61 protein-coding genes and 1 pseudogene (2 of these 62 running past the window's edge) are annotated in these 56,176 nt (G+C 70.6%); 38 read left to right on the top strand and 24 right to left on the bottom strand.

Annotated elements, in window-relative coordinates; all coding sequences use genetic code 11:
- The 6 genes from ACGFZF_RS14590 to ACGFZF_RS14565 all read left to right on the top strand — a co-directional run.
- Positions 1-67, top strand: the 3' end of a protein-coding gene (locus ACGFZF_RS14590; protein WP_392582244.1) for a phosphotransferase. Its footprint begins 1,319 nt before the window's first position; the window shows 67 of its 1,386 coding nt (coding positions 1,320-1,386); its start codon lies off the left edge, out of view; it ends in the stop codon at positions 65-67.
- A 32-nt stretch (positions 68-99) separates the two neighbouring features.
- Positions 100-2,472 carry a methyltransferase, FxLD system gene (fxlM, locus tag ACGFZF_RS14585; protein ID WP_392582245.1) on the top strand — a complete coding sequence of 791 codons (2,373 nt, stop codon included), beginning with the start codon at positions 100-102 and terminating at the stop codon, positions 2,470-2,472.
- Positions 2,473-2,537: 65 nt separating this feature from the next.
- Positions 2,538-3,335, top strand: a complete 798-nt coding sequence (locus tag ACGFZF_RS14580; protein WP_392582246.1) for a hypothetical protein — start codon at positions 2,538-2,540, stop codon at positions 3,333-3,335.
- A gap of 27 nt (positions 3,336-3,362) precedes the next feature.
- Entirely contained in the window at positions 3,363-4,157 is a 795-nt protein-coding gene (locus tag ACGFZF_RS14575; protein WP_392582247.1) for a PIG-L deacetylase family protein, read from the top strand.
- A gap of 230 nt (positions 4,158-4,387) precedes the next feature.
- The gene (locus tag ACGFZF_RS14570; protein ID WP_392582248.1) at positions 4,388-4,840 is read left to right on the top strand and encodes a GFA family protein; all 453 of its coding nucleotides are present in this window, start codon (positions 4,388-4,390) and stop codon (positions 4,838-4,840) included.
- A 183-nt stretch (positions 4,841-5,023) separates the two neighbouring features.
- Positions 5,024-6,079 (top strand): NUDIX domain-containing protein, encoded by a 1,056-nt coding sequence (locus tag ACGFZF_RS14565; RefSeq protein WP_392582249.1) that lies wholly within the window; start codon positions 5,024-5,026, stop codon positions 6,077-6,079.
- Between the two features lie 148 nt (positions 6,080-6,227).
- On the opposite strand, the gene ACGFZF_RS14560 is transcribed toward ACGFZF_RS14565, so the two are convergent.
- Complete coding sequence (locus tag ACGFZF_RS14560) at positions 6,228-7,550, bottom strand: XRE family transcriptional regulator (RefSeq protein WP_392582250.1); 1,323 nt, start codon at positions 7,548-7,550, stop codon at positions 6,228-6,230.
- A 201-nt stretch (positions 7,551-7,751) separates the two neighbouring features.
- On the opposite strand from ACGFZF_RS14560, the gene ACGFZF_RS14555 reads away from it, so the two are divergent.
- From ACGFZF_RS14555 to ACGFZF_RS14510, 10 genes are all read left to right on the top strand, one after another.
- Entirely contained in the window at positions 7,752-9,011 is a 1,260-nt protein-coding gene (locus ACGFZF_RS14555; RefSeq protein WP_392582251.1) for a radical SAM/SPASM domain-containing protein, read from the top strand.
- Between the two features lie 13 nt (positions 9,012-9,024).
- Positions 9,025-9,978, top strand: a complete 954-nt coding sequence (locus ACGFZF_RS14550) for a hypothetical protein (protein WP_392582252.1) — start codon at positions 9,025-9,027, stop codon at positions 9,976-9,978.
- A 36-nt stretch (positions 9,979-10,014) separates the two neighbouring features.
- On the top strand, positions 10,015-10,776 hold the full coding sequence (locus ACGFZF_RS14545) for a creatininase family protein (protein ID WP_392582253.1): 762 nt from the start codon (positions 10,015-10,017) through the stop codon (positions 10,774-10,776).
- Positions 10,777-10,832: 56 nt separating this feature from the next.
- Complete coding sequence (locus ACGFZF_RS14540; protein WP_392582254.1) at positions 10,833-12,026, top strand: arylsulfotransferase family protein; 1,194 nt, start codon at positions 10,833-10,835, stop codon at positions 12,024-12,026.
- Positions 12,023-12,982, top strand: a complete 960-nt coding sequence (locus tag ACGFZF_RS14535) for a glycosyltransferase family 2 protein (protein ID WP_392582255.1) — start codon at positions 12,023-12,025, stop codon at positions 12,980-12,982. The genes ACGFZF_RS14540 and ACGFZF_RS14535 overlap by 4 nt, the downstream gene beginning before the upstream one ends.
- The gene (locus ACGFZF_RS14530) at positions 12,969-13,673 is read left to right on the top strand and encodes a class I SAM-dependent methyltransferase (protein ID WP_392582256.1); all 705 of its coding nucleotides are present in this window, start codon (positions 12,969-12,971) and stop codon (positions 13,671-13,673) included. Before ACGFZF_RS14535 ends, ACGFZF_RS14530 begins: the two co-directional genes overlap by 14 nt.
- Positions 13,674-13,715: 42 nt before the next feature.
- The gene (locus ACGFZF_RS14525; RefSeq protein ID WP_392582257.1) at positions 13,716-14,294 is read left to right on the top strand and encodes an AAA family ATPase; all 579 of its coding nucleotides are present in this window, start codon (positions 13,716-13,718) and stop codon (positions 14,292-14,294) included.
- Between the two features lie 786 nt (positions 14,295-15,080).
- A complete protein-coding gene (locus tag ACGFZF_RS14520) occupies positions 15,081-15,485 on the top strand; it encodes a hypothetical protein (protein ID WP_392582258.1) in 405 nt (134 codons plus the stop codon).
- A 134-nt stretch (positions 15,486-15,619) separates the two neighbouring features.
- Entirely contained in the window at positions 15,620-16,849 is a 1,230-nt protein-coding gene (locus ACGFZF_RS14515; RefSeq protein WP_392582259.1) for an MAB_1171c family putative transporter, read from the top strand.
- Between the two features lie 275 nt (positions 16,850-17,124).
- Positions 17,125-17,754 carry an HAD-IA family hydrolase gene (locus ACGFZF_RS14510; protein ID WP_392582260.1) on the top strand — a complete coding sequence of 210 codons (630 nt, stop codon included), beginning with the start codon at positions 17,125-17,127 and terminating at the stop codon, positions 17,752-17,754.
- 151 nt (positions 17,755-17,905) lie between these two features.
- Here ACGFZF_RS14510 and ACGFZF_RS14505 read toward each other — a convergent pair whose 3' ends face one another.
- The gene (locus ACGFZF_RS14505) at positions 17,906-18,778 is read right to left on the bottom strand and encodes a helix-turn-helix domain-containing protein (protein ID WP_392582261.1); all 873 of its coding nucleotides are present in this window, start codon (positions 18,776-18,778) and stop codon (positions 17,906-17,908) included.
- Positions 18,779-19,356: 578 nt separating this feature from the next.
- On the opposite strand from ACGFZF_RS14505, the gene ACGFZF_RS14500 reads away from it, so the two are divergent.
- The 9 genes from ACGFZF_RS14500 to ACGFZF_RS14460 all read left to right on the top strand — a co-directional run bounded on the left by ACGFZF_RS14500 (position 19,357) and on the right by ACGFZF_RS14460 (position 27,122).
- Entirely contained in the window at positions 19,357-20,505 is a 1,149-nt protein-coding gene (locus tag ACGFZF_RS14500; protein WP_392582262.1) for a hypothetical protein, read from the top strand.
- Positions 20,502-21,254 (top strand): ATP-binding protein, encoded by a 753-nt coding sequence (locus tag ACGFZF_RS14495; RefSeq protein ID WP_392582263.1) that lies wholly within the window; start codon positions 20,502-20,504, stop codon positions 21,252-21,254. Before ACGFZF_RS14500 ends, ACGFZF_RS14495 begins: the two co-directional genes overlap by 4 nt.
- A gap of 118 nt (positions 21,255-21,372) precedes the next feature.
- Complete coding sequence (locus ACGFZF_RS14490; RefSeq protein WP_392582264.1) at positions 21,373-22,056, top strand: WhiB family transcriptional regulator; 684 nt, start codon at positions 21,373-21,375, stop codon at positions 22,054-22,056.
- Positions 22,053-23,222 carry a DUF2637 domain-containing protein gene (locus ACGFZF_RS14485; RefSeq protein ID WP_393554027.1) on the top strand — a complete coding sequence of 390 codons (1,170 nt, stop codon included), beginning with the start codon at positions 22,053-22,055 and terminating at the stop codon, positions 23,220-23,222. Before ACGFZF_RS14490 ends, ACGFZF_RS14485 begins: the two co-directional genes overlap by 4 nt.
- Positions 23,219-23,398 (top strand): hypothetical protein, encoded by a 180-nt coding sequence (locus tag ACGFZF_RS14480; protein ID WP_041662999.1) that lies wholly within the window; start codon positions 23,219-23,221, stop codon positions 23,396-23,398. Before ACGFZF_RS14485 ends, ACGFZF_RS14480 begins: the two co-directional genes overlap by 4 nt.
- Positions 23,399-23,610: 212 nt before the next feature.
- Positions 23,611-24,129, top strand: coding sequence for a plasmid mobilization protein (locus ACGFZF_RS14475; RefSeq protein ID WP_392582339.1), 519 nt, complete (start codon positions 23,611-23,613; stop codon positions 24,127-24,129).
- Positions 24,130-24,133: 4 nt separating this feature from the next.
- The gene (locus tag ACGFZF_RS14470) at positions 24,134-25,843 is read left to right on the top strand and encodes a mobilization protein (RefSeq protein WP_392582266.1); all 1,710 of its coding nucleotides are present in this window, start codon (positions 24,134-24,136) and stop codon (positions 25,841-25,843) included.
- A 202-nt stretch (positions 25,844-26,045) separates the two neighbouring features.
- Complete coding sequence (locus ACGFZF_RS14465) at positions 26,046-26,345, top strand: hypothetical protein (RefSeq protein WP_392582267.1); 300 nt, start codon at positions 26,046-26,048, stop codon at positions 26,343-26,345.
- An 81-nt stretch (positions 26,346-26,426) separates the two neighbouring features.
- The gene (locus tag ACGFZF_RS14460) at positions 26,427-27,122 is read left to right on the top strand and encodes a hypothetical protein (RefSeq protein ID WP_392582268.1); all 696 of its coding nucleotides are present in this window, start codon (positions 26,427-26,429) and stop codon (positions 27,120-27,122) included.
- A 346-nt stretch (positions 27,123-27,468) separates the two neighbouring features.
- Here the strand turns inward: ACGFZF_RS14460 and ACGFZF_RS14455 are convergent, their stop codons facing one another.
- The 3 genes from ACGFZF_RS14455 to ACGFZF_RS14445 all read right to left on the bottom strand — a co-directional run bounded on the left by ACGFZF_RS14455 (position 27,469) and on the right by ACGFZF_RS14445 (position 28,896).
- Complete coding sequence (locus tag ACGFZF_RS14455; RefSeq protein WP_386067269.1) at positions 27,469-28,146, bottom strand: DUF317 domain-containing protein; 678 nt, start codon at positions 28,144-28,146, stop codon at positions 27,469-27,471.
- Positions 28,147-28,218: 72 nt separating this feature from the next.
- Positions 28,219-28,494 (bottom strand): hypothetical protein, encoded by a 276-nt coding sequence (locus ACGFZF_RS14450; protein WP_392582269.1) that lies wholly within the window; start codon positions 28,492-28,494, stop codon positions 28,219-28,221.
- Positions 28,495-28,533: 39 nt separating this feature from the next.
- The gene (locus tag ACGFZF_RS14445; RefSeq protein WP_121827801.1) at positions 28,534-28,896 is read right to left on the bottom strand and encodes a DUF317 domain-containing protein; all 363 of its coding nucleotides are present in this window, start codon (positions 28,894-28,896) and stop codon (positions 28,534-28,536) included.
- 263 nt (positions 28,897-29,159) lie between these two features.
- Here ACGFZF_RS14445 and ACGFZF_RS14440 point away from each other — a divergent pair, with 263 nt between their 5' ends.
- From ACGFZF_RS14440 to ACGFZF_RS14430, 3 genes and pseudogenes are all read left to right on the top strand, one after another.
- Positions 29,160-29,501 carry a hypothetical protein gene (locus tag ACGFZF_RS14440; protein WP_392625661.1) on the top strand — a complete coding sequence of 114 codons (342 nt, stop codon included), beginning with the start codon at positions 29,160-29,162 and terminating at the stop codon, positions 29,499-29,501.
- 25 nt (positions 29,502-29,526) lie between these two features.
- Positions 29,527-30,778 (top strand): annotated as a pseudogene (locus ACGFZF_RS14435) (IS3 family transposase).
- Positions 30,775-31,374, top strand: coding sequence for a hypothetical protein (locus ACGFZF_RS14430; RefSeq protein ID WP_392582270.1), 600 nt, complete (start codon positions 30,775-30,777; stop codon positions 31,372-31,374). The pseudogene ACGFZF_RS14435 and the gene ACGFZF_RS14430 overlap by 4 nt, the downstream one beginning before the upstream one ends.
- A 123-nt stretch (positions 31,375-31,497) precedes the next feature.
- Here the strand turns inward: ACGFZF_RS14430 and ACGFZF_RS14425 are convergent, their stop codons facing one another.
- The 3 genes from ACGFZF_RS14425 to ACGFZF_RS14415 form a co-directional block, all read right to left on the bottom strand.
- Positions 31,498-32,163, bottom strand: coding sequence for a hypothetical protein (locus ACGFZF_RS14425; RefSeq protein ID WP_392582271.1), 666 nt, complete (start codon positions 32,161-32,163; stop codon positions 31,498-31,500).
- Between the two features lie 94 nt (positions 32,164-32,257).
- A complete protein-coding gene (locus tag ACGFZF_RS14420; protein ID WP_392582272.1) occupies positions 32,258-33,418 on the bottom strand; it encodes a hypothetical protein in 1,161 nt (386 codons plus the stop codon).
- Positions 33,419-33,459: 41 nt separating this feature from the next.
- Positions 33,460-34,452 (bottom strand): hypothetical protein, encoded by a 993-nt coding sequence (locus ACGFZF_RS14415; protein ID WP_392582273.1) that lies wholly within the window; start codon positions 34,450-34,452, stop codon positions 33,460-33,462.
- Between the two features lie 286 nt (positions 34,453-34,738).
- Here ACGFZF_RS14415 and ACGFZF_RS14410 point away from each other — a divergent pair, with 286 nt between their 5' ends.
- Positions 34,739-34,891: a hypothetical protein gene (locus ACGFZF_RS14410; protein ID WP_392582274.1), complete on the top strand. Its 153-nt coding sequence runs from the start codon at positions 34,739-34,741 to the stop codon at positions 34,889-34,891.
- 140 nt (positions 34,892-35,031) lie between these two features.
- Here the strand turns inward: ACGFZF_RS14410 and ACGFZF_RS14405 are convergent, their stop codons facing one another.
- The 16 genes from ACGFZF_RS14405 to ACGFZF_RS14330 all read right to left on the bottom strand — a co-directional run bounded on the left by ACGFZF_RS14405 (position 35,032) and on the right by ACGFZF_RS14330 (position 47,127).
- Positions 35,032-36,024: a SpaA isopeptide-forming pilin-related protein gene (locus ACGFZF_RS14405; protein WP_392582275.1), complete on the bottom strand. Its 993-nt coding sequence runs from the start codon at positions 36,022-36,024 to the stop codon at positions 35,032-35,034.
- Positions 36,025-36,080: 56 nt separating this feature from the next.
- Positions 36,081-36,905, bottom strand: coding sequence for a hypothetical protein (locus ACGFZF_RS14400; RefSeq protein WP_393554020.1), 825 nt, complete (start codon positions 36,903-36,905; stop codon positions 36,081-36,083).
- A gap of 270 nt (positions 36,906-37,175) precedes the next feature.
- Positions 37,176-37,796 (bottom strand): DUF317 domain-containing protein, encoded by a 621-nt coding sequence (locus ACGFZF_RS14395; RefSeq protein ID WP_392582277.1) that lies wholly within the window; start codon positions 37,794-37,796, stop codon positions 37,176-37,178.
- On the bottom strand, positions 37,793-39,298 hold the full coding sequence (locus ACGFZF_RS14390) for an acetyl-CoA carboxylase biotin carboxylase subunit family protein (RefSeq protein WP_392582278.1): 1,506 nt from the start codon (positions 39,296-39,298) through the stop codon (positions 37,793-37,795). The genes ACGFZF_RS14395 and ACGFZF_RS14390 overlap by 4 nt, the downstream gene beginning before the upstream one ends.
- The gene (locus tag ACGFZF_RS14385; protein ID WP_392582279.1) at positions 39,295-40,569 is read right to left on the bottom strand and encodes an MFS transporter; all 1,275 of its coding nucleotides are present in this window, start codon (positions 40,567-40,569) and stop codon (positions 39,295-39,297) included. Before ACGFZF_RS14385 ends, ACGFZF_RS14390 begins: the two co-directional genes overlap by 4 nt.
- Before the next feature lie 132 nt (positions 40,570-40,701).
- Entirely contained in the window at positions 40,702-41,061 is a 360-nt protein-coding gene (locus tag ACGFZF_RS14380; RefSeq protein ID WP_392582280.1) for a hypothetical protein, read from the bottom strand.
- Positions 41,058-41,903: a winged helix-turn-helix transcriptional regulator gene (locus ACGFZF_RS14375; protein WP_392582281.1), complete on the bottom strand. Its 846-nt coding sequence runs from the start codon at positions 41,901-41,903 to the stop codon at positions 41,058-41,060. The genes ACGFZF_RS14380 and ACGFZF_RS14375 overlap by 4 nt, the downstream gene beginning before the upstream one ends.
- Before the next feature lie 31 nt (positions 41,904-41,934).
- Positions 41,935-42,330: a hypothetical protein gene (locus ACGFZF_RS14370; RefSeq protein ID WP_392582282.1), complete on the bottom strand. Its 396-nt coding sequence runs from the start codon at positions 42,328-42,330 to the stop codon at positions 41,935-41,937.
- Positions 42,331-42,750 (bottom strand): hypothetical protein, encoded by a 420-nt coding sequence (locus ACGFZF_RS14365; RefSeq protein ID WP_392582283.1) that lies wholly within the window; start codon positions 42,748-42,750, stop codon positions 42,331-42,333.
- Positions 42,747-43,187: a hypothetical protein gene (locus ACGFZF_RS14360; RefSeq protein WP_392582284.1), complete on the bottom strand. Its 441-nt coding sequence runs from the start codon at positions 43,185-43,187 to the stop codon at positions 42,747-42,749. The genes ACGFZF_RS14365 and ACGFZF_RS14360 overlap by 4 nt, the downstream gene beginning before the upstream one ends.
- 141 nt (positions 43,188-43,328) lie before the next feature.
- Positions 43,329-44,036 carry a hypothetical protein gene (locus tag ACGFZF_RS14355; RefSeq protein WP_392582285.1) on the bottom strand — a complete coding sequence of 236 codons (708 nt, stop codon included), beginning with the start codon at positions 44,034-44,036 and terminating at the stop codon, positions 43,329-43,331.
- A 20-nt stretch (positions 44,037-44,056) separates the two neighbouring features.
- Complete coding sequence (locus tag ACGFZF_RS14350; protein ID WP_393554014.1) at positions 44,057-44,746, bottom strand: hypothetical protein; 690 nt, start codon at positions 44,744-44,746, stop codon at positions 44,057-44,059.
- A 16-nt stretch (positions 44,747-44,762) separates the two neighbouring features.
- Positions 44,763-45,146 carry a hypothetical protein gene (locus ACGFZF_RS14345; protein ID WP_392582287.1) on the bottom strand — a complete coding sequence of 128 codons (384 nt, stop codon included), beginning with the start codon at positions 45,144-45,146 and terminating at the stop codon, positions 44,763-44,765.
- Positions 45,143-45,622, bottom strand: a complete 480-nt coding sequence (locus tag ACGFZF_RS14340; RefSeq protein WP_392582288.1) for a type II toxin-antitoxin system RelE/ParE family toxin — start codon at positions 45,620-45,622, stop codon at positions 45,143-45,145. The genes ACGFZF_RS14345 and ACGFZF_RS14340 overlap by 4 nt, the downstream gene beginning before the upstream one ends.
- The gene (locus ACGFZF_RS14335) at positions 45,619-46,245 is read right to left on the bottom strand and encodes a DUF4913 domain-containing protein (RefSeq protein ID WP_392582289.1); all 627 of its coding nucleotides are present in this window, start codon (positions 46,243-46,245) and stop codon (positions 45,619-45,621) included. The genes ACGFZF_RS14340 and ACGFZF_RS14335 overlap by 4 nt, the downstream gene beginning before the upstream one ends.
- Positions 46,246-46,371: 126 nt before the next feature.
- Positions 46,372-47,127, bottom strand: coding sequence for a DNA-methyltransferase (locus tag ACGFZF_RS14330; RefSeq protein ID WP_392582290.1), 756 nt, complete (start codon positions 47,125-47,127; stop codon positions 46,372-46,374).
- 502 nt (positions 47,128-47,629) lie between these two features.
- On the opposite strand from ACGFZF_RS14330, the gene ACGFZF_RS14325 reads away from it, so the two are divergent.
- From ACGFZF_RS14325 to ACGFZF_RS14285, 9 genes are all read left to right on the top strand, one after another.
- The gene (locus tag ACGFZF_RS14325; protein WP_392582291.1) at positions 47,630-48,754 is read left to right on the top strand and encodes a C40 family peptidase; all 1,125 of its coding nucleotides are present in this window, start codon (positions 47,630-47,632) and stop codon (positions 48,752-48,754) included.
- Positions 48,755-48,910: 156 nt separating this feature from the next.
- Positions 48,911-49,213 carry a DUF6112 family protein gene (locus tag ACGFZF_RS14320; protein WP_041662993.1) on the top strand — a complete coding sequence of 101 codons (303 nt, stop codon included), beginning with the start codon at positions 48,911-48,913 and terminating at the stop codon, positions 49,211-49,213.
- Positions 49,213-49,902, top strand: a complete 690-nt coding sequence (locus ACGFZF_RS14315) for a hypothetical protein (protein WP_392582292.1) — start codon at positions 49,213-49,215, stop codon at positions 49,900-49,902. Before ACGFZF_RS14320 ends, ACGFZF_RS14315 begins: the two co-directional genes overlap by 1 nt.
- A 26-nt stretch (positions 49,903-49,928) precedes the next feature.
- Entirely contained in the window at positions 49,929-51,281 is a 1,353-nt protein-coding gene (locus ACGFZF_RS14310) for an ATP-binding protein (RefSeq protein WP_392582293.1), read from the top strand.
- Between the two features lie 108 nt (positions 51,282-51,389).
- A complete protein-coding gene (locus tag ACGFZF_RS14305; protein WP_392582294.1) occupies positions 51,390-52,838 on the top strand; it encodes an SCO6880 family protein in 1,449 nt (482 codons plus the stop codon).
- A 58-nt stretch (positions 52,839-52,896) separates the two neighbouring features.
- Positions 52,897-53,301 (top strand): DUF6238 family protein, encoded by a 405-nt coding sequence (locus ACGFZF_RS14300; protein ID WP_392582340.1) that lies wholly within the window; start codon positions 52,897-52,899, stop codon positions 53,299-53,301.
- A 30-nt stretch (positions 53,302-53,331) separates the two neighbouring features.
- The gene (locus ACGFZF_RS14295) at positions 53,332-54,846 is read left to right on the top strand and encodes a VirB4 family type IV secretion system protein (RefSeq protein ID WP_392625656.1); all 1,515 of its coding nucleotides are present in this window, start codon (positions 53,332-53,334) and stop codon (positions 54,844-54,846) included.
- 74 nt (positions 54,847-54,920) lie between these two features.
- Positions 54,921-55,703, top strand: coding sequence for a ParB N-terminal domain-containing protein (locus ACGFZF_RS14290; RefSeq protein ID WP_392582296.1), 783 nt, complete (start codon positions 54,921-54,923; stop codon positions 55,701-55,703).
- Positions 55,700-56,176 carry the 5' portion of a hypothetical protein gene (locus ACGFZF_RS14285; protein ID WP_329283905.1) on the top strand. 36 nt of this gene lie beyond the right edge of the window, so 477 of the gene's 513 nt are visible here — the first part of the coding sequence; the start codon lies at positions 55,700-55,702; its stop codon lies beyond the right edge, outside the window. Before ACGFZF_RS14290 ends, ACGFZF_RS14285 begins: the two co-directional genes overlap by 4 nt.

The following is a 56,176-nucleotide window of genomic DNA, read 5'->3' as shown; positions in this document are numbered from 1 at the left end:
CGATCCCGAGCTTGTGGAGCGCGGCCGGCGCACCCTGGCCCGGCTCCGCGCCGCCCAACGCCCCTGACCCCACCTCTACTACGCACGAGGAGCAGCACGTTGACGTACACCGCCCGCGATCAGTGGGAGAAGCACTTCAGCGAGGGCAGGACCTTCCGGCAGCTCGGTGAGCGCGAGCGGGAACTCCTCGCCGAGCACACGCCCGTCCCCGACGGCGGCGGCCGAGCGCTCGACGTAGGCTGCGGCACCGGGGAGCTGGCCGCCTACCTCGCCTCGCTCGGCTACACCGTGGACGCCATCGACTTCACCGACAGCGCCCTGGCCCGGGCCCGGAACGAGCAGAGTGGCGTCGAGGGCGTGCGCTGGCTGCACCTGGACGTCGAGCACGACGACCCGGCCCCGCTTCACGACGAAAAGTACGACCTGATCACGCTCAGCCTGATGTACCCGTTCGTGCAGGACAGGAGTCGCGTCGTTCACGGGCTGGGTGAGCGGCTGCGCGACGGCGGCGCTCTCGTCATCATCACCCCGGTGGCGGAGACCACGCCCGAGGAGCGGCGCGGCATCGCCCTGGACAAGGACGAGATCGCCGTGCTCGCCGTCGGATGGGAGACGGTGGAGCGGCTGGACGCGGACGGCCTGGCCTTCCTGGTCCTGCGCGGGCCCTGCCACACCGACACGAGGGCCGTCGAGAAGCGGCCGACCACCGCCCATGCCCTCACCGGCGCCCTCGCGGTCGTCACCGACGACGCCGGCCGGGTCCTGCTCGGCCGGTCCCGCCGCGGCATGCTCGAACTGCCCGGCGGTAAAACCCGCGGCCCGGAGGACTTCGCCGCCGCGGCCGTCCGCGAACTCGGCGAAGAGACCGGCCTGCTCGCCGAGGAGGCGGACGCGCACGTGGTGTCGATGCTGGTCGACGACAGCCACGGCATCCCTCGGCTCACGGCCGTCGTACGTGTCACCAGCTGGTCCGGCCAGCTCGCCAACCCCGAACCTGACAAGTTCGCTCGCTGGGAGTTCCACGATCTGCACGCTCTGGCCTGCGTCGGGGACGTGTTCGTCCCTGCCGCGGCGGCGCTGGATGCCGTGTGGCCCGGGATCGTTCCCGACCTGCCGCCCGTGGTCTCCTACCCCCTCGCCATCGAGCAGCCGCCCGTGCCGGGTGAGCCTGCCGAGGCAGTCCGGCTGCGACAGGCGATGGCCCAGACGGTGATCGACGGCGGCTGGGCACCATCCGAGCCGGTCCAGCAGGCGCTGCGGACCGTGCCCCGCCACCGTTTCGCCCCGGAGGTGAACCTCGAGGCCGCTTACGACGGCGGCGACCGCGCCGTCATCACCCGCCGCGACGAGACCGGCACGGCGATCAGTTCGGTGTCCGCGGCCTGGCTCCAGGCCGACATGATCGAGCACGTCCACCTCAAGCCGGGCGCGATCGTGTTCGAGGCAGGCTCCGGCGGCTACAACGCCGAGCTGATCGCCCACGTCACCGCCCCCGACGGTCGTGTGGTCACCGTCGACATCGACCCGTGGGTCGTACGCCGCACCCGCGCCTTCCTCACGGAGGCCGGCAGCGGCCGCGTCACCGCGGTCGAAGCCGACGCCGCCCTCGGCGCTCCCGCGCACCTCGTGCCCCGCGGCGGCTTCGACGCCGGCGTGATCACCTACAGCTGCTGGGACATCGCCCCGGCCTGGCGCCAGCAGCTGGCTGAAGGCGGGCACCTGGTCCTGCCGCTGGAGATCGGCGGCTACAGCAGGGCGGTCACCTTTGAGCGGCGCGGCCAGGTGCTGCACGCCCGCCACTTCACCTACTGCGGATTCGTCCGCGACCAGGGACAGCAGGCCCGGAGCATCCCGGTCGTGTCCCTTCTCGACGGCGGGCTGACGCTCCGCTTCGAGCACGGCACCGCCGCCGAGACGGCGGGCCTGGAGGAGGCGCTGCGCGGGCCGCGGCATGAGCTCGCCACCGGCGTGACGATGGGGGCGAACTCGTACTTCGGCTCCCTGCAGCTGTACGCGGCCACCACCCTGCCCGCCTTCTGCAGGCTGGCCGCTCACCAGGACCCAGCCGAAGGGGTGACCGTCATCGGGAAGGGCCGTGACGCGCCCGCGATCGTCGGCGACGCCTCGCTCGCCTACGTCACCCACGTCCAGACCCAGGACGGTGAACACCCCGAGGACAAACAGTGGGAGTGGGTCGTCCACGCCTTCGGCGAGCAGGGCCCTGAGCTCGCCGAGCGGCTTGTGGCCATGGTCCGGGCCTGGGACCGTCACGTGCGCGCCGATGACAACGACCAGCATGCCGATCCCGTCCTGACCGTCTACCCGGCCGGGACGCCCGACGATCTGCTGCCCGCCGGGGATGTTTTGGACAAGGAGCACTGCCGCCTGGTGTTCCGGTGGCCTGGGCGTGACGCCCTGCTGCCCCGCCCCGTTGGGCGCTTGGGGGCCGGCGTCGTGACGGAGGGGGTGTGACGGTGGAACCGGCGGTACGCGAGGCAGTGTTCACCGCGCCGACGGAGCGCGGTGACCGTGAACGGATGAGGCGAGCGCACGCGACCGCCGCTCTTCAGTTCCAGGTGTCCGGCTCAGGGCCGGAGGTGTGGGGGTGGCAGGGCCGCACCCTGGGACGCCGGGCCGGGAACTGTTGGCTGCGGGTGGTCTGCGCCGCGCCGGACAAGGCCGGCGGACGGCTGTGGGAGGGCACGGCGGCTGCGGACACGCACGTGCCCAGGTCGGTACCGCGGCCGCGGCTTCGCGGCGTTCTCGATTGGACCGCGTCGGACGCCGCCTACCGGGCCGAGCTCACCGAGTACGTGCCTGTCCCAGCGGTCACCAGCGGCAGTCCTGCCCTCTCCCGGGACATCGCACTGCCCGACGCCTGGTGGTCGGATCTGAAGGCCGCGCTCGCCATGCTCGCGGCAGTGCCCACCGACCGGGAATCCGTGCGGCAGGGCTGGGTCGACCGGAACTTCCGCCGCTTCGTCGGCATCGACCCGGTGCGGATCTGTGAGACGACGACCGGGCACGCCGACCTGCACTGGGCGAACGTCACCGGCGTACCCCTGGTTCTGCTCGACTGGGAAAACTGGGGGCGCCTACCTGTCGGCTACGACATCGGCCTTCTGCACGCGTACACGCTCGCCGCGCCCGCGACCGCCGCCCGCATCCGGCAGGAGTTCGCCCACGTGCTGAGCACAGACGCCGGCCGGACCGGCGAACTGGTAGCGCTCGCCCAGCTCCTCCAGGCCTGTGCCCGAGGCGTCCACCCCACCCTCGCCCCACTCATCGCCCGCCGGGCCGAGCACCTCACCGGCACCCCCGTACCCGCTCCCTGACCACCCCGCCCCTGCCCGGAGGCCCCTGTGACGCAATCGAGCACACCCTCCCTCCTCGGAGTCTTCGCACACCCGGACGACGAATCCCTCCTCGCCGGCGGAGTCCTCGCCCAGCACGCCGCCGCCGGCGCTCGCACCGCGGTCGTCACCGCCACCTGGACGGCCAGCAGCCATCGCGCCCCCGAACTCGCGGCCGCCTTGGACGCCTTGGGCGCCGGCACGCCGCGGCTGCTCGGCTACGCCGATGCGCGCAACCCCGACTCGGCACCCGGTGGTGCCGTACGCCTCGTCGATGCGCCCCTCGACGAGGCTGTCGGCCGCCTCGTCGCACACATCAGGCACTTCCAGCCCGATCTCGTCGTCGGACACGATGCCTTGGGTCAGCTGACCGGGCACCCGGACCACCGGCGCACCCACCAGATCACGCTCCTCGCCGTCGAAGCCGCGGGCCTGCCGCACCTGTATCCGGAGGCCGGCGAGCCGTGGCAGCCCGCCGCCTTCTACGCGGCCACCCATCCTCAGTCCGGGATCGCCGACCTCGGTCCGCTGCTCAGCGGGGTCGGGAAGACCCTGCTGTCCATGCCCGACGAGTACGTGAGCGCCACCGTGGACGTGACGGCCTGGCTCGACCGCAAATGGGCGGCCATCAGCTCACACCTCAGCCAGCTCCAAGGCGAACGTCCGCTTCCCGCCCTGTTGTCCCGTGCCGACACCGGGCGACGAGACCGCATCCTCGCCACCGAGTACTTCATCCGTCTCGGCCTCCCGCGCGGCGGCCAGGGCGCCTCAGCACTCACGGCCAGTCCACCGGGCCCACGGTGAACCCGCTTCACGTCACGACCCAACCAGTGGCATCGGCCCGGGCCGATGAAAGACGGACAAAGAGTCCCATGCCCAGCTCAACGCACCATTCCGGCCAGACAGACCCTCCCGCCACCCCGAGCAGCCCGCCGCCGGGGAACACGAACCCGGCCGTCGATGCATCCGGCACAGCCGTCGCGCTCAGGACCGGACACTGCCCAACTTGCCCAGAATGCCAGGGAGATCACCTCATGAACGCCACCCCAGCCGCCGACACCCAGGGAGCCGATACATCTGGGGAGCGCACCGGCGGCTGTCTCTGCGGTCGCATCCGCTTCACCACTCGGGGTCCAGCAGTTTTTGCCCACACCTGTACCTGTCCCCACTGTCAAAAGCTCGGCGGCACACCCGTGATGTGGTGGGTGGGCTTCGAGACGGTCACCTGGACAGGTGAGGGCGGCGAGCCGACCTGGTACGAGACCTTCGCAGGCGAGGCGAAACGCGGCTTCTGCCCGACCTGCGGCAGCCGCATCGCGGCGATCGACAGCGACATCCCGGAGATCGGCATCAACGTCACCGCTCTCGACGACACCAGCGGCCCAGACCTCGTGCCGATCCACGCGTCCTTCCGCGACGAGGCAGTGCCGTGGATGACCATCGTCCTCGCTCCCGAACCGCCCGCTCCGCAGCCCGCCTCGCCATGACGTCTTCACCCCGCCGACGGCACGCCTTCGCAGCCGGTGGACCCAGCCACTCGTCCACAACAACGACGCCGACCTCACCTCGCAGGACGGCGAGGCGGCAACTGCCCCCGCAGCAGCCCGAGCCCACGACCTGATCGGAATGAGATGACGACGACCTCACCTGACGAACCACCCAGCGTGGCGATGAACGAAGAGGCATACGGAGCGCTGCGCGCCTCGCACGCCCTGTGGGCCGGCACCTCTGTGCTGATCACCGACCGGCGAGGACGGGTCCTGCTTCAAAGCGTGACCTACCGGCCCACCCGTCTGCTAACCGGGGGCGCCGTCGACAAGGGCGAGTCCCCCGCTCAGGGCGCCACCCGCGAAATGGAAGAAGAGCTCGGCGTCCTGGCGCCCGTCACCTGCGGGCTGGCCGTCGACTGGGTCTCCCCCACCGGCCGCACCACGCCGCCCGCCATGCGGTTCCCCGGCGAGCTCTTGCACGTCTTCGACGGCGGCGTCTGGGACGAGGACCAGATCGCGGCGATCCGGCCCCGCCCGGGCGAGATCGACGGCATCGACTTCGTCGAGCCCGCTGAACTGCCCGCTCTGATGTCTCCCGGCGACGCCCGACGGGCCCTGTCCGCGCTCCGCGCCCGCATCAACGGCGGCGGCCCCGCATTCCTGGAGGACGGGCTCCCCATCGCCCCGACCGTCCTTGACCGGGTCGGCGTTCTGCGTACCGCCCGAGCCCGCCACCACTTCCCCTTCCACCACACCCGCCGCGTCCCCGACGGCCTCCCGGTCCGCCAGTCCTGGGCCTGGGCCTTCGCCCCGGACGGGCGCGTCCTCGTGCTCCTCGAACCGGACACCGGCGCAGCGTGCCTGCCCGGCGGCACTCCCGAACCCGAGGACCGCGCAGACCCCGAGGCCACGTTGATCCGGGAAGCGCGTGAGGAGGCCGCCGCGGAGCTGGCCAGCATCCGGTATCTCGGGCACCTGTCCGACCCCGATGAACCCTGCGCGCGCGTGCGCTACGCCGCCGCCCTCACGAGCCTCGGCTCCACCACCGCTGACCCTGCGACCGGTCGCACCTACGTCCGAATCCTGGCCACTCCGGAGCAGGCCGTGGAGTTCTTCGACTGGGGGCCACCCGCGGCCGAGCAGCTCCAAGCGGCCCACCATGCCCGCGCCCTCCTCGGCATCCCCCGGGCCGGTCGCCAGCCCGTCACCGAACTCAACAGCCCCACCTCCTGGTAGCCCAGGACTGCCCGAAGCGAACCAGCCGAATCGAGGAACCCCACGCCCGACGACGCGGCGTTCACGTCAGTGTGGCCGGCGCCCGGCAGGCGCCCCTTTCAGTGGGAGGGCGGGGCAGCCGGGCCGGCCGAACGCCTGGTGGGGGGGGTCAGGCCGCGGCGAGGGCGAGGAAGTCGGAGACGCCAGGAGCGGCGCAGTAGGGCTGGAAGTCCGGCACGAGGTCCTGGACGAGCCGTTCGCAGCGTGGAGCGCCGATGCGGCGGGAGAGGGTGAGTGCTTCTTCGGCTGCGTGGGCGGCGAGTTCGGGTTCCTTGAGCTGGAGGTGACTGGCTGCTTGGTAGGCGAGGAAGACGCCGCGGGTTTTGGCGCGGGAGTCGGGCAGGAGGGCTTGGCCCTCGGTGATGAGTTGGTGGGCGCGGCGGGCATCTCCGAGGTCGAGGAGGGCCTGGCCGGAGTCGACCGCGAGGTCGGCTTCCGACATCCACGAGCACCAGGCCGGCAGCGGCCGGCCGGACGAGGCCCCGAAGTGGTGCTCGGCCGCTTCGAGGGCCCGCAGGGCAGGCTGCTTGTCCTGCTGCGCAGCGAGCGTGCGGGCGAGGCGGAGGTGGAGAAGGGATCGGGCCGCGGGGTGCTGGGCGCGCTTGAGGGCCTGCCGGAGGATTCCGGCGGCGGTGGTGTGGTCCTGACGCCAGGCGGCCTGGTAGGCAAGATCGCCGAGCATCGCCGCCCCGAGGTCGGGGTCGCCCGTGGCGTGGGCGCTGTGGAGACCGGCGACCCAGAGCTTCCCGGCGGCGGTGTGGCGGCCGTGGTCGAAGCGGTGCCATGCCGCCGTCTGCGCGAGGGAAGCGGCCAGGGTGTGGAGGCGCAGTCCGCTGGCCTTGTCGTAGCGGCCGCCCTCGATGAGGTCGGTGACGGTCTTGAGGTGGGCGTCCAGCAGGGCGGAGACGTGCTGGCGCTGCTCGGTGGCCAGGCTGTTGAGCTGTCGGCTGATGCCCTCCAGGACCGTGACCGTGTCCTCGCCGACCAGCTTGCCGTCCCCTTGCGGCGCTGCGAGCGCGCTCCCCGGTCCGGTGGCCCAGGCCGTGGCGAGCGCGGTGAGGGCGGTCCCGGAGATGGTGAGGAAGGTGCGTCGTTCCAGACGTTCCATGGCGGTGTTGAGGGCCTCTCGCAGTGCGATGACGGTGCTGGTCGGTCCGAGAGGCACGACGCCCCCGTCCCCGGCGGGCAGCCAGTGCGGCCAGGCAGCCGGGTCGACCAAGCCGAGCGGGAGTTCCAGGGCCTCCGCAATGTAGATCTGCGTCTCGGCCTCCGGGGTGACCCCGAGGACTTCCCATTTGCGGATCCGGTGCTTGTCGGTGCCCGAGCGCAGGCCGCGCCGCTCGGCCGCAACACAGATGAGTTTCGCGAGATCGACCCGGGTCAGGCCCCTGGACGCGCGCTGGTGGGCCAGCGGGTGAGTGCACTCGGTCACGTAGTCAGTCAAGCACCGTCCGTGGCCGCCTGGGAGGTGTTCGGCCAGGGGGACCCCCGACGGGACCCCCGCCAGGCCATCGCGCCTGAGGCACAGGTGCTCGAAGCTCGATCTTCCGAGCGGCCACGCCCGGCCGGCTCAGGCCCGTGCCGCGGACCGGCGCCCGTCTCGTTCCCGCATGCTCCGAAGGGAGACATCGTCATGCCACGTTCCCCGGCCCCTCGTCCGGCGCCCCTGGTGATGGCCGAAGTTGGCTGCCGCGCCGGGCAGAGCCCGGAGCCGATGCTGCAGACCTGTCCGTACCTCTCCAGCGTCCGGCCCGGCGCCGACGCGCGCGTGGTGTACCTGACGGACACCTCCGGGCCCGAGGCCCCCACCGGGCCGCCTCCTCCGCCGGCGGCAGTGTTCGGGATCGTGGGACTGGACCGGACGATCGTGTGGCAGGACGACGTCGAGGTTCTCGACCTTCTGCGCTACGCCGCCTCCCACCCCCGCGCGACCGGCGAGCTCGCGGCCCGCTTCGGGGCCGACCGGGTCTTGGCGGCGACCGGCTGGGGATGGCTGCAGGATCCCGCCCTCCTGTGCCGGGAGTACCGCGTGATCTCCGGCGAGATCGAGGTGACCGCGCACTGCAACTGGGGCTGCGCCTCCTGCCCGGTCGCCACCGACCCCAAGCCGCGCCGCACGATGCCGATGCCCCTCTTCGAGGAGATCACCGACAAGCTCATCGCGGTCGGCGCCCAGTACGTGACCTTCCAGTTCTTCAACGAGCCCACCCTCGACCGGCACTTCGTCCAGCGGCTGGAGGTCCTGGCCGCCCGCGGGATGCCGCTGGCCCTGTACTCGAACGCCTCCGCGCTGACCGCGGACAAGATCGCCGCGCTCCAGCGAACCGGGGTGCTCAAGCACCTGATCGTCAACATCCCCTCCACCGAGGAGACCGAGTTCAACGTCCTCACCGGATCCCGGCACTTCCGGCACACGATCGGCAACACAGAGGCGGCCCTGACGGCCGGCCTGCCGGTACAGGTCGTCGTCAACGGGGTCGGCGCGCGCCTGGAGCGAAACCTTGCAGGCGTGGAGCGGCACTTCACGCCCCTGGGCGCCGAGGTGTATCCGAGCCTGACCTGCGACCGGGCCGGTGAGCTGGGCGGCGAGTACGCCCAGGACGTCCACGTTCAGGGACAGCTGACCGGCTGCGGCTGGCCGCTCCAGCACGTCAACATCTCGGTGGCCGGCGACCTGTTCCTGTGCTGCAACGACTACTACCAGCGCGAGACCTTCGCCCACGTCCGGGACGGCTCGATCGACGAGCTGATGTCCGGCGAGCGGGCTGTCGCGCTGCGCCGGAAGGTCTTCGGCGTCGACCAGGCCCCGGACGACTTCCTGTGCCGCCGCTGCCACAACCAGTTGCCCGACTTCCCCGGCCGGGACTTCCGCCCGATCGCGACCTTCGGATAGGAGGCGAACCCTCATGAGTGCGCCCGTACGGATCTGGTACGTGGCCGGACAGCGACTGTGCAACCTGTCCTGCGACCGCTGCGTGTCCATCGGCGAATGGGCCATGAGCAACCGCTACGACTGGAAGAACCCCGAGGACCGCGACGTCTACGAGAAGGTCGTGAACTGGATCGGGACCCGCCCCTACCCGGTGAAGGTCCGCCTCGGCACCCTCGGCGAGCCGTTCGCGAGCACCTTCTTCCTGGAGAAGGCGGCCTGGCTGACCCGGCAGAGCGGCGTCGACTACGTCGAGCTGCTCTCGAACGCGATCCTGCTGCCGAGACGGCTGCCCAAGCTCGAAGCGGACGCGAACCTCGGCAAGCTGTCGCTCTGGCTGACCTGGCACGACGGCCAGGTCGACCTGGAGCGGTTCATCCAGGCCGCCGTCTTCGCCCAGGAGCGCTACGGCTGCTTCGTGGTCGTCAACACCCTGCTGTTCGAGACCAACGCCGACGCCGTGGCCCGCGCCCGGGACGCCGCCCTCGCCGCCGGCCTGCGCTTCAACGTCGACCACGGCTACGACCCGACCGCCGACTCCACCCCCCAGGACCCGTCCGCCGCCGTGCCGGTCCTCCAGAGCGCCGACGCCCTGGACACCCTGGCCGCTCTCGGCGGGAACCGGGCCCTGGCCGAGGCCGCCCTGGCCGGGCTGACCTCCTGCCGGGGCATGCTCTGCCGCGCCGGCCACGACTCGGCGTTCATCGACATCCACGGCCAGGCCTACCGCTGCTCTAACTACTCCTCCCAGGAGCAGCCCCCGCTGGGTAGCGTCCTGGACCCCGGCTTCGACCTCCCGCTGCGCCCCGAACCGTGGGCGCCGTGCGCGGCCCGAGGCGGGTGCGGCAACAAGGAGGACTTCCTCAACCTGCAGATCGCCGGCCCCCTGCGTCCCACCACGGTCCCCAGCCTCGGTTGGACCGACGCCTGACATAGCCCGCTCCCGCTCCCGGAAGGGAGAGCTCTCGTGCTCATCGGCGACATGACCTGGCCCGACTTGAACCCGGGCCCCGACACCCACGCCATCATCCCCGTCGGCGGCCTGGAACCGCACGGCCCGCACCTCCCGCTCGGCTCCGACACCATGATCAGCGACCACTTCGCCCGCCGCCTCGCCGCCGCGGTCGACGGGCACGTGGCCCCGACCCTCGGCTACGGCGTGGCCACGCCCGGCCAGCGCCTCGGCGGCACCTTCCCCGGCGTGATCAACATCACCGGCGCCACCTTCACCGCCGTGGTCACCGACATCCTCACCGCCCTGGCCCGCCACGGCTACCGGCGCCTGATCCTGCTCAACTCGGCCATCGACAACATCGCCTTCCTGTGCGAGGCCGCCCGCCGCCTGACCGAACACGTCCCCGGCGCACGGGTGATGATCGTGAACTGGTGGGACGTCGTGGGCGAGGACTTCCGCAACGCCCTCGCCAAGGAGACCGGGACCGCCCGCGCGGACGACCACCACGCCGGGATGGTCGAGTCCAGCCTCGTCATGCACATCAGCCCACACGCCGTCCGCCCCGACCGGCTGCCCGCCGACGGCGGCACTGAGCAGCCCCGCCGGATCAGCTACCACCTGTACCCGCAGCCGGCCGACACCACCACGAGCACCGGCATCGTCTACACCGCCGCCCACGCTGGCCCGGATCTCGGCGAGCGCATCGCCGACCGAGTCGCCGAGCAGCTCGCCGACGCCGTCCGCCGCGAGTTCGCCGCGCCCCTGCCGTCCTGACCCAGCCGCCGCCCCGAGCCCCGTCCCGGGGGCCGCTCCGAAGGAGACCCACACCCATGTCCCTCGGCAACGACCTGTTCGTGTTCTCGCCCTCCGCCTCCTACCCCCGCCCGTTCGCGGCCGTCATCGACGACCGCGCCCAGATCGTCCACGCCTGGTCCAGCCCGATCGGCCAGCCCGACATCGAGACCAGCCCGCCGTCCTACCTCCGCGGCTGGAACCACGTCGAAGTCGGCCCGGACGGATCCCTGTTCGCGGTCGTGCCGCTGCACGCTCTGCTCAAGCTCGCCCCGGACTCCACCCTCACCTGGCGCGCCGACCTCCCCGCCCACCACGACCTCGCCCTCGGCCCCCACGGCGAGATCTACGTCCTGACCGAAGAGCCCCGCCCCTTGCCCTGCACCGGCGGCTCGCTCGTCCTGCTCGACAACTCCATCACCGTCTTGGGGCCCGACGGCCAGCTGCGCGACGCGCACTCCGTGTACGAGAGCCTGACCACCGACCCGGCCCTGGCCGCGCTGATCAACGGCGCGATCGACCGGCACCGCGAGGCCGGCCGGACCGCGGACGCAGCCGTCCTCGCCCCGCGGCTTGAAGGCGCGAACGGCTGGCGGCGCGGCCGCGACATCTCCCGCCTGCTGCGCTCCCGGCCCGGCTCGCCCAGCGACATCCTGCACACCAACTCCCTCGAGATCCTCCCCGCCCACCCGGCCGGCCTGTGGGCGGCCGGCGACGTCCTGGTCTCGATGCGCAACCTCGACCTCATCGCCGTCCTCGACCTGCGCGCCCGCTCCGTGCGCTGGTGGTGGGGGCCCGGTGAGCTGTCCGGGCAGCACCAGCCCTCTGCCCAGCCCGACGGCACCATCCTGGTCTTCGACAACGGCCGCCGCGCCGGCCGCTCCCGGGTCCTGGAGATCGAACCCGTCGCCCGGTCCGTCGTCTGGCAGTACGAGCCCGGTCTGTTCTGCGAGATGGCCGGGGGCTGCGAGCGCCTGGCCGACGGCACCATCCTCATCAGCGACGCCCAGGCCGGCCGCGCTCTGATCGTCGACCGCGACGGCCGCGAACGATGGCAGGTCCAGGTCTCCACGAGCACGGCGGACGCGCGCTCCCGCGCGGAGTTCTACCGGCTCTCCGCCATCCCCGGTGCCGCTGCCGACCACCTGGGCACGGGGGACCAGCCCGCTAGAGCCCTCACCGAATCCCGCGTCCGCTGCCAGCTCGGCCAGTCCGTACGGAGCACCCTGTGATCAGCGTGATCATCCCGACCCGCGACCGCCCCGGGCCGCTCCACCGCGCCCTGCGCAGCGTCGCCCGCCAGACCTACCGCCGCTTCGAGGTCATCGTCGTCCGCGACGGCGGCCACACCGTAGAGCAGGTCATCGACCGCTGGCAGCACGAGATGCCCGTCCGCCTCCTCGAATCCGACACCCCGTTCGGCGTCTCCCACGCCCGCAACCGCGCCATCGCCGCTGCGCAGGGCGACCACATCGCCCTCCTCGACGACGATGACGTCTTGCTGCCGCACCACCTTCAGGCCGCAGCCGACGCGCTGCGTACCCGCCGGGCCGACACCGTCTACGGCCAGGCCCTCGTCAGCCCCACCTGGATCGAGGACCTCCCGCGCGACCGCGCCCACCTGCCGTGCAAGGACTACCCGTTCGACCCGGGCTTCCTCTCCGTCGCCAACACCATCCACACCGGTGCCGTCGTCACCCGCAACCCCGCCGGCAGCCCCGTCCGGTTCGACGAGACGCTGCACCACTGCGAGGACTGGGACTTCCTCCTCGCCCTCCGCGCGGCTGGCCACCGCTTCGCCCGCCTGGACACCATCACCAGCGTCTACCACCAAGTCCCTGTGCCCGGCGCCGTCCACACCGCCTACCAGTCCACCCCCACCCCGTTCACACGGGCGCGCACCCTCCTATACGGCCGGTGGCCGGTGGCCACCGGCCGCGCTGAGGCGTACCGGGACTGGTTCCGCCGCTTCGACCAGCGCCTCGACACCCTCATCGCCCACGGCCTGGACGTCCCGCCCCACGTGTACGAACACGCGGTCCGCCAACTCCACGCCGCCTTCACCGACCGCCGCTCCCCGGACCGCGACCTCCTCAACCTGCTTCTCCCCCTTACCCCGGCCGCGCCCGCCCGGCCGAACGGCGGGGCCCTCGGGCTCCGACCGGCGGTGACGCATGCAGCCCGGTGACGCGCCCTACGACGGCTTCGCCGAGAGCTTCGCCCGCGAAGCCGCCGTCAGCGCCTACAACGCCCGCTACGACCGCCCCACCGTCCTGGGCCTCATCGGGGACGTGAACGGCCTCGACATCCTGGACGCCGGCTGCGGCCCCGGCCTCTACCTGTCCGAGCTCGCCGCGCGCGGGGCCCGGCCTTTCGGTATCGATCAGAGCGCCGACATGGTCCGCCTCACCGGTGAGCGCCTCGGCTCCCTCGCGCAGGTCCGCCGGCACGACCTGGCCGATCCCCTCAGCTGGGCGGACAATGAGAGCTTCGACATCGTCCTGCTCGCCCTGGTCCTGCACTACCTCCCCGACCGGGTCAGCACGCTGCGGGAACTCGCCCGTATCCTGCGGCCCGGCGGGCAGATCGTCGTCTCGACCAGTCACCCCACGGCGGACTGGCTCGCCCGCGGCGGCAGCTACTTCGACAGCGGCTTCATCGAGGAGCGTTGGTCGAACGGGATGATCCACCGCTACTGGCACCAGCCCCTCCAGGCCTGGCTCGACGAGTTCACCGCCGCTGGCCTCGCCCTCGACCGTCTCGTCGAACACCAGCCAGCTCCCTCGATGGCCCGCCTTCACCCGGCCGACCACGAGAAACTGACCCGCCAGCCTGGCTTCATGGCCGTCCGGCTCCGTAAGCAGCACCCTGGAACTTAGGCTCTAGGCCAGCCTCCTCCACCACCACCCGGGAGTCCACCCATGCCCATCCGACGCCCGATCCTGGCCGTGGTCAGCGGGCCTCCGGCGACAGGCAAGACCACCCTCGCCCGGGAACTTGCCCGGCACCTGGGCTGCCCCGCGATCCTGCGTGACGAGATCAAGCAGGGCATGGTCATGAACCATCCCGGTCACGACGCCGACGGCGATGATCCACTCAACATGCCGGCCCTGGAGGCGTTCTTCGCGACGATCACCGTCCTTCTACGGGCCGGCACAACAGTCGTTGCCGAAGCCGCCTTCCAGGACCGCCTCTGGCGCCCCGGGCTGGAGCCGCTCACGGCAATCGCGGACCTGCGGATCATCCGGTGCACCACCCCCGCCTCCACCATCGCCCGGCGCATCACCGACCGTGCCCGCAGCGACAGCCACCGGGCCGCCCACGGTGACAAAGCGCTGCTCGCCGACATGGAGGCCGGTGTCTACGACCCCGACCAGTTCGTCCCCATCAGCCTGGACGCCCCGAACCTGTTGGTGGACACCTCCGACGGTTACGCGCCGGGCATGGCGGAGATCCACAGATTTCTGCTGCGGCCGGTACGCGAAGGGGATGCAGGCTGAGGATCGTGCCGGGGCGGCCCTCGCTCCGGCACGCCGGGGGCCGACCAGTGCGGCCGGCCCGCCGCGCAGCATGAACCGAAGGGTGAGCACAACCGGACATCTTCGCGGAGGCCGGCCCGGACGGTGGTTCACCGGTCTCGCGGCAGATCCCCCCCCATTCCGCTGCAGCAGCGCCTCCAGGAGGCCACGGGCATGAGTAGGACGGAACTCGCCCAAGCGCTGCTGGACACCTCCGATGCATCAGCCCTCTGTAGTGGTGTCCGTCCATGCGAAGCACGAACAGCCTCAGGCAAGTCCAGGTGGAGGGGTCTCGTCTTGAACGAGTCAAAGATCTATTGTGGCGCACGCCACTGAAATTCGATCTTGGAATTCCAGATTGTGAGACCCTGGCGCTTTGGTGACTTTCACAACATGCCGCCCCCACAAGATCACGCCTACCAGCTTGTACGATTAGGGAAGACCGCGTACGTCGGCTGACCACCGTCTACCTCCCACAGGCTCCTGGCTACTAGCGCCTCGCGTAGAAGTAAGCGGGACGAGGCTGGCAGTAATCACCTCAGTGGCATCTATGGAGCAACCATGCGTTGGCGTAGGGACTTTTGGCGAAGCGCCCTCGTGAGGGAGTACAAAAGGCTTTCGGCTTGGCGCAGGGACCCCTCGCGACGCGCTCTCGTGCGGGAATGCGAGAGGCTACTCGCTGATCTCCCCATCCCCTCCCCATTCAGCGTTGAGGCGCTGGTTCGAAACATGGAGGAGGCGCGGGGGCGTCAGATTCGACTCGTACCCTTGGACGATCCGGATGGCGGCCTGGGTACGGCTTGCGGTCTTCGAGTCAAGGCACCGGGTTTCACTCTGATCCTTTACCGGCGCCGCTCAAGTCGCAATCAGACCGAGCACATCATCCTTCACGAGCTCTCACATGAATGGCTGGACCATGGCACGTCCCTGACGGATGAGCAGGTCGAGCAGTATGTCCCTGAGCGGATTCGCGAGGAAGTCCTCCGCCGTTTCCCGGGGTCGCTGGTCCAGGGGCGCGTGGATTTCAACAGCCCCCAGGAGAAACAAGCCGAGCTCTCGGCCTCTTTGATAAAGCGATTGGCGCGGAGGCAGTCGGTCACGGGTGATGACATGGTGAGCCTCCTGGAGCATTCGCTCGCCCACCCGGTCGCTCCACCACGACGTCGGTATTAGCCGCGAGCGAGCTCCCGACCCCGCCGACCTCCGGCATGTCACAAGACAACACCGTCCACCTGTCGGAAACCAAGGACGAGGAGAAGAGCCGACCTGATCGGCCCAGAGACTCGCCCTGCAGACCCCCTGGTTCCGTGTTCGACTCCTTCAAATACCTGACTGCGGCAGTGATGACCATCATCGCCGTGTGGCGATTCCCTGCGGTGCGATACGGAGACGCTCACCGGCGAGCCCTGTGGGGCGGCTACGCGGGATTCGCCGTGGCGCTGTGGCTCTATACGCCGGCGGCGATGGATGCGGTGGACCGTATTCCGGTCGTGGACCTGAGCGCGCTGCTCAGGCACTTTGCCAGCACTGCGGCGATCATCGCAGCCCTCACTTACGTCGCCACCAGCTACGGGAAGACCTCGCAGGTGGTGGTACCGCGGCACGTAGCCGTCTCCCGCTGGATCGCGCGGGCCTCCTACAGGGCGGGGGCAGTGGGCGTCACACTACTTACGGTGCTCTTCTTCACCGTCGTGGAGCGCGACAAGCCGAGCGACAGCTTCCTGATCGATCACGCCGGGCAATGGGGCGTCGCGGTCTACATGACCGTGTTCTACTTCTTCCCGCTCGTCACGACGGCTGTGTGCGGATATCAGTGGACGAGAGCAGCGCGGCAGGCCGAGTGCACCAGCATGCGGATCGGGCTGGGCTTGATGGGCGTGGCTATGTGGATGGGGCTGATCCACACAACTGCGCGCATCACGATCCTGTGGGCTGATGTCGCGTTCCCGCTGAGCCCTTCCACGATGCGGCTGCTCGTTGACGCTACGTCGATGTGGATGAACCTCCTCTTCCTGATTGTCGCCACGGGCGCGAGCATTCCGACAAGCCGGGCGGTAGTGGCACGGTGGAAAACGTGGCGCACCCTGTACAAGATCTATCCACTCTGGTTTGACCTGGTGCAGGCTTTCCCGGGGACAAGTCTTTACCCTCCTGGTCGCCGCCTATCAGAACTCAGGCACGTCCGGGTTCCCATCGATGTCCGCCTGGACCGGTGGACGCAGGATATTGCTGACGCCTGCGAGAAGCTGCGCTATTACGCACCGCGCGACTTGATGTTCGCCGCCGAGGACGCTACCGCCGCACATCCAGCCCCCGAGCCGGCAGCAGAGGCTTACTGGATCAAGGCTGCTCTGCAGGCTGCCGAGTCGGTTCCGGCGAATACACACGCGGGTGCTCCGCTGAGAGAAAAGCCTTTCGTTGACACCGACAGCGAGGCAGCGTGGCTCGCGCGAGTCAGCACGGCCTATTCGCACGTCACCGCGGAACAAGCACGGGATCTTCTCCAGCGGTCGGTCACTGCGGAACCAAATCCATAATCCACAGGCGCTTCTCTGGCTTCTCACTCTGCGTGGGCGACGCGCGACAGGGCAGGGCATCGTCGATTCGCGCCCCCGGCGGGTGAGATTCCGCACCCACGCCCCCGTTAACACGGCTGGTACCGTGGTTGATGCGGACAGGAAGGTCTTGCCTCCATCCCGCAAATGCACCCCGGCCTGCGACGCACTCTTACTCCCGTCGCCACACGTAGCCGGGCCGTGACCCTATCCGGTCCGGATGGGCGTCCGAAATCTCAGCAACCTGGAGTTCTCGCATGTCCAACCGCCGCACGGGCCTCATCCTCGATTTCGGAGGCGTTCTCACCACTCCGCTGCTACCCGCAGTGCTTGCGTTCGAGCGGCGCGAGGGCCTGCCGCAGGGCGCCTGCCTCACGGCGCTGTATAAGGACGACGAGGGTGTCCGGATCACCAGCGACCTTGAGCGCGGAACGGTCTCCCAGACGGAGTGGAACGACTTCGCTGGCAAGATGCTGGGCGTGCCGGCCGACGGCCTGATGGGCCGCATCTTCGACGACCTTCGTCCCGAGCCGCTGATCATCAACGCGGCTGCCGCGGCGAGGCGGGCCGGGATCAAGGTGGGCATCCTGTCCAACTCTGTGGGCTTGACGCCGTGGGACCTGTACGACGGCTACGAGCTTGAGCGGCTGTACGACGTCGTGGTGATCTCCGAGCAGCACCTGCTCCGCAAGCCTGACCCCGAGCTCTTCGAGATCACGCTCAAGCTCATGGATCTGCCGGCCGAGGAGTGCGTCTTCGTCGACGACACCCTCGCCTACACCCAGGCAGCAGAGAAGCTCGGCATCACGGGTGTCCACAACGAGGACCCCACCCAGACGGTGGCCACCCTTTCCGAGCTGCTCGGCGTGGACCTCGCCTCGTCCTAATCCGGGCCGCCTACGTATCACGGGCCTGCCATGCCCCCGAATGGCTAAGGGACTCCGGTGCCACCCCTGTAGGGGGTGGCACCGGAGTCCCTTCGCGTTGGCAGCGCAGCCCGGGACGAGACGCCGCGCGAGGCTCGGCGCCAGGGCGGGCTCATTCCCCGTCCGGAACCTCAGGCAGCTTGTGCTTCAGCTCTCCGACGAGTTCGTTGACCTTGGCCATCATCTCGGCGGACAGACCGAGGCCGTTGCCGCGGGCGGCCAGACCGAGAATCTGCCCGTGGTGAATCGAGCCGAGAAACTGCAGCGCCTCCATGAACCCACGGGCATCGGGGTTGAGCTCGGCGTCGTCCTGGAAGAGGCCGGCGTCGACCTGGAGGGCGTGGGCCAGTCCAGCACGCACGGCCTCGGAAGCCTCGGTTGCCGTGCCCGCACGAAGGGCGCCGATGTCGTCGGTCGTGACAGCCGTCCCGCCTGCGTGCTCGTTGACGAGACGCGCGATCTCCTCGTCGGAGGGCGCTTCCTGGCCGACGTAGCCGTGTTGCACGAGATAGTTGATCTTTTCCCCGACCGTGCGGGGCGCCGCCGGGATGTCGTGCGAGCCCTCCGGGCGAAGCCCGAAACTGACGTCCTGGGCCGCGCGCAGCTCCTCCTCGGTCACCCCATACGCCTCAGCGAGCGGCTTGACGTACGCCTCGTTGAGCCTGCGCCTGCCGCCTTCGGCGTTGCTCACCGGGACGCGGCTCGCCTTGATGACCTCGGCAGCCTGCGTGACGCTGAGGCCGGCGTCGCAGCGAAGCAGCTGGAGGTCGGCTGGACCGTCGTTAGGGAAGAGGACGTCGAGCGGCTGGCCGACAGCTGCCGCAAGCGCAGGGAGCTTCTCGCCCTTTGGGAATTCCTGGTTGTCCTCCCACCGCGAGACGGCCGGCGCCTTGACGCCCACCGCCGCGCCCACTTCCTTCTGGCTGAGCTCCTTGGCCCGCCGGGCAGCACGGAGGCGTCTGCCGTCGAACTGACGAGGGGGCAAAGTGAACTCCTGCAGGGTCGCGAACCGGCCGGTGGGGCGGCTTCTGGGCCTACTGTAATCCAGGCTTGATGCATCTGGGAAACTGACGTAAGTTTCCGTATCGCACCTGGTGGCCGGGCCACGCCCTTTCATGGTGCCAGCCCCGGGGAGGACCTTCCATGCATGTTGCGTTGTCGTCGCCACGTGCGCAACGCGCCGTCGACTCCGATACCCAGTCGTTGCCGACAGCACGGCCGCGGATCCTGCGCCTTCTCCGGCGCCAACCGCAGCCGGACGGGCCTCACAGGAACTTGTACGGGGTTGTAGAGCTATGTCTAGACCTTTCGGCAACGTCCTCGTATGTTCGTCGTCGCTCGCTGGGCAACCCGCCCGGCCCAGGGGGGAATGGAGGAGGGGACATGACGAATACGCGCAGCCATCGCGCCGGATAAACGGTAGAAACAGCGACGGCGTCTGAGAGAGGCAACTCTCAGACGCCGGACGCTCACGATGCTCCCGCCCAGGCAAGGGCGGAGATCACCTTCATCCGCACCGATCCTTCTCACGGGACCACCGGTGCGGCTTCACTGCACAGGAGAGTGTCGCATGTCTGCTGCCCAGCGCAAAAGGCCGAATCCTTCGGCCCGCGCGGCATCGGCCCCCCTTCGCAACCCCGCTCGCGGGGGTGCTGCCTGATGGCCCGTATCCGGACGATCAAGCCCGAGGCGTTCGAAAGCGAGGACCTGGCCGCGGTCAGCGTCACCGCGATGGTCACCTTCTTCGGCCTGCTCACCCAGGCCGACGACTCCGGCCGCTTCCGCGACCATCCCGCGATCATCGCGGGACGCCTCTGGGCGCTGCGCGCGGACCACACGCCGGCGAACGTGGCCATTGACCTGGAGCAGCTCGCCGAGGCCGGCCTGATCTGCCGCTACAACGGCTGTGACGGGAACGCCTACCTCCACGTGGTGACGTGGGAGAAGCACCAGAAGATCGACCGTCCCTCCGCCTCCCGGCGCCCGCGGTGCCTGGTCCACCAGGGCCACCAGAAGTGCGGTGCCTGCACGACAGGCTCGTGCCCGACGGCCGAGCGCACCCACACCGCGCTCCCCCGCCTTCCTGACGCCGCCCTGGCCGCCTCGACGCATCCTCGTCGAAGCCTCGATACACCGGATTCGGCCGCTTCCACGCCGACGTCCACCGTGTCGGAGGAGGTCGTGAGCGGTGGGCCGGTGCGGCTGAGCAGCGATGAGCTGCCTGCCCGAGCCGCGTCTGGGAAGTCCAGCGAATCCGCAGGTCACAAGCGGTTCGGCGACGATTCGGCGAAGGATCGCGAGGGTGCGGCGTCTGGATCTAGGATCTTGGATCCTGGATCTTTCCCTAAGGGGGGCGAGGCCCCCGCGCCGCGTACCGGTCCGGCGGGTGGCTCGGTGAAGGCTCTGGTGGCCGAGTACGTACGGGAGTCCGCGCACCGCCCTCCGAAGGATGTCGTGGGGCTCGTGGGTCGGCAGGTGAAGGGGCTGCTGGAGGAGGGCTTCGACCCGGAGGTGATCCGGAGTGCCCTGGGACAGCTGAGGCTGAAGGGTCTGCACGGGAGTGTGCTGCCGAGCCTGGTCAACGAGATGCTGAACGCTTCACCGTCTCCGGCCGCCGTCGGCGCCTCCGGCGCGGGGCCTTGGGCCACCTCCGGCTACGTGCCTTACCTCGATCCGACTGCCGAGCCGAGCGGATTCGGAGGCAGACTGTGACCCGCTACCAGCTCGATGACCCGCAGCCGCCCGTGCCTGAGCGCCTGCGAGCCCGCCTGGAGGCCAGGCTCGCCGAGCGCGGCATCAACCCCGCCGCCGCGCTGCCGGACACGCCGGAGCCGATCCCGGCCCTGGAGGCCGCGCAGCTGCGGATCCCGATCGACTACCGCGACGCCTTGGTGGAACACCCCGATGTCGCCGCCTGGGTGCGGAAGGTCTCCGAGAGCGCGGTCGCCCCGTCGGCCGGCGGGCTGAACCCGCAGTACGGCGCATCCGGACGACGGCGGATCATGCACGGGCCGTCGCTGCTGCTCTGGGGGAACCTCGGGACCGGCAAGACGCACCAGGCGTACGCCGCGATCCGGGCCCTGACCGCCTCCGGGTGCGGGGTGTCCTGGCACGCGACCACCGCCGCCGACCTGTTCGGCGACACTCGTCCGCAGGCCGGCGTGGACCTGGAGCACCAGCTCCGTCGGATCGTCCGGGTGCCGCTGCTGCTCCTGGACGACGTCGGCGCGGCGAAGACCTCGGCGTGGACCGAGGAGGTCCTCTTCCGGCTGGTGAACTGGCGCTGCCAGAACCAGCTGCCGACGATCTTCACCACGAACCTACCGCCGGTCCGCGACCTGGCCGACTCGCCCAGCCAGCCGGTCCTGCGCGACCTGGTAGGCGACCGCGTGCTGAGCCGCATGTCCGGCATGTGCACCCCGGTCCGCTTCACCGGCCCCGACCGCCGCTTCCAGCGCTGACACGCGCCTCCTCTTCTCGGCCCGCCGCCGCAGCCGGGCCAATCCCCCCGCCTCACCCCTGCCCCTCCGCCGCCACGCGGCGTCGAGGGAGTCCGAGGCGTACCCGAAAGACACCCTGATGCGCTACATCACCACCAACACCGGTCCGCAGCCGACCATCCGCTCGATCGCCGACCACAGCTGGCACTCCCGCGCCGCCTGCTACGGGATCAATCCCAAGGAAGCCGACCGGCTGTTCTTCCACGGCCCCCGCAACTTCCGCGACCGCCAGCAGGCCAAGCAGGTCTGCGCGACCTGCCCCGTGCAGCGGGACTGCCTCAACTTCTCGCTCGAGAACAAGGTCGAGCACGGCATGTGGGGCGGCCTGACCCTCAAGGAACGCGCCGCCTGGCGCAAGAAGCTGGACAACCGCCTCGACTACGCCCGGGTGCGCGCCGCGATCAACGGGCGGGATGTCCACCTCAGCAGCCTGGAGCGCAAGGCGGTCGTTCGGTATGCCTGCGCCCGGGGCTGGAGCACGCCCCGCCTGGCCCACGTCCTGGGCGTCACGGTCGAGTGGGCCCGCGACGTGATGAGCGAGGAAGCCCGCGCCATCGAGGACCGCGACCGGCACAACGTGCACGTTGACCCCGCCCCGGCCACCGACGCACAGGGAGACGAGTCGAGCGCGGCGGAACCGCCCCTGACCAGTGACCAGGACGCGGACAGCCCCGGCGACAGTCGTCCCAGCGACGAAGTGGTCCCGGTGGACCGGCACGTCCACGCCCCCGTCATCCTCGACACCTTCCGAAAGGCAGCATGACTCACCCTCACGACCCGGCCAGCCGCCCCGCGCAGAGGGCGGCTGAGCGGTACGTCCTGATCGCCGCAGGCGCCGTCATCCTGGCCCTGACGATCGCATCCTTCTGGCTGTCCTACGCTCACCTGGCCGAAGTCGCCGGCCAGCACGGACTGGGCAGCGCCCGTGCTCGGCAGTGGGCGTGGCCCGGGACGGTGGATGCCTTCATCGTGACCGGCGAGTTGCTCATGCTGCGGGCAGGGCTGAGACGGGTCACGGACTGGTGGGCCATCGGCCTCACGGTCACCGGGTCGGTGGGCTCCATCGCGCTGAATGTGGCCGGCGTCCGCGGTAGCAGCACTGGGGCGATCCCGGTGCTCGACTACATCGTCGCCGCCGTCCCGCCGACCGCTGCCCTACTGGCCTTCGGAGTCCTCATGCGGCAGATCCACCAACTCGTCGCCCCGCCGGACAGCGGCAATGGCGGGGCAGCCTCGGAGACCAGGAACGGGACCGGGGCAGGGACCGACACCGACACCGACTCCGGGACGGGGACCGACGCAGACGCCGACTCCGACTCCGGGACCGGGACCGGGACCGGGACCGACGCCGGGACCGACACCGAGACCGGGACCGGGACCGGGGACGACACCGATGCCGAGACCGGGACCGGGACCGGGACCGACGCCGAGACCGGGACCGGGGACGACACCGATGCCGAGACCGCGACGGGGACCGGGGACGGGACCGACACCGATGCCGGGACCGGGACCGGGACCGGGGACGGGACCGGGGACGGGACCGACACCGATGCCGGGACCGGGACCGGGACCGGGGACGGGACCGGGACCGGGGACGGGACCGGGACCGGGGACGACACCGAGGCCAAGACCGGGACCGACGCCGAGACCGCGACGGGGACCGGGGACGGGACCGGGACCGGGGGCAGCCAGGGGGCGTCGCCGGGACCAGGAGGGCGACGCCCCAAGCTGACCGACGACGAGATCGTCGACCTGATCCGGCCTCACGTCCCGGACGCCCTGGCGCGAGACGGCAACGAAGCGGTCACCCGCGTACAGCTCCGGGGAATCATGCGCGAACACGAGATCCCGATCCGAAACGAGCGGCTGACCCCAATTCTGGCCCGCCTGAGGACACCACAGCCCGCAGCTGCTAGGAGCAACCGATGAACACATGCCCGAAGTTCGCCCGTATCCGGGCCAAGTACGAGCAAGAGACCACCTACCTGCTCAACCACGCTGCTCGCTCGACCACCAGAGGCAGCGCGGGGCTGGCCAAGAGCAGCAAGCACCGCATGGCACGGGACCTGTCCGGGCACGTCGCCCGGTGCCTCGAATGCGGGTAGTCCCGCGCCGGCAGGACTGCGCGTGACCCCCACCGCTCCGGATTCTGTCCGGAGCGATCCCGCTTCCTCCCCGACTCTAGAACGCGGAGATCATGCCCGACTCGCAGGAACCACCCCTCCCCTCGGTCAGCCAGCCGAGGACCAACCCGTCACCAGACGAAGCAAGTTATCGGCCAAGACACTCTTCCCCGTCGGGGAAGCGCGTCTTGGCCATGCCCGCCCCGCAGGGGGCGGGGGTGGTCCAGCACCGGGGGGTGCTGGACCATAGGGCGGCGCCCGAGGGCGGATCGCAGCCGGAGAAGCTCGAGCCTCGCCGCAAGCGCCGTGCCACGAAGACCACTTCGCGCAAGCGCTCGCCCAAGACCACCCCTGACAAGCGCGCCTACGTATGCAGCGTCCGTCTCAACGACGTCGAGAAGCAGCAGCTCGCCGACGCCGCCGCTGCCGCTCGTACGAGCCTTCCCGCCTTCCTCGCCCGTGCCGGCCTCGCCGCCGCCCGCAACCCGGAGTCCGCCGCCGCGTCGATCGCAGGCGAGCGCGAGCTGATAGCGGAAGTCTTCGCGGCCCGCCGGCACCTCGGGCAGGTCGGCAACAACGTCAACCAGATCGCAAGGGCCATCAACCTTGGCGACCGCCCGGCGGACGCTCAGCTCGACGCGGTGCTCAACGCCGTCCGCCGGGCGACCGAGCGCGTCCAGGCCGCCGCCGACAAGCTCCTCGAAAGCCGCTAGGAACATGGTCCCGAAGATCCACAAGCGCGGGAAGCGCACCATCGGCCTGCTCTACTACCTGTACGGACCTGGCAAGGCCGAGGAACACGTCGACCCGCACCTCGTGGCCTCCTGGGACCACGCCGCTCCTGACCCCGGCCGCGACGGCGAGTCCACGTACAAGGAACTCCAGCAGCTCCTCGACCAGCCCCTCGCCCTCCTCACCGAGGCCCAGCGGGCACGACCGCACGTGTGGCACCTGTCCGTCCGCAACGGCCCCACCGACCGGATCCTTTCCGACGAGGAGTGGGGCGACATCGCCCGGCGCATGGTCGCCGCCGCCGGCATCGACGACCCCGACAAGGGCGCGGGCTGCCGTTGGGTCGCCGTCCGGCACGCCGACGACCACATCCACATCCTCGCCACCCTCGCCCGCGAGGACGGCTACCGGCCCGACCTCGACCGCGACGCCGTCCGCGTCCAGGCCGAGGCCCGTCTCCTGGAACAGGAACTCGGGCTGCGCCGGCTCAAGCCAGGTGACGGCACGGCCGCCCAGCGTCCCACCAGCGCCGAGCGGCACAAGGCCATGCGCCAAGGCCGCGAGCGTACTGCCCGCGAGGAGCTGCGGGAGACCGTACGACGAGCCGTGGCCGGCGCGGTCAGCGAAGACGAGTTCTTCGGCCGCCTTGCCGCCGCCGGCCTCCTGGTGAAGACACGCGTGGCCCCTTCCGGTGACCTCCTGGGCTACAAGGTCGCGCTGCCTGACGACCGCAACAAGGACGGCGAGCCCGTGTACTACCCCGGCGCCCGCCTCGCCCCCGACCTCTCCCTGCCCCGCATCCGTGAGCGCTGGTCCGCGGACACCGCCGCCCAGGACGGAGGCTCGGTCCAACCGCTGCGTCCGGTACCTGCTGCCCCGGCCACGGCCCGGCGGGACACGGCGACCGTCGCCTGGCAGGCCGTCCTGGTCGTCGAGCATGGCGAGGACGGCATCGCCGCCGCACACATCGCCGCGGCCGGCGAAGTCCTCGACGCCCTCGCGAAGACGTCCGCCGCCCACACGCGCCGCGAACTGCAAGAAGCGTCCCGGGCATTCGAGCGTGCTTCCCGCTCACACATCCGCGCCGTACGAGGCCACGATCGCGCCCTGCGCCAGGCCGCCCGCGATCTCGTTCGAGGCGGGCCGGCCCTCGGACGCGGCGAAGACGGCGCGAGCACAGCCATGGCGATCGACATGCTGTTCTTCCTGGTCACCGCCGCTGCGCACTGGCACGTAAGGAAGGGCCACGCGCAGCAGGCCGAAGCCGCCCAGCAGGCCGCCGAGCACCTTCGCTCCGCCTACCGGGCCGCCGCTGGCCACCCTCTCGCCGTGCTCCATCAGCGAGGCCGACGTCTCTCCCGTCCCCTGCTCCTACGGCAGACCGCTGTCCTGCGCGAGGCGGTCCCCCACCTTGCCGAGCACGTCCTCACCGAGGAGGCCTGGTACGCCCTGGCGGCCACGCTCGCCGAGGCCGAGGCGGCGGGCCATGACCCCGGTGCCCTGCTCGCCGACGCTGCCGACCGCCGCGAGCTGGGCACAGCCGAGTCGGTCAGCGATGTCCTCGTCTGGCGCCTGCGCCGCACTGCAGGGCTCCCCGCCGACGCGACCGGCATGCCAGGCGCTGCCCGGCTGGGCACGACGCCGTTCAAAGGAACGGCTCCGGACAGGGAACGGCGCGACCGTCGGCGCCGGTAGATGGTCAGCCCTCCACCACAGCGAGCAGCAAGCAAGGAACGCCGCACGGACATGACATTGGCATATCCAAGAGTTGAAGCAGCCTGGCACTGCGCGGCACTATCGCCGTCCGACGAACGCCGTAGGAGGGGGAGACATGTTCGGACGCAGGCGTGTGGATCGTCAGCAGCGAGGAGCGTGGAAGTGGGCGGAGAACGTGAGCATGACGCACGTCGACCCCCCACTCAACGCACCCGCTGTAGTGCGCCAGGAGGTGGAGGGGCTCCTGATGACGCACCCCAACCCCGTGGTCGTCGACGGTGACGTGCGGGCCTGCGGGACGTGCGGGTCCTACCGCGGCTGGGTCGTGATCAGCCTCCGTGACGAGGTGTGGCTGCGCTGCCCTGCCGGCCACGAGCAGCACGAACCCGGCCTCGACACCGCCTGGTACGACCGGCACAGCGGGCCGGTCACCCAGCGGCACGACACCTACGACGACGGCCTGCGGGACCTCGGCCACTAACCCACGCCCGTACGATCCCGCCGGAGGAGAGCCCGCTTCGGGCCCGGCGCCGTCAGACCCCCGACCACCGAAGGATCCACCGTGCACCGTCGTGCCTCCGCTGCTCTGTCTCTCACCGCCCTCGTCACCCTCGCCGTTACGGGCTGCGGGAACGACAGCTCCACATCCACTCCCTCCGACTCAGCACCGGCCGCCACAGGGAGTCCGACTCCCACCGCGGAACCTGCCGGGGTCCCGCTCACGTCGGCGGCTCTCGCTGCGCGGCTGCTCGACGAGTCCGACCTCGGCGAGGGCTATACCCGCAGAGCGAAGTCCGACAACAGCGACCGTGACGATGTCACCGTGATCGGCTGCCCGGCGCTGGAGAAGCTCGGCGGGAACGGCGCCGCCGGCGGAGAGCTGGACTTCCCCAACAGCGCGGAGGTCACGTTCTCCTACGCACGTGGCTCGGGCTCCGAGGTGGCCGAGGAGCTCTACAGCGACACCGTCGGCAAGCTGGGCCCGAACACCAGGACCGTGTTCGAGGCCATGACTGGATGCCCGCTGTACCAGGTCGTCGTGGGCGACGCCCCGATCGCCGTCGCGACCCAGAAGCTGCCCGCTCCCGCTCTCGGCGACGAAGCCTGGAGCCAGCTGCTGACCTTCACCGCGGGCGGGCGCGACACCGTGATGAAGCAGACCGCCGTGCGCTCCGGTTCCGTCCTCGTCGTCCTGTCCGGGTCCCCCGCCCTGGTCGACACGCATCTGACCCGTGCGGTCGACAAGGCTCGAGGCTGATCGAGCCGAAACGAAGACGACCCCTTGAACCCAAGCTCCGCATTCGGAGCCCAGGGGCCGTCTTCGTTTCCGTCAGGAATCTCAGCCGCAGTTGTGGCGACGGCGCTCGCCGTCAGTGATCACCTTCGCCGTGGCGGTGTGAGTCCACCCGCACGCGCAGACAGCGTGCCATCGAGCACGACCGGTGCACTGCGGTGTGCGGGGCACGCCGCTCGTGGACACCAGGTGTCGCGTCGGCCCGGTGGTCGGGCAGAGGGTGCCGTCCGGGTGGTGGGCGGTGAGACGAGGAAGACGACGTGGCACGAGAGCCTCCTTGGGGATGCGCGATCTGCGTCGCGGGGCCCGGTCAGGTTGCCGGGGTGGTGAAGAGTCGGCCGGCGGCGCTCTCCGGTGGGTTGCGGCGCCACACCGGGGCGGGCGAGGCGAGCGATGTCGCGAAGGCCGCGACGAGGTCGTGCGGGGCGCTGGCGCTGAAGACCGCGGTCCACTGGTATGGATCTCCGATCACCGGCTCGGCCCACGCCTGCCAGCCGGGCAGACCAGGGCGCGGGTCGCCGTCGCGAACCAGTTCCGGCAGTTCGGCCCAGGCGAAGCCCGCGGACATGCCGGGGTCCCAGGCCCGGGTGTCGGGGGTGTCGATGTCCCGGGCCCAGCCTTGCGCGCACAGCGCGTCGAGGACGCGCTCGCGGCCGTCGTAGTTGACGGCCGGGTCGGTGCGCGCCTCGACGGCGAGGAGGAAGTCGGCGATGGCTTCGGGAGGTGTACCGGTGGTGAAGCAGGCGGTCCACTCCATCACGGCGCTGGCCGGGTGCTGGCGAGCCGAGACGTGCCAGGCGACCTGGAGGTCGCCGAGGAGGAAGTCGTGGGAGCCGCGCACCCACTCGGCCCCGGCGAGTCCGCGGGGGCTGAGGTGCAGCAGGGTGGAGCGGGCCGTCGTCCAGGTCGACCAGCCGGCGCTTGCCAGAGCATCGGCCACTCGGTCGGCGAGTTCGTCGTCGTCTCCGGCCAGGTGGCGCGGGCGCACCCAGTAGGCCGGGCGGGAGGAGCGGAAGGGGCGGTTCGGGTTCAGGGGCGCCTCCAGGCGATGGGGGTGGGGCTACTGCGCGGCGATGCCGGTGCGCGAGCGGCGGGGTGCTTCAGTCGGCTCGTGCCAGCCTGCGGCGACGGTGACCTCCGGCGGGACGGGGCCCTGCTGATCCCCGTTCTCCGTCACGTAGACCGTCGTACGGCCGAGCGCGTCCTGCACGGCGATCACGTTGCCGATGCCATGCCGGAACGGGAAGAGGGGGTTGATGGCGAGGCACACCGGGGTGTCGGGGTCGACCGTGGACAGCCGGTCGATGAGGTCCCGAGCGGTGAGGGTGGAGGACAAGAGCAGCTCCTGGAATATCGTGCGGAACAGGGCCCCAGGTCAGCAAGGGGCCGCGGGGACGGACGTAGCCAGCACGCTGCCGACGGCGGCGGCGACAACGGCGGCGGGGGTCTCCTTGCGGAAGGAGACGCAGTAGCCGGGCACGTCCGCAGTGCCGGTGACGGCGAGCTTCCAGCCCTCTCCGTCGGTGCCGGGCCGGCCATCGGGAAACCAGCCGAGGTAGAGCCGCCCGTCCCGGGAGTTGATGTGGACATCAGCGCGGTCGTCGACGACGACCTTGAAGTCGGCATCGGTGAACAGGTCGATGACGTCCACCGGCTGTCCCGGGCCGAGCAGCCACGTCCGCAGCCTCAGATCGGCGACGGTGGTGGAGAAGCCTGGCCTCGCAGCATCGACGGTCATGGGCATATACCTCTCTGACCTGGACATTTTCGGGAAGGTGTCCACGTTGACATCCCTCTCGCCCGTCCACCAGTCCTTTCGCCGATCTTCCTGTCTGCCCCCGGCGAACCTGCGGAATCGGTCCAGTTGTGGGATCTCGGGCTTCGCGCCCGGCAGCAGATTCGATGGCCACCGGCTGGCCGCTGGGCTCCCGAGTCGCAGTCGGCGGTGCCACCTGATCGGCGAGGCCACGCTCTACAGCCGAGTCCAAGTAGCCTCATCCGGTGACGATTTTCGACTGGTGCCGGCACTGCGGCGACCACGGGCCGATGACCGAGGAGCACCTTCCGCCACGGGTTGCGGGCAACCAGTCGCCTGTCACCATGTACAACGAGCAAAACGGAGCACTGACGGTGCTGCGGAGCTTCGAGCGCGGTCACACAGTTCCGTCGCTCTGCAGGGCTGACAACAACAACGCCAGCCACCGAGGTCTGCCGGAGGCGTACGCGCTGTGGCGCGATGACAGCATCGGCCACCTCAAGGAAGCTGCTGCGGCGTTTCACCAGGTCAGCGGCCGAGGGGGCCTCCCCCTGAGTGGTGGACACGCTGATACTGGATCTGCTTGATCCGGAGGAAGCGAGAAGACCGCCGATGGCGATGAGGGACTATTCGGACGAGTTCAAGGCCGATGCCGTGGCCCTGTACGAGTCCACGCCCGGGGCGACGTACAAGAGCATCGCCGCTGACCTGGGCATCAACCGGGCGACCCTGCGTGAGTGGGTGCTGCGGGACCGCGAACGCCGTGGCGTCGCCACCACCGTCCCCGCGCCGGCCGGGCAAACAGCGGCCCGGACCGGGAAGACGACACCGTCCGCCGATCCGGACGAGCGGATCCGGCAGCTCGAGGCCCGGGTGGCCGAGCTCGAGGCGAGTGAGCGGAAGCTGGCGACCGAGCGGGACATACTCCGCAAGGCGGCCAAGTATTTCGCGGGCGAGACGAACTGGTGATGAGCCGCTTCCAGTTCGTTGACGACCACCGGGACACCTACGAGGTGAAGCGGCTCTGCGAGGTCCTGCACCTGAACCGGTCCAGCTACTACAAGTGGCTCGCCGGCGCTGAGGCCCGGGCCGCCCGGCGACGCGAGGACCGGCTCCTGGCCGAGAAGATCCGAGAGATCCACGGCGAATCTCGTGGAACCTACGGCTCGCCGAGGGTGACGTCCGAACTCCGCGAGAGGGGTCTACGGGTCAACGAGAAGCGCGTCGCACGGGTGATGCGGACGTTCTCGATCACCGGCATCCGCCTGCGCAGACGCGTCCGCACCACCGTCCCGGACCCGGCAACCTCACAGGTTCCGGACCTGTTCCAACGGGACTTCACCGCCGCCGAACCCGGCCTGAAATACATGGGAGACATCACTTATCTCCCGCTCGAGGGCGGGGAGTTCATCTATCTCGCGACCGTGCTGGACTGCTTCAGCCGCAAGGTCGTCGGCTGGTCCATCGCCGACCACATGCGCACCGGCCTCGTCACCGACGCCCTGCGGATGGCAGCCTCGACCCGCGGCGGCCTCGACGGGGCGGTGTTCCACTCGGACCACGGCGCGCCCAATACGGATCCCGGGCCTTCGCCGCTCTCTGCGACCAGCTCGGCGTCACCAGGTCGATGGGTGCGGTCGGCACCAGCGCGGACAACGCAGCCTGCGAGAGCTTCCACGCGTCCCTGAAACGCGAGACCCTCCAGGGTGCCCGCGACTACGGCGACGCCACCACCTGCAGGACAACGGTCTTCGGCTGGCTGACCCGCTACAACACCCGCCGCCGGCACTCCACCAACGGCCACCTCAGCCCCAACGAATACGAACGACGACACCACGCGGCTAAGCTCACGCTCGCCGCGTGATCACCAAAGCGTGTCCACCATCACGGGGGAAGGCCCGAGCGCCCAACGACCTGTTCTCCATCACCGCCAGAAACGGTGGCGCCTTCATGCTGCCGATGGAGCACGGAACGAGGCTCGGCTCAGAGCACATCACGAACCTGAATCCCGGCAAGATCGTTCGTCAGCTGCTCGGCATGATGCTGGCTGTACAGGACACGCGCTACCTATTCGACGCACATCCGCAGTTGACCGCTGCGTACCGATCCGACGAACCGACCTCTATCGAACCGTTCGCACTGCACGTGGCGCTCGCCGATGCCGGCCTGTGCTACTTCCGAAATGGCGTGGTGTCCGTGTCGGTCAGCCTCACCGGCCAGGGCGCGACCAGCATCGAGTTCTGGGCGGTCTCGTTCCCACCGTTCCTCGTCTTCTTGACCAGTGGGCCGGAAGCACCCATTGAGGCAACCCGTGTCGACCAGTGGCTCGCATACCCCCTGAGCCGCGCATTCACCAAGCGGGATCGGAAGGTGCGGTACCCGATCGCCAACCGGGGCGAGTTGCTTGTTTCCAAGCTCTACCAAGATCAGCAGACACTCAAAGAGATGGGTCGCCCGTAGCCCAGCCCCGGAGAACCTGACCTCGCTGACCTGCAGTGAGGTCCAGGATTCCTCCACCAACGTCAGCGCATGCCCAAGGTAATGAGATCCCACACCAGGGCCGCGCGACCGGGCAGCCGGTGGTCAGGGTGACGGAGCCTCGTCCTGGGCGAGCCTCCATGAGGTGCCGAGTTCCGCGAGCCGCTGTCGCATCGCGCCTCGTTGCTCCTCCAGCTGCAGCGAAACGGGCGAGAGCAGGAAGACGTTGCCCTGGTGCAGGCGGAAACCGATGCGCTCCCAGCCCCGGGCGATCTTGGCGTTCACCCGGTCCCACTCGGCCCGGTTCCTCAGACGGTCGCTGGTGAGGTCAGTGACGCCCGGCGAGCACGCGATGCCGCGGCAGCCGGCCATGAGTCGGTGGATCGCCTCTGTGGCGAGGATGGCGCCGAGGCCGTGCCCGCGCCACGGCTCGTCCAGGGTCACCTTGTCCATGACGAGCAGCGAGGAGCCCACGTACGGGAGCGAGCCGCTGGCGTCCTCGGTGAAGTTCCCCGTGACCGGATCCAGCAGGGCCTGGGCGATCTCGTCGAGCTCGTCGGATTCCTCCTCCATGACCCGGAACGCGTTCAGGCCCCGATCGAGGTGCACCCGGTAGAAGGTGATCGCCCCCGCGTTCATCTCCTCGTGCAGGACGGCCACGTCCCACCGCTCGAGCGTGTCGGCCTGCGGGGTGTCGGCGAGTTCGTCGGTGTAGCAGAGACGCAGACGCAGCTCGGAGGGATCGCCAGGGAGCAGGGACCGTGCTTTCACCGCTGCAGCCTAGCGAGACGCTCGGGCAGACGGCGCGGCAGTCGAGGCGGGGTTCCACTTGCCTACTGCCATTCCGCTGCGCGAGGTCTCGGCGTCAGGGTTGCTCCAGCAGCTCTGCGCTGATCCGGTCCCAGCTCGGCTTAGGGCCGTCGACCGGGCGTACGACTGTGAGCAGGCGGCCGTCGAGGAAGGCATCGAGTCGGTCTCCCGTCAGGCAGGCCAGTCGGTCGCGCTGTGCGCGGCGGTCCACCTCGACCCGCTCGCCCAGGACTCCCAGCAGTACCTCGTAACGCGCCGGTCCAAGGACGTCCCCGCGGATCCACCGCCCTCGGACGGGAACGCCGGCGAGCGTGCCGAGCTGGGTCTCCTCACGCTCGAAAGCCCGGTTCATCGCGGCCTCGGCGGCCGGCCCCACCCTTCGGATGGCCTCCTTGTTCGCGGCCTGCCCGCTGCCCCCGGGAAGCGTCACGACAAGGTCCTCGGCAAGGGACGGCTCCATCACCCGGCGGCGGTCGGGCGGCGGAACTCGGAAGTGCCAAGGCTTGGTGGATCCGGGCACCTCAATCCACCCGGTCTTGAGGCCCGACAAGGCGGCGGAGCCATCCGGAAGGAAGATGTCGACGTAGACGCCGCCCTCCCCGAGCCACACCCAGCTCATGAAGTAGGCGTGATCTTGGAACTTGGCAGACCAGCGGGCCAGCGTCTCCAGGCGCTCCTTCTGTTCCTTAGTGCCCTTGCCAGCCGGGAACATCTGCTTGGCACGCCTCCGCCGCCCGCGTGCTTCCCCCGCAACCGGCCCATCGGCCAGGTCGTACAGGAGATCGGGCCGTACTCCCGACTTGCCGTATACGCCCTGGAGCTTGCCGGGGAGCACGTCGAAACTGCTGAGCCGGTCGGTGGTGTGAGTCCAGTCGAACAGAACCTCGCTGGCGGCACTCATCACGCCGAGCCCGGTGCATTCGCTGACGAAGCGCTGGATGTGTCCTGCGCTGGAGTCCAGGGCAGAGCACTTGACCCCGAGCGGGTCCTTGGTCTGGTCGCCGGTGATGTAGCTGAGCAGCAAGCTGATCTCGTGGGCGCGCACGCTCTTGTCAACCTTCTTGCGCAGGTCGCAGGCGAGGGCGTTCACGTTGACCATGGCGGCCAGGGAGACCGGGAGCGGGCCCTGCCCGATCTCGTGGGCTTGGACGGCCTCCGCGCCGGCCTTCCCCTTCTCAACGGTGAAGCGCCACACTCGGGCGCGGACCCTACTCATAGGAGAAGCCTACGGTCCGGTTTCCATGGCTATTTCGGCCGTCAGTGCGCAGCCCTGGGGCCAGGGTCCAGCTCGCCGTCCAGGAGTGCTCGGACGATCCTCTCCGTTCGTGCCTTCATCTCGGGTCCGTGGCCGGCGAGGTTCTGGGCGAGTTCGCTCTGCGGCATGTCGAGTACCTGTTTCATCTCGCCGATCAGGGCGGGCCAGCCTTCCAGCGAGTCAGTCAGTTCGTCCACGTTGGCGGACCAGTCTGCCCGGCGTGCTCCCAGGACGAAGGCGACCAGGAGAACGGCCATGAGGGGCTCGCTGTCGAGGGTGGTGTGTCCGCCCAGGCCGGCCGGGTTCTCCTTGCCGGTCAGGGCCACAACAGCCCGAGTGAAGACGGGGAGCTGGAGGAAGAGCGCCGCCGCGGCCGGTCGGGCTTCCTCCCATTCGGTATCGGTTGCTTGGCTGAGCGCCTCGGCCATCCGCGGCAGGGAGACGAAGTCGGCAGCGCCGACGAGGACGCTGGCCGGACCGGAGAGCCAGGGCGCGGCGTTCTCCATGCGCTGGCGTCTTCCCGGGGAGACGCCGAGGACCTTCTCAATCGTCTCCGCTTCGTCTTCCGTCACCTCCGGCTGCGAGCCAAGAGCGAAGATCTGCAGCAGGTGCGAGACTGCGGTGGCCCGGTCGCCTGCCGGGACGCGAATCGGGCGGGGCAGAGCGTTCCCGCCTCGCTTCGCGGCCATGGTCGCGGCGACGGCGCCCACGACGGTGTCCAGGCTGTCACCGGGGCCAAGGTTCCGGCGGCACGTCTCGGTCCGCAGGAGCTGCTGCAGGTCCTGCGCCAGCCCGTCGATCACGACGGCCGCGGAGGCGCGGACCACGGCGAGGGCCAAGGGGAAGTCCTCGACCCACAGCACGACGCGCAGCACGTCCACGTTCGAGGTGCACTCACGCCACCGTAGGAGGCGGACCAGCTGGCGGTCGCTGCCCGGCGGGTAGACCCAGACCGGGCGGCGACCGTCGTTGCCGACGCGGACAGGACGGGGCATCAAGCCGTCACGCCGGAAGTCCTCCAATCGCCTCTCGTTCATCGTGCTGAAGCCGGCGGATGTGGCGGCACGAAGAAGGTCATCGCGCTGCAGGACACAGGGTTCAACTGCCATGCGGGGCAGCGTATGAGCGCGATCGGCCGCCGGGCGAGCCATGTACTCCCGCGCCGGGCCGCTCTAACTTGCAAACGGGTCTTCGACCGTTGTCACCAGCAGGTTCGCGCTGCTTCTGTGAGTGGGCGGCGCCAACACAGGCGTCTTTCCTCTCTCTCGAAAGGACCGTTCTATGTCCAGGAATCAGGTAGCGGCCGTGACCGGAATGGCGGTTCGTGTACTCGCGAAGCGGTGGACCAACGCAAATGGCCTGAGCAGGGAACAGGGCCTCCTGCTCGCGTGGGCGGCCGGCTTCCTCGCTTCGGTGGCGGTCATGCGGGTCTGACTCCTGCTGGCGCGCTTCGGCGCGGCCGTCGCCAATACGTCGAGGGCCCCGGGAACCATGACGGTTCCCGGGGCCCTTCGGACTGGGCGTCTCCTACTGGGCGGGACGTGCTGGTGCCGGCCGCGGGGCCGTGTCCCTGGTCAGTTGGTGGCCGGGGTCTCCTCTTCGTCTTCCTTCTTCTTGCGCCGTGCCGCGATCAGGGCACCGCCGCCGGCAACGATCAGGAGGCCGCCCCCGGCGAGGAGCCAGGCGTTGGAGTCAGCGCCGGTGTGTGCGAGGGAGCCCTTCGCGGGCGTGGTGCTCGGGGTGTCGGTCGGGGGCACCGGTGCGGTGGAGGTGGACTGGCTCGGGGTCGGGGTGGCCGGCGGGGTGGTCGCCGGAGTGGTGGGAGGGGTGACCGGCGGCGTGGTCGGCGGGGTCGTCGGGGGCGTGGTCGGCGGGGTGGTGGGCGGCTGGGTCGGCTTGTCCTTCTTGCTGTTGGTGAAGGTGGCGGTGGTTTTCTCACCGGGCTTGGCGGTGATCTTGACCGGGGTGGTGTCGAGCTCGTAGCCGGTGGGGGCCGTGATTTCGGTGCCGGTGTAGGCGGTGCCGTTGCGGGAGGAGACGGGGAGCTTCGCCGTGACTGTGCCGTCCTTACCGGTGGTCAGGGTGATCGCCTTGCTGGTGCTGGTGCCGGTGGAGGGGGTGATGTTGATGACGGCGCCGGCCAGGGGCGTGCCGGTCTTCTTGTCGGTCTTCTTCACCAGCAGCTCGGCGGGCTTGAAGGCGTCGATGATCGTGAGCTTCGCGGTGTGCTCGGGGGTGACGATGACGTCCTGGTCGGGGGCCAAGTCGTGGAGGGGGCTGCCGGAGTCGGTCTCCTTGAGGCGGTAGGTGCCGGGGTGGACGTTCTCGAAGCGCAGGATCCCGTCGGCGTTCGTCTTGCCGGTCAGGGCCTTGGTGCCGTTGAGGGTGTCGAGGAGGGAGAACGCGGCGCCGGCGAGGAGGGCGCCGTCCGGGTCCTTCTTGGTGATCTCGACGGCGCCCGGGGGGATCTCAGGCGCGTTGGCGAAGGCGGTCGGGGCCCAGATCAGGGAGCTGGTCGCCAGGGTGGTCGCGGCGAGGGTGGCCGCGGTACGGCGGGTGGCACGCATGAAGAAGAGGTTCTCCTCGGTCAAGTGTGTGGTGGGGGTCGCGTCGGAGGCGGAGGTCAGTGAGTGCGGGCAGCCGGCGTCGGGCCGGAGGCCCGGACGGCTCGTACGGGTGGTGGGCTCGTCCGCAGTGGTGTGGAGGTGGCCGTGTGCCGTCGGGAGGCGGCCTGGACGAGGGAGCGCTGCCGGTCCATCGGCAGGCTGGCGATGCGTTCGAGGGCTTCGCCTGTGTCGGGGCCGAGGCGGCGGCCGGTGAGCTGGGTGACAGCCGCGGCTTCGGCGAGCATGCCCTGGTCCAGCGGGAGTCCGAGCACGTCCATGACGTAGTAGCGGGCGTTGCACAGGGTCTGGGTGATGGGCAGGTCGTCGTGGGTGCCGCTCTCGGCGAGGTCGAGGACGGCCTGGGTCGCTTCGTGGATGCGGGTGAGCACGACGGTGTCGGTCGCCCAGAGCGTCACGTGCCAGCGATCGGTCCACGGGCCGGGTTCGGCGAAGCTCCGGGGCGCGGTGAGGACAGGGCAGGAGACCTGAACGAAGGTGACGATCGCGGTCCGCAGGCCGGTGAGGTCGGCTCCGGCCCAGGGGGGTAGGCCGTCCTGGTGCCAGTCGCGCATGACGCCGCGTCCGTCACCGGACCTTCGTTTGGCGTCGCGGCGGGTGAACGTGCCGTGCTCGCTGAAGCGGAGGTGTGCGGTGTCCAGGGTGCCGCGCTCGGCGTCGATGACGGCCAGGCGCAGGCCGTCGTACTGACGGTCCATGATCGTGCGGGCGAACTCGATACGCAGGCGGATCGACGAGTCCGTCGGGTTCGCGTAGTAGACGACGGTGCCGAACGGAAGAGGAAGGTCGAGCCGGTCGAAGAATTCCTGCGCGTACAGGGGCAAGAGGCTCCTTGGGTCAGCGGCTGGCCGAGCGGCCGGCGGGCGGTGCTGCGGTCGCCGGTGGCCGGGTGGCGGTGCTCCAGCGCGGGACGCTGCGCGTGGTGATCGCCGGGGGCTGGCGCTGGACACGCTGGACATCGAGCGGGGTTGGTGCGGGGGGCTTCGGCGAGGTGAGCGGGGTGAGGTTCGCCAGGGCGGCGAGTTCGGGGGCGAGCGCGTCGCGGTAGCGCAGGACCGGGGTCGGGTCGAGCAGGGCCTGCGCGGTGGCCGCGATCAGGTGGGCGGGTGTGCGGGAGGTGAAGCGGGCTTCGGCTCGGTGCCATCCGGAGGGTCCGGCCCACAGCAGGACCGTCTCCTCGTCGAGGTCGTCGCTGCCGACGTCGATGGATACTCCCGCGGTGCCGTCTGGGGCCGTGATCTCGACGTGCGGGCCGTGGACACGGCTGGGGCGGCCCCCAGCCCCGAGGGTTGTCGATCCCGGAAGCCGCTGGGTCTGCCAGCCCGCGTCGAGCAGCGGCTGTACTCGTGTTGCCCAGTACGGGGAGGGGTTTCGATGAAGGGTTCCTGGTCCTTGCGCGCATCCCAGTCGCGTTCGAGCGCGGTGGTGAAGGCTGCGACGATCTCGGCGGGGAACTCGTTGTTGAAGGCCGCCGACCAGCGGGTCGGGGACGAGGCGTCCTCGCTGGCGGAGATCCTGTAGACGTCGAAGTCGTCGCCGTACCAGCCGATGCGGATGCGCTGGTCGGGCGAGGTGATCAGCATCTGGCAGGGGCCGTCCTCGAGGTGGACGGTGGGCCAGTGCTTCACGGGGACGAAGCCCGCGTCGCCGCACCAGTCGGCCCCCGCGAGGTGGCGCGGGGAGACGTAGACATCGCCTTCGGGGATGTACGTCATGCGGCGCCTTCCGCTCCAGGGCCGCCCGGCCGGACGGTGAGGGTGATGTGCTGTGCGGTCTCGGCGAGGCGTTCCTCGACCTTGGCGGCGTCGTAGCCGGTGACGACGTAGAGGCCGGTGCGGGCGACGTCGACGTCGCCTTCCGGGGGAAGGACGATCCGATCGCCGACGGCGCCGATCCACTGGACGAGGTCGAGCCAGCGGCTGCGGTCGGCGAAGGCGCGGTCGATGGAGCGGTGGGTGAGGGTGCCGGAGGTCTCCGGGTAGAGCAGGGTGACCCCGGCGGCGCGCAGGCGGGAGTGCTCCAGGCTCGGGGTGGCGCCGCAGGCGAGGTTGGCTGCGATGTGCGGCAGGTCGAGGCCGGTGGCGAGGCGGACGAGGTGGCCGATGAGGTCGCCGCCGATCCTCGCGTTGACCTCGATGATCCGCGGGCCGGTGGGGGTGAGGCGCATCTCGACGTGCTGAATGCCGTGGTCGATACCGAGCGCACGGATGGCGGCGGCGGCGATCGGGGCGACCTCGTCGAGGAGCGTGTCGGTGGCGTCGACGGTGTGGCCGACCTCTTCGAAGTACGGCTCGAAGCCGAGCTTCTTGCGGGTGACGGCGACCGCGTGGGTGTGGCCGTTCTGCGTGACGCACTCGACGCTGATCTCGGGGCCGTCGAGGTACTCCTCGACCAGGACATCGGTGTTCTGGCCTCCGGCCAGGGCAGCGCCGGCTGCGGCGAAGTCGAATGCGTGGGCGAGGTCTTCGCTGGTGTCGACGCGGATGACGCCGACGCTTCCGGCCTGGCCGGCGGGCTTGAGGACGATCGGGTATCCGATGTCCTCGGCCAGGATGGTGGCTTCCAGCAGGTTGCGGACGCGGCCGGAGCGTGCCGAGGGAACCTGGTGGGCGGCGAGGAGCCGGCGGGTGGCGTGCTTGTCGCGGCAGTTCTCCATCACGGCCGGCGGATTGGTGCGCAGGCCGAGGTCCTCGGCGAGCTGCGCGGTGTGGACGAGCAGGTTCTCGTTCCAGGTCAGGACGCCCGCGATGGTTCGGCGGGCGCTGATTGCCTGTCCGGCGGCGAGGAGCTGGTCACGCTGGTACGGGTCGGCGACTTCGTGGTCGACGACGTGCTCGGCTTCCCAGGTGAGCGGCTGCGGGGTGATGACGGCGACGTCGTAGGCGGCGGCGACCTGCTCCAGGCAGTAGCCGCGGTACACCTCGTCGCCGGGGGCGACGACGAGGACCGTGGGGCGGCTGGTGGTCTGCGTCTGGGAGGTCGGGGGGACGGTCACGGGGCGGTCCTTGTCTTCACGGGTGGTCGGGTGGTGGCGGGTGGCGGCGTCGAGGAGGTGGCGGAGGTCGGTGGCGAGGCCGCCGGGGGCCAGGAGGTGGCCGGCGAGTGTGGTCGCCTCGGCGGAGGTGAGAGCGGCGAGGCGGTCGGTGAGTCCGCGGACGAGGGAGGCGGCGGCGAGGGCCTGGTCGGCGCTGAACCGCGACAGGTGCGGGGTGGTCATGGGGTGGTGGCTGCTCCGGGCTGGGTGGTACGGGGGCTGCGCATGGCGGGCTCGCGTCGCAGGCGCCAGAACGCGCACGCGAGACCGGCGGCCTGGAGGCCGGCGCAGGCGGTCAGCACGTGGCCGAGCGCGGCGGCGGGGGTGAGGGCGACGACGATTCCTGCGAGCGGGAAGGGCGTGAGCATCACGAGGATCGTGACGGCGAGGGTGGCGCCGAAGACGGGCTCGGGGATGAGGTGGGAGCGCAGGGTGCGCAGGACGACGGTCATGCCGCCTTCGCCGGCCATGAGGACGGCGGTCAGGACGAGGAAGGCGGGGTAGTCGCCGGCCTGGGAGACGGCGAGCCCGGCCAGGGCGGCGACGGCGGCGCTTGCCGCGCCCGCTGGCCACAGGCCGAGGCGGTCGATCGCGAGCCGGCACAGGGCGACGGCGAGCAGGGAGGCAGCTGCGGCAGCGGACCAGATCAGGCCGACGGCGGCGCTGGACTGGCCGAGGTGCTGGACGACGATGACCGGGGCGGCGGCCTGCAGGACGCCGGTCGCCATATTGGAGACGGTCAGGCCGGTGATGAGCCAGGCCAGTGCCGGAATGGAGACGAGGGTCGTCCAGCCGGTGCGCAGTCCGGCGAGGGCGGGCGCCGGTGGCGGGACGAGGCGCGATTCACGGTGCCAGGGGGCGAGCAGGGCCCCGAGCAGTGAGCAGGCGGCCATCGTCAGCAGGGTGCCGGTGACGCCGACGGCGTGCAGGAGGAACCCCGCGAGCGCAGGTCCGGCGAGGGTGGCGGTCTGGTCGATGCCGAGGAGGACGGACTGCACCCGGTGGGCGCGGTCGCCGGCGTCTTTGCTCGCGGTCGCGCCGGCGGTCTCGGCGGCGATGTATGAGAACTCTGTGACGACTCCGGTGATCGCGGCGAGCGCCATCACGGTGATGGTGGCTCCCGTGCCGCCTGCCTGGGTGGGCAGGATGAAGGCGGCGGCCACGACGACCAGGGCGCGCAGGACCGAGGCGATGCGGAAGACCCGCTTGGTGCCGTGCCGGTCCACCACCTGTCCGGCGAGCGAGAACGCGGCGAGGCGGGGTAGCCACTCCAGGGCGAAGGCGATGCCGGTGAGGGTGGCCGACTGGGTGGTGGCCAGCACGATCAAGGGGATGCCGTACGTGGACATCGCGAAGGCGCCGGCGTCGGCCGTACGGGGGAGGTAGATCCGCCGCAGCAGGGAGAGCTGGGGCGGCAGAGCGTGCCGGGGGCCGGCGATCACGAAGTCGGTCATGTGCTTTCGTCGGATCAGGAGCGGCGCCCGCCGCAGGCGGGTGGAAGCGAAGAAGGAGGAGGAGCGGCTACCGTCCGCCGCGGCGGGGCGCCGGAAGGCGGGAAGGTCCCGGGGGCGGCTTGGGCGAGCCGTTCAAGTCGGCGTAGCTGTTGGTGAGCAGCCGCAGGAGCTGGATGCCTTCCCGCGGCGAGCGACGAGCGCGTCGATCTCGCTGCCGAGGGACTGCAGGAGGCCGTCGGTGGAGCCGAGTCGGTAGCGGTCACGGCCCTGCGTCACGGACTGGAGCTGGCTGATAGCCATGTCCGCCCGCTGCAGCAGCGTCTGCTGCACCTCATCGACGTTGTCCGCGGTCTCGCGGATCAGGTCAGCGACGGTGGCGAGGGCGGTGCCGGGCTGGTGGGAGCGGAGGACGAGGCCGCGGCCGGCAAGGGCGTCGCGGACGGTCTTCGTCCCCAGGGCCACCACCGGCCGCGGCTCGGCGGTCTCGCTCACCGGTGTATGCCTCCCGCCGGAGGCACCGGTGCCATGACCGGGCGGGCCACCGGCGGGTGGGAGAAGAGATCGCCGGATTTCCACGATGCCACGGCAGGGGCCGTCCTCAGCACGGCGCCGGCAACCGCCGTCTGCGAGGTGCGCTGGGTCGGCACCGCGGCCGGCCGGGCCGGGGCACGGCGGGCGGTGGGCTGGCTGGTTGCCCAGGCGGTGAGCGCCTCGTAGGCGGGGGTCAGGCCCCGGCCCGCGGCGGTGAGCACGAACTTCCCTTCGTGGTCCCGCGTCACGAGGCGCTTGTCCGACAGGTGCTTGAGCGGGTGGTAGACGGCCGTGGGGTGAGCGTCGACGAGTACGGAAGAGGCGAGGGCCGCGCCGGTGGTGGCGCCGCGGTCGCGGAGCGCCCACAGGATTGTGGTGGCGTGCCGTCGCGAGATCAGGTGGAGGGCGTCCTCAATCTCCTCGCCCTTGGCCGCCGGACGGGCCGTGTTCTTCTTGGTGACGGGGTCCTTCACGGTCGGCCGCTCCAGGTGCTTGCTCCCCCACGCGGCAAAGTGGTCGAGCACGGGCAACAGAGCGGCACCCCGGTCGGTGAGCGTGTAGATGACGTGGCGGCGGGTGTGCTCGGTGCGCCGCACCAGGCCAGCGGCCTGCAGATCGCGGACCTTCGGGTGGAGCTGGCCGTCGGCCATCCACGGCATTCGTGCCTTGAGGTCGGAGTAGCGGGCGGGCTCTATGAGGCTCATCAGCACCCAGGCGTTCCACCTCGGCGAGATCGTCTCCAGAGCCTGGACAACCAGGTCGATGTCACGGGGTGCGGGGGCGGGCAGGCCGGATGCGGGCATGGAGGTACTCCTGAGGCGTGGTGGTGGGGGTTCAGCGGGTTCGCGCAGTGGTCGCGGCCGGGGCAGACGCCTGGGCGACGGGCGTGGCGGCGGGGGCCGGGGCGCGGTAGAGGCTCTGGATCACGGCGGAGGCGAAGCGGGCCTGGTTGTCGCGGGTGGCGACCGATTCGGCGATCCGGCGGCTGCAGTCGAGGAGGTGGCCGGGGGTGGCGGGGCCGATGTCACGGCCCTGGTCGGCGAGCTGCAGAAGCCGTTCGCGCTGGAACTGAATGTTCTTCTCTGCCAGCTCGACGGTGGTCAGTGCGTCAAGGAGGGTGACGAGCATGTTCGGCCGGTCGGTGGTGGCGATAGCGGCGAGCTCGGCCCGGGGCCTGCCGTAGAGGGATTCGATCCGCTCGGCGAGTTGGTCGGCTACGGGGTGGGGCAATCAACGTCCCTTCGCGCGTTGGACCGTTATCTGTTCCGCAGGTACAGCTCGGGCAGTGATCGCTGGCTGGTTGAACGTCACTGCGCGTTGGTGCTCCGGCGGTGGTTCGGATCGCAGGAGCTTGTCGAGGACCGTCAGGTAGCCGCGCCGGGCCTGGAGTGCGGCCTCCATCCACTGGGCGTCCATCCGCAGGTCGTCCTCGGACAGCTCGTCCATCGGGCGGTCCGGAGCGCTGCGGTCGTGGACGCGGTCGCGGACCCGCGCCACGTGCTGCTCGGCCACCGCCAGGAAGGCGCGCAGTTCCAGGGCTTCGCGCAGGTGCCGGGTGTGCTCGGGGGCGGCGAGGAGTTGGTCGAGCGGGGCCCCGAAGACCTCGCCGAAGCGCTCGTCCCGGCTGCTCGGCTTGATGGTGGTGCTCATCGGCGGGTCCTTGCGGAAACGGGGGCGGGCTGCGGGACCGGGATTGTGGTGAGTACGGGTCCGGTTCTCCGGGCGGCGCGGCTGGTGGCCGGCTGCTCGGGCAGGGGGTAGTCCTCAAGGAGGTGGCGCACGGTCAGCGCCCGGCCGTCGCGGATGGTCAGCGCGGTGTCGACGCGCTGCGCGAGCGTCATGACCTGTTCGTCCAGCTCGCCTGCGGGGGCGGACTGCAGAGCGCCGAGCAGCTCGTCCTCGGCCGAGGTGAGCAGTCGCTGGGCCTCTTCGAGGTCGTCGTACCAGCGGACGACCGCGCTGGGCAGGAACGAGATTGTGCCGCGGGCGGCGGCCACGGCCTCGCGCAGTTCGTCCACGGGGACGCCGAAGCGGTCCTCGATCTCGCGGGCGACGGCGCGCAGGACATCGTCGGGTTCGTCGGTCACGGGCAGACTCCTCTCCTTGACGTGGACAGGGGGGAAGGTCCGGGAGCTGTCGCTCCGGGCGGGTGATCTCTAGGATCCGGAGAATCCCCGGTTCACCTAACCGGCGATTTGCTGGTAACTTTCGCCGCTCCCGCCGGGTGGTCACCGCTTCCTGCCCCGGGCGGTCGTCGGGCCGGCAGGCTTCGCCGGGGGCTGCGGGGCGGTGGTGGCCCGGGGCCTGGGCAGCGGTGTGCTGCGGTCGTCCAGCCAAGTGAGCGCCGCGTCCGCGGTGTCGAAGGCGCCCTCGCGGAGCTGGTGGGTGTAGGCCCGCAGGTCGGTGGTTTCCAGCAGGATCCGGTAGGGCTGCGGCCCGGTGCGGTCTGCGGCTTCCAGGAGGACGACGGTCTCCTGGGTCGGGTATCCCTCGCCGGTATAACTCATCACGATCGAGAACTGGTTGCCGTGGTCGCGGAAGCGCTGCTCCAGCCCGGTGGTCATCGTGTCGGCCGGGTTGGTGCCGATGTCCTCGGGCCGTTTGATGGCGGAGGCTGGGCAGTGGCGCTGGATGAGCCAGGACTGGGCGAGTGCGTACAGCGGAAGGCGCGCGCTGGCGAAGGTGAAGGTCCGGGCCTCGGTGTCGCGGGTGAGGTGAAGGGCGAGGAGCTGTGGTTCGCCGGGCAGCCCGTACATGGCGGAGGTGTCGTGAAAGACGAAGAAGCTCTGTCGGCCGTCGGGTGTGTGGTGCTGAGCCAGCGTGTTCAGGTCGGTCTCGCACGGGGCGATGCGGTCGCAGAACTCCCATTCTACCGCTGCTGAGGCCGGTCGGTAGCCCTGAAGATGAAGGGCGGGTTCGTAGCCGGAATAGGACAAGGGTCTCCTGGGACTTCGATTCAGCGCGTGCGGGTGGCGGCGTCGGGCCAGGCACCGGGGCGGGGGGCGGGGCGGCTCGTGACACGGCTGGAGGGGCGAGCGGCGAGGGCAGCGCGGCCTGCGTCGGTGAGGGCGACCGGCTGTCCGGCGTGCAGCGGGTGGTTGGTGTCGCGGTGAACGAGCCCGGCCGTCTCCAGCCGGGCGAAGTCATGCTGGCCGATCCTGGTGCCGGAGGCTGTCACGACGGAGAGCCGCTGGGTGAGCAGGTGCTCGCGGAGCTTGGCACCCTGGCCGATCGCCAGGAGCAGGGCGATGTCGTGGGCTTTCAGGTCGGTGTGGCCGGCCGGAGTGCGGGCGGCGTTCGCTTCGACGGGCTCGAGGACGTCGGACAGCTCCGTCTCGCGAACGCCGCGGAAGCGCACAGCCTCCTGGAGCTGCTTGACCGTTCGGTCGATGCGGTCGAAGAGCGCGGAGTCCATGGGGTACTCGCCGCTGGCGAGGCGCTGGAGGAGCACGCGGTAGAAGGTGACGGACTGCTCGGCGCTGGACAGGGATCGGTGGGCGGCGGCAACGCTCTCGATCTGCTCGTCGAGCAGGCCGCGGTCGTGGTCGCGCCAGAGCCGGTCGACGGTGTAGCCGACAGCCAGCTCGACGCGGTGGTCGAGGGACGTCAGCGCCTTGCGGACGGGCGTCGCCGTGGACCGGGGCACGTTCGCGCGGCCCCGGTCACTGCCGCCGGCAGCCACGCCGCCCCGCAGCGTCCTCGTCACCGGTGCGGTCGACGGCTTCGTAGCAGTCCGGGGAGCAGCTGTCGGGATCCTCCTCGCAGGAGGACTCCTCCGCGGGAGCGCAGCAGCAGGGGGCGGACAGCAGGACGGCGAGTTCCTGACCGGCTGCGATGCGGTCGATGAGGATCTCGGTGCAGGCGTGGAAGCCATCCGGCGTGATGTCCGGGTGCGGATTGGTCAGGGTCTCCAGCAGGCGGCGTTCCAGCTGCTGGACCTCGATGTAGGTCTCCAGCAGGGCGCGGTGGTGGGGGTTCTCCGGCTCGGCCGGGAGCTCCAGGAGGTTCTCGCCGAAGTGGTCGAGGAAGTTCGGGAAGGCTGTCAACGTATGGCTTTCGTGGTGAGGACGGTGGGCTGGGCGGAGCGGGGAAGGCCGGGGGGCGGGCCGGGCTTCGGGATCTGGCGGTAGGCGTCGATCTGGGGGGAGCGGGTGCGTGCGGCGTGCGCGCGGGCGCCGACCGGACGGTGGTCGAGGCCGAGGCGCCGTGCCACGGTGTCGTAGATGTCGTGGTTGGCCCGGGGGCGGACGGCCACGACGTGGATCTCCATGGGGTAGGCCGAGGTCGGCGGGGCCGGCCGCAGCGCGTAGACGATCCGCCAGGCGGCCTGGCGATCGACGTAGAGCTTGCGCAGTCCGGCGAGTTCGGCCGTGAGCTTGCCCCCGTGCCGGTCGGCGTTGACGACCTCCTGGAGCAGCGCGAGCGACAGGTCGCGGATGTCGCTGGGGGCCTGGAGCAGGTCGGTGAGGGCTCGCGGGTCGAAGGTGAGGCCGAAGGCGGGCGGCCGGCCCTCGGCGCTCACTCCTCCGCCTGCGCCGTCTCAGCATCGCGGGCTACGGCGCGCACGGAGCGGCCAGGGCCGCGAAGGAGGCGGTGCGACGGCCGCTCGGGGTCCGTCTGGCAGGCGGACAGCGGGCCGCCGGCGGCCCGGATGGCGGCCATGCAGTGGGTGAGGAAATCCCGGTGCCATACGAAGGGACCGGCCGGTCCGGCCTCGGGGTCCTTGTGCTGCAGGTAGGCCATCCACAGGGCGTGGAGCCAGGCTACGACGTCGAGGTGTTCCTGCCACTGGTCGCACCACGGGGAGGCGGTGGTGACCTCGCTCCCGTAGGTGGGCATGAGGAAGTCCTCCACCCAGTCGGTGAGCAGGTCCAGCTCGCTCTCGTACTCCTCGCCGTCCAGCTCCAGAATCGGACGCGGCTCCGGCGGCATCATCGCCGCGGCCGGCATCGGCGGCAGGCCGAAGCCGGGCAGCGACGCCGGTCCCGGTGCGGCGGCGAGGTGGTCGAGCTGCCGCGCCTGCTCGGCGGAGCGGTCGAGCAGCTTGCGGACAGTGGCCTGGATGCTGTCCAGGTCACCTTCCGGAAGGCGCACCGGGTCGAATTCCCCGGCGGCGCCGAATTCCTCCAGAGGGTCAGGCTCCAAGGAAATCTCCTCCTCCGGCGCACGCGGCAGCCGGAAATTCAATAACGGGTGACGGGACGGCAGGGCCCGAATGCGCGCAGGCGCGGATAACGAGCCGCCCGTAACTCGCGGTTGCGCGCATCCGGGTCAGGCCGTCAGGGTGAGGTCGTCCTGCCCGAGGGTCTGGTGGAGCGTTTCGGTGAGGCGGTCGGAGGCGATCTCGGCGTAGTGCCGGGTCTTCTCGACGCCGATGAAGTCGCGGCCCTCCAGGAGAGCGGCCACGCCGGTGGAGCCGGAGCCGCAGGTGAAGTCGAGGACGGTGCCGCCGGGCGGGGATATCTTCACCAGCTCGCGCATCACCTCGACCGGCTTCTGCGTGATGTGCTGCCGGGCCTTGCCCGACGGCTGCGACGCCGAGTAGAGGCCGGGGAGGTAGACGGGGTTGCGGGAGCCGTCGATCGAACCGTTCGACGCCCACACGATGAACTCGCAGTTCTGCGTGAAGCGGCCCTTCTGCGGGCGGGCCTGAGGCTTGTGCCAGGCCAGGACGCCGCGCCACAGCCATCCGGCCGCCTGGATCGCGTCGGTGGTGACCGGCAGCTGCCGCCAGTCGGTGAACAGCAGCGCCGTCCCGCCGGGCTTCGTCAGCCGGTGTGCCTCGGTCATGATCTGCGTCAGCCAGAAGCCGTACGAGCGCTGGTCCATGTTCTCGCCGGGGAAGTCCGCCAGCTGATGGCCGGCGTCGGCGGAGGTGTACTTCTGTCGAGCGGTACGGGAGGTGCGCTCCTTCGCGGTCCGCCCGCCAGAGTTGTACGGCGGGTCGGTGATGACCGCATCCACGCAGTCGTCCGGAAGGCCGGGCAGGACGCCGAGCGCGTCGCCGTGGTGAAGGGAAAAAGGCAAAGGGGTACCCCGATTCGGGTCACGAAAGAGAGTGGGAATCCCGCCTCGCACTGAATGCGGGCGCCGCGGCGGCGAATACAGGCACGGAAGTCCGGCATGCCGAAGGAGAGCGGCGGGCAAGCGGGGGAAGCCACACTGTAGGACACGAATCCCGGTTGACCCCTGCGAGGCGAGAAATTAGGTCAACCGGGAATCGGCACCTACAGTCTGACCACCGCCCGGCCCAGCTGCCGAACGGCCACCCCTCCCCCTGCCCTTCTGGAGGCACAGCCTTGTCCTGACCTCGCTCCCGACGCCCCGAGGACGCCCGACCGGCGAGAGGCAACTCGCCCCGCGGCCACTCCTCCCAGGCTTCCCGATCACCTCATCCCGGCCCTCGCGCCCTTCTCACCTCGGACCAGCGCGGCCGGACTTCACCTCAAGGACCACTCGTGACACAGCCGTACCCTCCCCTGCCCCGAACACCGAGTAGAGCCCTCATCTCCTCCGGGGGCGCAGCGGATTGAAGGGCATAGCCGCAGCCGTCGGCGTCGTCGTCCTCTCTCCGCTCCTCCTGGCCGGCGCAGCCGCCACAGCGGCTGCCGCCAGCAGCTCCGCTTCCCGCGCCACTCAGTGTGACGTCGGCAACACGGTCGACGCCAACGCCGTCACCCAGCAGGTCGCAGGCATCCTCGGCGGCTCCGGCGCCACCCCCGGCATCCAGATCAAGGGCCTGGAACTGCCCTCCGAGCAGATCCCTCACGCCAAGACGATCATCGCCACCGGGATCGCCATGAAGGTCCCCGAGCGCGGCCAAGTCGTCGCCCTCGCGACCGCGATACAGGAATCCCGCCTGCGCAACCTCCGCTACGGCGACCGCGACAGCCTGGGCCTGTTCCAACAGCGGCCGAGCATGGGCTGGGGCACCGCCGAGGAGATCCTCGACCCCGTCCACGCCTCCACCCGCTTCTACGAGGGTCTCCTCAAGGTCGCGGGCTGGCAACAGATGACGCTCACCCAGGCCGCCCAGGCCGTCCAGATCTCCGGCTACCCCGACGCCTACGCGCAGTGGGAGCCGCTCGCCCGTGCCCTGCAGGAGGCGATCGTCAAGACCCTCCGCGGAGGCGGCACGGACGCGGGAGCTGAGGGTGGCGCGGCGGGCGGCGGCTGCCGACCCGGCGAGGACGGATCGCAGTGGGGGGAGATCCCCCAGGGCTCCGTCCCCGCTGGATACAAGATCCCCGCCGACGCTTCCCCGAAGGCCCGCACGGCGATCGAGTGGGCGATGCACCAGCTCGGCACCCTCTACCAGTGGGGCGGCACCTGCAAGAACGCCCACGGGCCGGATCCGATGGGCCGCTGCGACTGCAGCTCCCTGATGCAGCAGGCGTACGCCAAGGCGGGCGTGACCCTCACCCGGACCACGTACACCCAGGTCAAGGAGGGCGTCCCGGTCCCGGCGAACGCGCTCAAGCCCGGTGACCTGCTCTTCACCCGCGGCACCGCCGCCGTCCCCGAGCACGTCGGGATGTACATGGGCGCGGGTCTCGTGATCAACGCGCCGAAGACCGGGCGCCCCGTGCGGATCGAGAAGGTCGCCGACTGGCAGATCCTCGCCGTCCGCCGCATCCCCGCCCTCGCCTCCTAGCGCTCCCCGCCCGCTTCCCGGGCCACGGGCCGCTTCCCCCGGCCGCCGCGAGCCGCATGCCGCCGCGCGCCTTCCCCTCTTCCTCTTTCCCGCTGGGCCATCTGGCCTGCGCTCGCAAGGAGTTCGACCATCCCCACCCTCGCTCACCTCCAGCAGATAGCCGACCGCGTCACGTACCTGGCCTACGACCCCGGCGTCTCCCCGAAGGGCGGCTTCCTGCCGGGCCTGGACCTGCTGCGCAACGTCGTCAGCTCCATCAACATGGCCGCGATCATCGCCGTCGTCGGCGCACTCGCCGTCTCCCTCGGCGTGTGGGCCTGGGGCCACCACACCGGTGGTCACCAGGCCGAGGCCAACGGAAAGAAGGGCGCCCTCGTGTCCGCGGGCGCCGCGCTCGGTCTCGGTGCCGCGAACGGGATCATCGCGTTCTTCTCCACGCTCGGCACGCAGGTCCGCTGATGGGCAAGCGCTCCCGCCCACGCGTCCGCGCCGCCACCGCGCACTGGTCCACCGGCCGGCGCGTCTCCGTCCTCGCCGCGGTCCTGGCCCTGCTCCTGGCCGGCGCCGGTCTTGCCGCCTACCTCACGACCGGCGGCGGCCGGGGCGAGGCGCCCTCCGGCAAGCCGTCCGCCAGCGGTCCGACCACCCGTCCGGGCACGACGGCACCCGTCGCGGAGGCTGCGACGGGGACGGTCTCCCCTCCGCCGCGGCTGTCCGATCCTCTCGCCTACGGCCGCGCCGCGGCGGTGATGCTCTGGTCCTACGACACCCGGGCCACCACCCGCGACCAGCAGCTCGCCGGCATGCACGCCTGGATGACGACCGAGACGAAGTACACCGACTGGACCTCCATCCAGGCCCAGGTCCCCGACCCTCTGCTGTGGTCGCGGATGCACGACCAGGGCCAGCACGCCACCGCGACCGTCTCCCAGGCGCACTTCCCCTCGGCGTTCAAGCAGGCCCTGGCCGAGAACCCGGCCGCCCTGACCGAGGCGTACATCTACGCCGTCACCGTCGCCGGCAAGCAGGCAATCGCCTGGAAGGACGGTGGAGGCGGCGCCGAGGACCGCTCGGTCACCCTCGCCGTGCAGTGCCGGCCCAGCGCCGACTGCGCCCTGGTCGCCATCGCGCCGAACACCGCCCCCTGAACCGCAACAGATAGGAGGAGTCCGTCGTGGACTTCTGCGCTCTTCCGGTCGCGGGCAAGCTCTGCGACGCGGCCGACGCGATCGACTTCGTCTCCGACCCGGGCAAGGCGATCACCGAGGGCATCGGCAACTGGATCGCCAAGTCCTGCGGCGAACTCGCCGCCGCAGCCGCCGACCTGGCCGCCGAGGCCGTCAACACCACCACCAAGATCGACCTCGGCGCCGGATGGTTCCGCGACAACTACGAGATGCTGCTGCCGATCGGGCTGACCATCCTCGTCGCCACCTTCTGCGCCCAGCTCGTCCGGGCCGCGATGAAGCGCGACGGACAGGCACTCGGCCAGGCGTTCACCGGCACCGCCGGCGGCGTGATCTTCTGCTTCGCCGCCATCGCCCTGACCACGGTCGCGATCGAAGTCGTCGACGCCCTGTCCGACTCGCTGTTCGCGGCAGCCGGCACCTCCATCGACGACGCCGTCCGCCGCATGGTGAAGGTCTCGCAGATCGCCGCGATCTCCCCACTCGGCTGGCTGGTGGCCGCCCTCGCAGCCCTCGGCGCCGCCGTCGGCGCCGTCATGTACTGGTGCGTCATGATGGTCCGCAAGGTCGGCATCCTCGTGCTCGTGACCCTGGCGGTCTTCGCCGGAGCGGGCGGCGGATGGGAGGCCGCCCGCCGCTGGCGGCGCGGCTGGATCGAGGCGACCGCCACCCTGATCGTCTCCAAGCTGCTGATGACCGTGGTCTTCCTCCTCGGCATCTCCGCCATGGGCAAGACCGACGCGGACGGCGGAATCGCCGCGCTCGCCGACGTCATGGCCGGCATCGTCATCATGCTCTTGGTGATGCTGTGTCCGTACGCGACCTTCAAGTTCGTGCACTGGGCAGCGGAGTCCACCGACGGTGAGACCCTGCACCGCTCCGGCGGAGCTGGTGCCCAGCTCGCCAAGCAGCACGCCGAAAACGCGACCCGCAAGGCGGCAGCTGCAGCAGCCACCGCAGGAACCGGCGGCGCCGCCGCCGGGGCCGGAGCTGCATCGCCGCAGGGCCCGGCCGCAGGCAGCGGTGGATTCCCCGGCGACATCGCCTCCAGCCCTTCCGGAAGCGGTGGCGGCACCGGAGCATCACCGGCCATGGACAAGGTCCAGAGCGGCCTGAACGAGGCGGTCAGCTCCATGCCGACCAGCCCGGCGGCCCAGGACTCAGGCAACTCCGTCGGGGTCGGCAACAGCGCCCCCGGCGGACCTCCCGCGGGTGCCACACCGCGCAGCACGCAGGACGGAGCGCCTCCGAGCGCCGGCGTCGTCGGTGCCGCGCAGGGCTCCGAGTCCGGCACGGGCGGCAGCCCGTTCACGACGCCGCAGCCCCCCGCCGGTTCCTGACACCCGACACTCCCCTGGTTCCCAGGACGGGACACGAACGCTGTGTCCCGTCCCGGGGGCCGCCTCCTTCGGAAAGCCCTTGCCTTGTCTGACCTCACGATCACCCCAATGACGGTGAAGTTCCCGACCAGGTCCCGCCGCGGGATCCTGCTCGGCCTCTCGCTGCCCCAGCTCGTCCTCACCTCCGCAGCGCTCGCGCTGCTCCTGGTCACCGTCGTGACCACCGGCCTGCCCGGCGCCCTGATCCTCACCCCGCTGTGGGCAGGGATCGCCGCCCTCGTCGCCGTCCGCCGCCGCGGCCGGTCCCTGATCGACTGGGCGCCGATCGTCGCCCGCTACGCGCAGCGCCGCCGCACCGGGCAGACCCTGTGGCTCGCCCGTCCGGTGTCCCGCCCGCGCGCCGAAGGAACCCTGCACCTGCCGGGAACAGCCGCTTCGATCAAGGTGGTCACCCCGGCCGACGGACAGGCCGCCGCTCTGCACGATCCCCACCAGCAGACCCTCACCGCGGTCGCCCGGGTGACCAGCCGGGCCTTCGCCCTGCTGGACCCCGCCACCCAGAACTCCCACGTCCAGGCGTGGGGGCGGGCCCTGGCCGGGATCGCGCGCACCGGGCACGTCGCCACCGTCCAGGTCCTGGAGCGGACCGTCCCCGACTCCGGCGACACCCTGACCCGGCACTGGAACACCCACGGCCGGCCCGGTACCCAGCTCGCCGGCCAGGTCTACAGCGATCTCGTCGCCTCAGCCGGCCCGGCAGCCGCCCCGCACGAGACGTACCTGGCCATCTCCCTCGACTTGAAGGCCGCCAAGCGCCTGATCAGCCAGGCCGGCGGCGGGCTACCCGGAGCCTTCACCATCCTCGGCCAGGCCACCTCCTCCCTCACCCAGGCCGCCCGCAACGCCGGTCTGACCGTGAACGGCTGGCTGAACGCGCGGGAAGTCGCCGCCGTCATCCGCACCGCCTACGACCCCAAGGCCCTGGCCGCGCTGCAGCAGTGGTCGGACACCGGCCGCGCCGAAGCCGACCCCGCCGCCGCCGGCCCCGTCGTCCAGGTCGAGGAACACGACCGGCTCATCACCGACACTGCCCGCCACACCACCTACTGGGTCGAGAACTGGCCGCGCACCGAAGTCCTCGCGGGCTTCCTCCACCAGCTGCTGTTCACCGCCGGGGTGCGCCGCTCCTTCTCCCTCATCTATGTCCCCCAGGGCTTCGAGTCCGCGATCCGCGACGTCCAGCGCACCAAGGCGACGATCATCGCCGACGCCAACGAGCGTGCCCGCCGCGGACAGGTCGACTCCGAGGCCGACGTCGTCGAGTACGGCGACGTCAAGGAACGCGAGAGGCAGCTCATCGCCGGCCACGCCGACGTCGCCATGACTGGCCTGCTCACCGTCTCCGCCGACACCGACCAGGCCCTGGACGCAGCCTGCGCTCAGATCGAGACCGCCGCCGTCACCGCCCAGGTCGACCTGCGCCGCCTCGACTACCAGCAGCCCGACGCGTTCGCCCTCGCCGCACTCCCCCTCGCCCGCACCGCCCAGGACAAGTAGGGCCCCGCCGCCTGATCCATCCAGGCCACCGCAGAAAGACCCCACGCTCTTGGCCACCATCACCGCGACCGACCCGACGGACGCCCACCCGTACCTGCGGGCCGCGACCGCCGGCATCCGCCACCACGCCCGGTCCATCGGCCGGGGCACCCCGGCCGACCGGCGACACCTCGACAACCTGCACGAGCACGTCACCCGCCTGCACCTGCTCCTCGACCAGCTCGCCGAGACCGTGCGCCCCGAACACCCCACGTCAGGACGGCATCTGGCCACCGCGCACCTGCGGCTCTGGCAGGCCACCGCCAGCCTCCACGACGCCTTCCACACCCTGCCCGCTGCCCCCGCCTGCACCCCCGACCGGCTCCCCGACGGCCCGCTCGTCCTCACCATCTGCCAGCGCCACCTCGCCTCCAGCCACGCCGTCCGCCGCAAGACCACCCCGGCCGACCACGGCACCGCCTGAGCCACCCCGCGCAGAATCGATCCCCCAGCCATGTCCCGACACCGCCCCGGACGGCGGGCTCGCCGCGCCTCGGCCAGCCCCCTGTTCACCCCGCACGGCGCCGACCGCACCACCCGGCGCGCAGCCCGCAAGCAGCTCGCAGAAGCCCGCGCCAAAGCGCAGGCCGCCGCCGTGGAGACCGCCGGCGCCACGGCGGCCGAGGCAGAGATGCCCGCGCCGCTCTACGCTCCCGCCGGCCGCCCCGGCACTGCCTTCGCCCGCGGCAAACGCCTGCGCCTGCCCGCCCACCGCATGACCACCGCCACCGCTTCCGGCGCCTACCCCTTCCTCGCCGAAGGCGGCCTCGGCGCCGAGGGCATCTACATCGGCCGCGACGTCCACGCCGAAGGGTCCTTCGTCTTCGACCCCTTCTCCCTATACGGGAAAGTCGAGGGCTTCACCAACCCGAACATCCTTCTGGCCGGGGTCATCGGCCAGGGCAAGAGCGCCCTCGCGAAGTCCTTCGCGCTCCGCTCGGTCGCCTTCGGCTACCGCGTCTACGTCCCGTGCGATCCGAAGGGCGAATGGACGCCGGTCGCCACCGCGCTCGGCGGCACCTCCATCGCCCTCGGCCCCGGGCTCCCGGGACGGCTCAACCCCCTCGACGCCGCCCCGAAGCCGCCGTCCATCTCGGAAGCGGACTGGGCCGGCGAGGTCCGCAAACGCCGCCTGCTCCTGCTCGGCTCCCTCGCCCGCACCGTCCTCGGCCGCGACCTGCTCCCCATGGAGCACACCGCCCTCGACATCGCCCTGGACGGCGTCGTCCACGCCGCCACCGCCGCCGGCCGAGCCCCGCTGCTCGGCGACATCGCCCACACCCTCGCCCAGCCCCACCTCCTCGACGCCGCCGCCGGCACCGTCTCCGGCCACCTCGGCGACGCCGCCCGCGACCTCTCCCACGCCCTGCGCCGCCTCGTCCACGGCGACCTCGCGGGTATGTTCGACGCCCCCTCCACGGTGGCCTTCGACCCGACAAGCCCGATGCTCTCCATCGACCTGTCCCGGCTCGGGGGATCCGGCGACGACACCGCGCTGGTACTCGCCATGACCTGCGCCTCGGCGTGGATGGAAGCGGCCCTCACCGACCCTGACGGCGGCCGTCGCTGGATCGTCTACGACGAGGCGTGGCGGCTGATGCGCCACCCCGGCCTCCTCCAGCGCATGCAGGCCCAGTGGAAGCTGAGCCGCGGCCTCGGCATCGCCAACCTCATGGTCATCCACCGGCTGTCCGACCTACTCACCGCGGGCGACGCCGGATCCCAGGGCCGCGCCCTCGCCGAAGGACTCCTGGCCGACTGCTCCACCCGCATCATCTACCGCCAGGAAACCGACCAGATCCAGGCCGCCGCCACCCTCCTCGGCCTCACCGCCGTCGAGACCGAGGCCATCTCCCACCTCACCCGCGGACGCGGCCTGTGGCGCGTCGCCGGCCGGAGCTTCGTCGTCCAGCACCTCCTCCACCCCACCGAGAAGTCGCTCTTCGACACCGACTCACGCATGCACTGAGTGCCCAACCAACCAACAGCACAGATCGGCAGGACAACACCATCGACCTACACCCGACCACCGCGCTCTTCCCCTTGCTCGACGAAGAAGAGCTCCAGTCCCTTGCGGACGACATCCGCGAACACGGCCTCGACAACCCCGTCGTCCTTGACACCGCAGGCCGGATCCTGGACGGCAAGAACCGCCTTCGGGCCTGCGAGATCGCCGGCATCGAGCCGACCTACACCACTTACGAAGGCGACGACACCGGCCGATACGTGCTTTCGGCCAACAGGCAGCGCCGGAACGTGACCAAGGGCCAGCTCGCCATGATCACGGCCAAGGCGCGTTCATTCAGTGAACACGAGCAGCGTTCACCCGGTGAACAGTCCGTCCGTTCACTGAGTGAACAGGCCGGCGTCTCGGTGGGACGCATCGGACAGGCCAGCATGGTCTTGCGGCATGCGCCCGACCTGGCTGAGGCCGTCATCAACGGCACCATGGGCCTGAACGAGGCGTACTCGGTCGCGCAGAAGAACAAGGCCCAGGCCGAATCGTCGGAAGCACAGCTCGCACGCCTGCGTTCCGAGGACCCCCAACTGGCCGACAGGGTGGCCGAGGGCGAACTCACCATCCAGGGCGCATGGGCGGAACGCAAGGCCCGGCAGGAGGAAGACCTGCGGCAGCGCCGGGTTGCCACCAACCTGCTCTGCGAGGTTCTCCCCGCCCTCGCTCAGATACGCGGCAGCCGCACCTTCGCCCAGTACGACCCCGAACTCGCCCCGCCCGGCCGCGCCGTCACCCGCGAAGTGATCGAGCACGCCGCAACCACCCTGGCCGAAATCGCCGCCGTCTGGAAGGACCGCGACCTCCCGTGAAGTACTCCTCCGACCCCCAGCTGCGCCAGCTCGCCCTCGAAGCCGCCCAGCACGTCACCACCGACGCCGGCCGTATGCACAAGGACGACTTCCTCGACGACCTGTGTGCCCGGATCCGAGAGCGCGACGACCTGGAGGGCGCCGTCCTGAGGAAGGCGGCCCAGGGCCTGATGCGGGACCTCGGCGAGCGCCGCAGCCCTCGCCGCAACAAGAGGACCGGCGGCCTGTACCACCCCGAGAGCATCATCAAGCTCGGTAACGGGATCTGGGTGTGGATGAAGCACACCACCCCGACGGACATGACGCAGTGGGGCCTGATCTCCTCGCGGAACACCGTCCGCACCATCACCGCCGCCGCGGACACCCAGCAGTACATCCACGAGCGCACCGACGCCTTCCGCTCCCACCCCGGAATCTCCAGCCTCCACCCGCTGGAGGAAGCCGTCTTCCAGTACCAGCAGGACACCCTCGAC

Source organism: Streptomyces sp. NPDC048338, from assembly GCF_043201055.1.
In the GTDB taxonomy this organism is placed as follows: Bacteria; Actinomycetota; Actinomycetes; order Streptomycetales; family Streptomycetaceae; genus Streptomyces.
The sequence above is the reverse complement of the archived record's forward strand: the minus strand, read 5'-3'. Positions and strand labels throughout refer to the sequence as shown.

Excerpts from the sequence above, each read along its gene's own strand:
- ACGFZF_RS14395 (WP_392582277.1), bottom strand. The coding sequence starts at position 37,796 with ATGACGTACATCCCCGAAGGCGATGTCTACGTCTCCCCGCGCCACCTC.
- ACGFZF_RS14415 (WP_392582273.1), bottom strand. The coding sequence starts at position 34,452 with ATGCCCCGTCCTGTCCGCGTCGGCAACGACGGTCGCCGCCCGGTCTGG.
- ACGFZF_RS14305 (WP_392582294.1), top strand. The coding sequence starts at position 51,390 with ATGACGGTGAAGTTCCCGACCAGGTCCCGCCGCGGGATCCTGCTCGGC.
- ACGFZF_RS14315 (WP_392582292.1), top strand. The coding sequence starts at position 49,213 with ATGGGCAAGCGCTCCCGCCCACGCGTCCGCGCCGCCACCGCGCACTGG.
- ACGFZF_RS14365 (WP_392582283.1), bottom strand. The coding sequence starts at position 42,750 with ATGAGCACCACCATCAAGCCGAGCAGCCGGGACGAGCGCTTCGGCGAG.
- ACGFZF_RS14580 (WP_392582246.1), top strand. The coding sequence starts at position 2,538 with ATGAGGCGAGCGCACGCGACCGCCGCTCTTCAGTTCCAGGTGTCCGGC.
- ACGFZF_RS14530 (WP_392582256.1), top strand. The coding sequence starts at position 12,969 with ATGCAGCCCGGTGACGCGCCCTACGACGGCTTCGCCGAGAGCTTCGCC.
- ACGFZF_RS14525 (WP_392582257.1), top strand. The coding sequence starts at position 13,716 with ATGCCCATCCGACGCCCGATCCTGGCCGTGGTCAGCGGGCCTCCGGCG.
- ACGFZF_RS14375 (WP_392582281.1), bottom strand. The coding sequence starts at position 41,903 with ATGCCCGCATCCGGCCTGCCCGCCCCCGCACCCCGTGACATCGACCTG.
- ACGFZF_RS14555 (WP_392582251.1), top strand. The coding sequence starts at position 7,752 with ATGCCACGTTCCCCGGCCCCTCGTCCGGCGCCCCTGGTGATGGCCGAA.
- ACGFZF_RS14470 (WP_392582266.1), top strand. The coding sequence starts at position 24,134 with ATGGTCCCGAAGATCCACAAGCGCGGGAAGCGCACCATCGGCCTGCTC.
- ACGFZF_RS14385 (WP_392582279.1), bottom strand. The coding sequence starts at position 40,569 with ATGACCGACTTCGTGATCGCCGGCCCCCGGCACGCTCTGCCGCCCCAG.
- ACGFZF_RS14465 (WP_392582267.1), top strand. The coding sequence starts at position 26,046 with ATGACGCACGTCGACCCCCCACTCAACGCACCCGCTGTAGTGCGCCAG.
- ACGFZF_RS14410 (WP_392582274.1), top strand. The coding sequence starts at position 34,739 with ATGTCCAGGAATCAGGTAGCGGCCGTGACCGGAATGGCGGTTCGTGTA.
- ACGFZF_RS14405 (WP_392582275.1), bottom strand. The coding sequence starts at position 36,024 with ATGCGTGCCACCCGCCGTACCGCGGCCACCCTCGCCGCGACCACCCTG.
- ACGFZF_RS14295 (WP_392625656.1), top strand. The coding sequence starts at position 53,332 with ATGTCCCGACACCGCCCCGGACGGCGGGCTCGCCGCGCCTCGGCCAGC.
- ACGFZF_RS14570 (WP_392582248.1), top strand. The coding sequence starts at position 4,388 with ATGAACGCCACCCCAGCCGCCGACACCCAGGGAGCCGATACATCTGGG.
- ACGFZF_RS14445 (WP_121827801.1), bottom strand. The coding sequence starts at position 28,896 with ATGACCGTCGATGCTGCGAGGCCAGGCTTCTCCACCACCGTCGCCGAT.
- ACGFZF_RS14390 (WP_392582278.1), bottom strand. The coding sequence starts at position 39,298 with ATGACCACCCCGCACCTGTCGCGGTTCAGCGCCGACCAGGCCCTCGCC.
- ACGFZF_RS14550 (WP_392582252.1), top strand. The coding sequence starts at position 9,025 with ATGAGTGCGCCCGTACGGATCTGGTACGTGGCCGGACAGCGACTGTGC.
- ACGFZF_RS14475 (WP_392582339.1), top strand. The coding sequence starts at position 23,611 with ATGCCCGCCCCGCAGGGGGCGGGGGTGGTCCAGCACCGGGGGGTGCTG.
- ACGFZF_RS14540 (WP_392582254.1), top strand. The coding sequence starts at position 10,833 with ATGTCCCTCGGCAACGACCTGTTCGTGTTCTCGCCCTCCGCCTCCTAC.
- ACGFZF_RS14420 (WP_392582272.1), bottom strand. The coding sequence starts at position 33,418 with ATGAGTAGGGTCCGCGCCCGAGTGTGGCGCTTCACCGTTGAGAAGGGG.
- ACGFZF_RS14480 (WP_041662999.1), top strand. The coding sequence starts at position 23,219 with ATGAACACATGCCCGAAGTTCGCCCGTATCCGGGCCAAGTACGAGCAA.
- ACGFZF_RS14485 (WP_393554027.1), top strand. The coding sequence starts at position 22,053 with ATGACTCACCCTCACGACCCGGCCAGCCGCCCCGCGCAGAGGGCGGCT.
- ACGFZF_RS14510 (WP_392582260.1), top strand. The coding sequence starts at position 17,125 with ATGTCCAACCGCCGCACGGGCCTCATCCTCGATTTCGGAGGCGTTCTC.
- ACGFZF_RS14490 (WP_392582264.1), top strand. The coding sequence starts at position 21,373 with ATGCGCTACATCACCACCAACACCGGTCCGCAGCCGACCATCCGCTCG.
- ACGFZF_RS14565 (WP_392582249.1), top strand. The coding sequence starts at position 5,024 with ATGAACGAAGAGGCATACGGAGCGCTGCGCGCCTCGCACGCCCTGTGG.